This is a genomic window from Microbacterium sp. 22179, assembly GCF_052045715.1.
GTDB classification, from domain to species: Bacteria; Actinomycetota; Actinomycetes; order Actinomycetales; family Microbacteriaceae; genus Microbacterium; species Microbacterium galbinum.
The window spans coordinates 350,893-394,917 of the sequence record NZ_JBQEPJ010000004.1 but is presented as its reverse complement, the minus strand read 5'-3'; the positions used below and the strand labels follow the sequence as shown (position 1 = coordinate 394,917).

The following is a 44,025-nucleotide window of genomic DNA, read 5'->3' as shown; positions in this document are numbered from 1 at the left end:
CCGTCAGCACCTGCGCGACCGCCTTGTCGGCCGTGCACGTCGTGACGATGTCGGCACCGGCGGCGGCCTCCGACGCCGACGCGCACACCGTGATGTCGAACCCGCGCGGGGCGAGGTTGCGCACGAACTTCGCCGACGCCGCAGGGTCGACGTCGTAGATCCGCAACCGTGACACCCCCAGCACCCCCCGGAACGCGAGAGCCTGGAACTCGGCCTGGCTGCCCGCACCGATCATCGCCATCGTCGACGAATCCGGGCGCGCGAGGCGCCGGGCGACCATCGCCGACGTCGCCGCCGTGCGCAACGCCGTGAGCATGGTCATCTCGGCGAGGAACACCGGGTAACCGTTGTGCACATCGGCGAGCACACCGAACGCCGTCACCGTCTGGTAGCCGCGGCCCGGGTTGAACGGGTGACCGTTGACGTACTTAAACGCGTACACGTCGGGGTCGCTGATCGGCATCAGCTCGATCACCCCGAACGGCGTGTGATTGGCGACGCGCTCGCTCTTGTCGAACGACTCCCACCGGCGGAAGTCCGCCTCGATCGTGTCGGCCATCTCCGTCATGATCGTCTCGGCCCCACGGCGCGCGATCCACTCCACCATGTCCTGCACACCCACGAACGCGGTCATGCCGTCACCTCGGAACCGTCAGCCAGGGCGCGGGCGACCTCCACGAGGGTCCGCACCGGCACACCGGTCCCGCCCAGCGGCATGTACCCGTAGGCCGAATCGGAGTTGTAGGCGGGGCCGGCGATGTCGAGATGTGCCCACGCGACTCCGTCCTCGACGAATTCTCGGAGGAACGCCGCCGCGCCGAGCATGCCGGCAGCGGGCTTGCCGACGTTCTTGAGGTCGGCCGTGGTCGACTCGTAGGCAGCCAATACCTCCTCGGGGATGGGCATGGCCCACATCGGTTCGCCTGTCGCATCGGCTGCGCGAACGACGGCGTCGCGGGCACTCCGCACCCCCATGACGCCCGAGGTCCGATACCCGAGCGCGGTCACCTGGGCGCCGGTGAGGGTCGCGAGATCGAGAAGCAGATCCGGCTTCTCCTCCTGCGCAGCCACCAGAGCATCGGCGAGGACGAGTCGCCCCTCGGCGTCGGTGTTGATCACCTCGACGGTCTTGCCGCCGTAGATGCTGACGACGTCGCTCGGGCGCACCGCCGACCCCGACGGCATGTTCTCGGCCAGCGCCAGCCATGCCGTCACCCGCACGGGCAGCTCGAGCTCCGCGATCGCGAAGAGCGCCTGAGCCGCCGCCGCAGCGCCGGCCATGTCGGACTTCATCTTCTCCATGTTCGCCGCGGGCTTGATCGAGATGCCCCCGGAGTCGAACGTGATCCCCTTGCCGACGAGCGCGATGTGGCGGGTCGCGCCAGCCGGGTCATAGGAGACCTTGACCAGCCGCGGCCCCCGCACCGACCCGGCTCCGACGCCGATCAACCCCCCGAATCCTCGTTCGCGCAGCTCGTCGTCGTCGATGACGTCGACGACGACGGAATCGCCCTGGCGCTGCGCGCGCTCCACGATGGCATCGGCGAAGGACACGGGGAACAGGTGGGACGGGGGCTCGTTCACGAGATCGCGTGTGGCGGCGACGGCGCGAGCGAGGATCGTGGCGCGATCGAGTGCCGATCGCGCGTCTCCTCCGACCGCGATCGCGATGGTCCGCCCGGCGATCGTCGCGCTGCGCTCGGCGCGATGCGCGGTATGGCGATACGCGCCCAGCAGCGCCCCCAGCGCCACGGCTTCCGCACTAGCGGGATCGTTGACGGGAAGCGCGATCCCGATACGCTGCGCGGATTCGAGGGATCGCAGCGCCGAGCCCGCCGCCCGCCGCAGCACCTCGTCACGGGCCGCGACGTCGTCCGAACCGGCGCCGGCGAAGTCGCCGAGGCCGACGAGCACGACGGATGTCGAAGCGATCGAGGCCGGCGACGGCACACGCGCGACCGCGCCCACCGCTCCCTTGTGCCCGACCGCCGCTGCGGCGGTCGTGAGCGTGGATGAGATCTCGTCCGGCAGCGCGGGCGCCGCGACTTCGAGAGCACCGTCGCGCGTGCCGACACCGACGACGAGCACATCGACGTCAGCCGAGGCGGCTTCTCCCGACAGGATCTGCAGCGTGGGGAGCGTGGTACCGATGAGTGTCATGATGCTTCTTCCAGACGGGCATGAGTGCGAACGCGATGCGCATGATGCGCGACGAGGCCGAGCACTGCTCCGTACTGCACCCCGACGACGTCGGTGACGGGAATGCCCTCGGGACGCTCGTCGGAATCACGCCGAGCCAGCCACCCGTTCCACGATCGCTCCAGATCGGCGGCTGCCCGCCGGACCGTCGCGGGCGCCGACCCGGCGGCGACCTCGGCCCGCAGCGCGCGGAGCAGTGCTCCGCCGAAACGCAGACGGTACATCCACACGACCGACATCGGCCGCTCGGCCACGATCGCGACCCGATCGTTCGCGGGGTCCTCGGCACGGTCGATCATGTGCTGTCCTGCGCGCGTCATGCCGGGCACGAACGCCTCCGCACTGCGCAGGAACGGCGAGTCGATGGTGAGCGACGACCGGATGCTGTCGAGCACCGCGCAGAGGTGCGTCCCCGTCCCCACGAGCGCCTCCCCCGCCTCACGCAGAAGGTCCGCGTAGTTCGTGCCGGACGGCTGCGTGTCATCGGCGCCGAACGTCCGCCAGATGGGGAGTTCGGCGATCAGCGAGAGCGTGCCGTAGCGGCTCGCATAGCTGGTCGAGGACTGACCGGCCCCTCCGGGCGGCGCAGGGTCGAGGCCGTTCTGGACGCGCCATTCGTAGACGTCCTCCGACGTCCCGGCGGCGAAGACGGCCGGCGCCAGCTCGGTGAAATGCGACGCTTCGGGCTCGCCGAGGTGCAGGGGGATCCCGAGTTCGGCGGGAAGGCGATGCAGCAGCGGCGCCAGGTCGCGTGCGTCCGGAGAGAGGTAGTAGTAGGCGCCGCCCGTCTCGGAATTATGCAGGGGGATGTAGAGGTCGGGCCGCACCTCATCGATGGCGCGCTGCAGAGCCCGGGTCTCGGGGAGCGTGGCATCGAAGTACTTCTTCTTGTAGTCGATCGGGAACGTCCACTCCACCTGCTCGTGCCCCGGCGGACGATAGAAGTGGCGGAAGTAGGTCTCGCCGTCGAAGGGCTCGTCGAACCACCCCTCGTTCAACCGCATGCCGTCGGGATCGATGCAGGGAATGACGTGCCACACCGCGTGCAGGCGCTCCCGGAGCGATCCGTCGCGCAGAAGGTCGTCGATCAGACGGATGACGGTGTGCGAGCCGATCGGCTCGTTCGGATGGATGCCGCCGACCACCAGACACCGTGCGCGCCGATCGTCGGCATCCGTCCCGCCGTCGACGGTGTACTGCATGATGGGCTCGCCCAGACGGGAGGTGCCCACGCGTCTCTTCGTGACCAGGTCGGGGAACTCCTCGCGCAGCGCTTCAACGCGCTCCAGCAGTTCGTCGACCGTGGGGTATCCGTCCAGCTCCGGCAGGGAGGATGCCCGCATCACGATCTCGTCGTCGGAGATCGTGGCCGCCATCGCTTCCGTCGTCATACCCGTCCTCTTTCTCTTCGTCGTCTCTGCTGGTGTTCCGGGTCCGGCACGGGCGCTGCGTCGAGAAGCCGGCGGGTGTAGTCCTCCCGCGGATTCGACAGGACCTCGCGCCGTTCGCCCTGCTCGACGATGCGGGCATTGCTCACCACCACGATCCGATCGGCGAGGCTGTCGACGACCGCGAGATCGTGGCTGACGAACAGGCAGGCGAAGCGGAGCTCGTACTGCAACCGGCGAAAGAGATCGAGCACGGTGGACTGCACCGAGACGTCGAGGGCGGAGGTCGGCTCATCGGCGATCAGCAGGAGCGGATCGAGGGCGAGGGCACGGGCGATCGCGACGCGCTGTCGCTGTCCGCCCGAGAGTTCGTGCGGATACCTCGTGGCCCACGACCGGGAGAGGCCCACCGCGTCGAGGAGTTCGTCGGTGCGGGCCTGCAGCACCTTCCCCCGCATGCGGCCGTGCACACGGAGCGGTTCACCGATCGACTCCGCCATGGTCCACCGGGGGTCCAGGGCGCCCTGCGGATTCTGGAAGACGATGCCGATCTTCTTCTTCAGCTCGATGGCCTCGCGGCGCGGGGCGCGCACGGCATCGACGCCGTCGATCACGATCCGCCCCTCGGTCACCGGGGCGAGCCCCGTGATGGCCTTGCCGATCGTCGACTTGCCCGATCCCGATTCTCCGACCAGCGCCACGATCTCACCGCGCGCGATGCTCAGCGACGCGTGCTCCACGGCGGTCACCGATCGGATCCCCCGCCGATACTCGACGCTCAGATCATCGACCTCGAGGATGGGCACGCCGTCAGCGATGGACTCGCGTTCCGCCACGTCCAGTCGAGGCACCGCCTGAAGGAGCTGCCGCGTGTACGCCGCCTCCGGGCGCGCGAAGATTCGGGCGACCGTCTGCGTCTCCTCGACCTGACCGTGTCGCATCACCACGACGCGGTCGGCCACGTCGGCGACGACACCCATGTCGTGGGTGATGAGCAGCACGGCCGTTCCCTCACGTTCGCGGATGCGCAGGAGGAGGTCGAGGATCTCGCGCTGCACCGTGACGTCGAGTGCCGTCGTCGGCTCGTCGGCGATGAGCAGCTCGGGATCGCACGCCAACGCCATGGCGATGACCACGCGCTGCGCCTGCCCGCCGGAGAGCTGGTGCGGGTACGACCGTGCCCGCCGCTCCGGATCACGCACCTCGACCGACGCGAGCAGTTCGATCGCGCGAGTCCTGCGCTCGCGGGCGGAAAGATCGGGGAAATGCCGGCGCAGCGTCTCGCGGATCTGGAATCCGACGGTGAAGACCGGATCGAGGGCGCTGAACGGGTCCTGGAAGATCATGGCGATCCGTCGTCCGCGGATCCTCTGGAGTGCGCGCTCGTCGAGCTGGAGGAGGTCGTCGCCGTCGAAGGAGATCCGCCCGGTCACCTCGGCCGTGCGGGGCAGCAGACCCAGCACGCTCATCGCCGTCACGGACTTCCCCGACCCGGACTCGCCGACCACCGCGACGATCTCGCCTTGGCCGATATCGAAGGAGACGCCGTTGACGGCTCGCACCGAGCCCCCGCCGTGCGAACCGAAATCGACCGTGAGGTCGGTGATGCTCAGAAGGGGATCACTCACGGTCTCTCCGCTCGCTGTCGCGTTTGATCGCGGCGATCATCTCGGCGGGCAACGAGGACGGCGGAGGCGTGTCCTCGTCCTGGTCGCGGTACGCGCGCCACTGGTCGAGCAGGTTGTGGTGGAACTGGTCGACCCACGCCATGTAGCGGCTGCCGTTGCGCAGCCTGCGCGCAGGGGCCGGTTCCGAGCCGATGGAGGTCGACATCGCCGTGCGCAGCACCTCGCCCATCCTCTGCAGACCGACCTTCTCGCGGCTGAGGAACGCCCCCCAGACATCCTCCTCCGCCCGGAAGTGCGCGACGCGGCTGTGCGACACCGACAGCCGGGTGATGTACCCGGAGTCCATGAGCGCCCGTGTCGACGTCGAGATGCTGCCCGGGCTGGCGTCCAGGAGCCTCACCAGATCGGCCGACGTCAGCGAGGGCTCGTCCGTGATGATCAGCAGGCCGAGCACGCGCCCGCTCATCCTCTTGCCGCGCATCAGCTCCCACGCATCGGTGAACCGATCGATGAAGTCGATCATCTCGTCGCTCAGTGCATCCAGCGCCATGTCACGACGCCCCTTTCGTCTTCATTGGTCCATGTCTGCGGCGACGTCCGGCGTCGTCCGCGTGATTCCCACAGGCTAACGATGCGGCACGTCGGTGCCCGTCCATCGCCGCTCATGATCGTCCCCGCGGGTCGAGGGCATCCCTGAGCGCGTCGCCGAGCATGATGAGGCTGATCACCGTGACGGTCAGGAAGATGCTGGGGAACACCACCGTGTGCGGAGCGAGCTGGAAGTACGACTGCGCGGTCGACAGCTGCACCCCCCAGGAGATCGACGGCGGCACCAACCCGACGCCGAGGAACGTCAGCGTGGCTTCGGCCCCGATGACCCCACCGACCATCGTCGCGGCGATCGCCAGGGTGGGGGCGAGGGAGTTCGGCAGGACGTGCGACAGCACCACACGCAGCTGCGAGAACCCCAGCGCGTGCGCCGCCTGCACGAACTCCCGCTCGCGCACCTCCTTGACGGAGCTGCGGATCAGCCGAGCGAACGTCGGCCATGAGAAGAAGGCCAGCACGGCCGAGAGCAGCAGAGGCGTGCGGTCGGGCGCCGTGTTGAGCACGATGATCGCGCCGAGGAGGAACGGGAAGCCCAGGACGACGTCGGCGCCGCGGGCGATGAGCGAGTCGACCCAGCCGCCGCGGTACCCGGCGAGCGTGCCCAGGACGACGGCCACGATGAGGCAGATCGCGGTGGTCGTCAGGCCGATGAAGAGCGACGTGCGTGTGCCGAAGAGCACGTTGGCCATGACGTCGCATCCCTGCACGTCTGTGCCGAACGGATGCCCCGGCCCGGGAGGGCGGTTGGACGCGAGCAGATCGCACGCCCGGGGATCGCTCTGACCGAAGAGTCCCGAGAGGAACCCCGGCGCGACGGCGATGATCGCGAGGCAGCCGAGGAGAGCCACACTCACCCAGAACTGCACGCGTCCGCGCAGCGTCGCCCAGAGTCCGCGTGTGGTCGCGCGGTCGAAGTTGCCGTCGATGGCGACGGTCGCAGGCTCAGTCATTGCGGATCCTGGGGTCGAGGAGCGAGGAGATGACGTCGACGACGACATTGGTGATCAGGAAGATGAGGACGAGCGTGGTGGCGACACCGACGACGACGGTGCCCTGCTGATCCTGAATCGCCTTGTAGAGCAACTGACCCACGCCGTTGATGTTGAAGATCGCCTCGATGACGACCGTGCCGCCCAGCAACGAGCCCAGTTGGATCGCCAGCACGTTGACCACGGGTGCTGCGGCATTGCGGGTGACGTGCAGCCCGACGATGCCCCGACGCGAGAGGCCCTTGGCACGGAGCGTGCGGACGAAGTCCGATTGCATCGTGTCGATCACGCTGCCTCGCATGAGGCGCGACACCCCCGCCAATCCGTAGATGGCGATGATCAGCGCGGGCAGGATGAATGCTCGTGGCCACCCATCGCCGACTCCGGCGATGGGTGTCCACTTGAGCATGATGCCGAACACGTACTGGGCGGTGATGCCCATGACGAACACCGGGACCGATTCGGCGATGATGGTGCCCAGCAGCACCGACCTGTCGATCGCCGACCCCTGACGCAGCCCGGCGACCAGCCCCAGGACGACGCTGATCAGGACCGTCAGCCCCCACGCGGTGAGGGCGAGGGTGATGGTCGTCGGCCAGCGGCTCGCCATCTGCTCGCTCACCGACTGGCCGGTGAAGGTCGTGCCGAGATCTCCCTGGAACAGCCCTCCGAGGTAGTTCAGATACTGCTGCCAGATCGGCTGATCCAGACCGTACTGCTCGCGCAGCTGCTGCTGCACGCTCTCGGGGAGGGGGCGCTCGCCGCCCAGCGCCTCGATCGGATCACCGGGCAGCAGGAACACCGCGCAGTAGATGACGAACGTGACACCGAAGAAGACGATGACGAGCTCCAGCAGTCGCCGGCTGAGAAATCTCCACATATGCGGGGCCCGGTGATTCAGTCGTCGGCGAGGACGATCGCGGTGAGAATGGGCTCGCCCACGCCCGACGCGGTCACCTTCTGAACGCGATCGGACGTGACGTAGTTGTACGACTCGTCGAACAGCGGCACGATCGGGAAGTCCTCGGCGAGGAGCTCCTGCACCTGCGCATACGCCGTGCCGTCCTCGCCGCCGGTCAGATCCGCCTGCTTCAGCGCGGCATCCACCTCGGGATCGAGAGCGCCACCGCAGTTCTTGCACACCGGAGCGCTCGAGAACATCGCCCGCAGGGTCGACTGCTGGCTCGGGTAGAGGGCGCCCCAACGGGAGAAGAAGGGCCCGTCGAGCGCCTGGGTGTTCCTGGCCTCGCCGAACTCCGCCCATCCGACCGAGGGCCGCGCGACGGCTTCGATACCGAGGTTCTGCCGCAGGGAATTCGCGATCGCGTTGAAGAGGTCCTCGTGACCTGCCCCACCGGGGAAATGGATCGTGAGTTCGCCCTCGAATCCGCCGGCCTCCTCGAGCAGCGCAGCGGCGGCATCCGGGTCGTACTCACAGTACTCGCCGCACACGCCGTCGGGGTTGCCCGGCATGACCGCCGGTGTCCAGGCCGTGGCCGGCGTGTTGAGCCCGCCGTAGATCGCCTCGTTGATGGCCTCTCGATCGATCGCCATCGAGATCGCCTGGCGCACGCGGACGTCGGAGTAGCGCTCGTCCCAGTAAGGGATGCCGAGGTAGTTCATCCCGGGGGCCGAGAAGCTGTAGATGTTCTCCTCGTCGAAGTCGCCGGACACCTGAAGAGACCGGGTGGCCGGGAGCGCCGTGAGGTCGAGATTGCCCGCGAGCGCATCGGTGTACGCCGTCAGACGATCGCTGTAGGGCACCCAGGTGATCTTGTCGACCGTCGGCTCCGTGCCCTCGTAGTCGTCGAAGCGTTCAGCGACGAGCGGTTCACCCTCGACCCATTCGGTCGTGAGCGCGAGCGGACCGTTGCCGATCGGCTTCTTCCCGTACGCCGCCAGATCGTCGAAGGCGCTCTGAGGCATCGGGTAGAAGGCCGTCTGAGCCTGAGACAGCTGCACGGGGAACTGGCTGTCGGGCTGGCTCAGCGACACCGTGAAGACGTGATCGTCGACCACTTCGAGACCCGACATGCTGTCGGCGATCGGCTCGCCCTCGGCGGGATTGAGGTCTGCGTAGCCCTCGATGGACGCGAGCTGACCCGAGTTCGCGAACGCGTTCGTCCCGAGAGCGACCGCGTTCCAGCTGTCGACGTAGTCCTGAGCGGTGACCGGCGTGCCGTCGTGGAACGTCCAGCCATCGCGAAGTGTGATCGTCCAGGTCGTCTTGTCGTCGCTCTCGACCGACTCGGCGGCGACATAGCTGAGCTCGCCGCCGGCATCGATGAACGTGAGCGGGCTGAAGATCGACATCATGAGGCCGTAGACGTTGCTCTGGCGGCCGGGGGTGAGATCGGGCACCGGATCGGCGGATCCGATGACGAGTTCGCGCGAGGAATCGGCGGTGTCATCCGATCCACCGCTCGAGCATCCCGTGAGTGCGACGGCGAACACCGCTGTCGTCGCGATTGCGGCTTTCCACAGACCTTTCATAAAACTCCTCCTCGAGTAGTGGGGGTCCGTTCACCTTACGTTTACGATTTTCTAAACGTACAGTATGTTCGAAAGCCGGAACAGAAGCGATACTTCCACGAAACATGAGGAGCGCTCGTGAGCTCGCACGTCGCCTACGAATCGGAACTGACCTGGCTGAGCACGCGTGAGCTGGCTGCGCGCATCGCCTCGGGCGAGATCTCGGCGCGCGAGGCGCTCGCCGACCATCTCGCCCGAAGGGATGCCGTGAATCCGGCGCTCAACGCGATCGTCACCCGGGATGACGATCGCGCCGCCGATCGCGCAGAGCGCGCGGATGCCCGCAGGGCGGCAGGAGAGCCCCTCGGCGCCCTGCACGGTGTGCCGATGACGCACAAGGAGTCCACCGACGTGGCCGGACTGCCGACCACCCGAGGCTCGGCACTGCTCCTCGACAACGTGCCGATCCAGGACGCCCTGATCATCCGGCGAATGCGGGCTGCCGGAGTGATCACCAGCGGGAAGTCCAACGTGCCGGAGTTCACGGCCGGCTCGCACACGTTCAACGAGGTCTTCGGCACAACGGTCAACCCGTGGGACACGACCCGCTCGGCGGGTGGATCGTCGGGAGGAGCCGCAGCCGCGATCGCCGCCGGCATCCAGGCATCCGGAGACGGATCCGACATGGGAGGGTCGCTGCGGACACCCGGCTCGTTCACCAACATCGTCGGGATGCGCCCGACCAACGGGCGCATCCCGCATGCGCTGCCCGCGAACCCCTGGGAGTGGCTCGCCCAGCCCGGATTCATGGCGCGGACCGTCGGCGATATCGCACTCCTGATGTCGGTTGCCAGCGGCCCGGCGGCGGGGGCGCCGCTGTCGATACCCGAGTCCGGATCGGTCTTCGAGCGTCCGGAGTTCACCCACCCCGAGCGCCATGTCGCGGGTGCCGGCCTGGCGGGGCTCCGCATCGGTTTCTCGAGCGACCTCGACGGACTCCTCCCCGTCGACCCCGAGGTAGACGCGGTCGTCCGCTCCACCGTGGGCGTCTTCGCGAGCGCCGGCGCGCAGGTCGACGACGTCATCCCCGACCTGCGCGATGCCGACGAGGTCTTCCGCGTGACCCGGGCGTACGACTTCGCCGCCGACTACCGCACGCTGGTGCGCGAGCATCGCGACGAGATCAAGGACGCCGTCGTCTGGAACACCGAACTCGGCCTCGCCCTCACGGTCGACGATCTGCTCTCCGCCGACGAGGCGCGATGCCGTCTGGCCTCCGCGGTCGAGTCGTATTTCACGACGCACGATCTGCTCGTGCTGACCTCGGCACAGGTCGCCCCGTTCGACGCCCGGCTCGAGTTCCCCCGTGAGGCCGGCGGCATGCGGCTCGAGAACTACCTCGAGTGGATGCGCGCCTCGACGATCATCTCGGCGACCGGCTGCCCGGCGGTGTCGGTGCCGGCGGGCTTCACCCCCGACGGACTGCCGGTCGGGGTGCAGCTGGTGGCGGCACCCGGTCGCGACGTCGACCTGCTGCTCGCCGCGCAGGCGTTCGAGGAGCTCACCGGTCATCATCGCCGGCGTCCCGTGCTCTGAGCACCCCGAGCGGATGCCGTCAGCAAACCGCATGCATCCGCGCGAGGCACGTAGGGGAACCGTGAGGAACCGGTGAAGACCTGCGCGAGCGGAGTTGTATCGGTGACGTGCTCGACATCCTCTACCTCGCGCTGACTCTCGCGCTGTTCGCCCTCGTCTCGTTCGCCGCGAAGGGGGTGGAGAAGCTGTGATCGTCTTCGAGATCATCGCCGCGGCCCTCGCCGCCGCGGCCGTCGTCTACCTCGTGATCGCCCTCGTCGCGGCGGAGCGCATCTGATGGGCGCCGAGATCTGGTTCGGCGTGCTGCAGGCCGCCGTCCTCATCGTCGCCCTCGTGCTGCTCTACCGCCCGCTCGGCGACTACATCGCGCACGTCTTCACGAGCCCGCGCGACGCCCGCGTCGAGCGCGGCGTGTACCGCGTGATCGGCGTCGACCCGGCATCCGAGCAGACCTGGCGGGCCTACGCCCGCAGTGTGCTGGCGTTCTCGGTCGTGGGTCTGCTGCTCGTCTACGGACTGCAGCGGCTGCAGGCGTTCCTGCCCGAGTCGCTCGGCCTGCCCGCCGTGCCCGAGGGCCTCGCGTTCAACACCGCGGCGTCGTTCGTGGCCAACACCAACTGGCAGTCGTACTCGCCCGAGCAGACCATGGGCTACACCGTGCAGCTCGCGGGCCTCACGGTGCAGAACTTCGTGTCGGCGGCGGTGGGCCTCGCGGTCGCGGTCGCGCTGATCCGCGGCATCGCCCGCCGCGGCTCGACCACGATCGGCAACTTCTGGGTCGACCTCATCCGCGGACTCGGACGCCTGCTGCTGCCGATCTCGATCCTCGCGGCGCTCGCCCTGCTCGCGGGCGGTGTCGTGCAGAACTTCGCCGGCTTCACCGACATCACCACGGTCGCGGGGAACCCGCAGACGATTCCGGGCGGACCCGTCGCCTCGCAGGAGGCCATCAAGCTGCTCGGCACGAACGGCGGAGGCTTCTTCAACGCCAACTCCGCGCACCCCTTCGAGAACCCCACCGGGTTCACCAACCTGCTGCAGATCCTGCTGATCCTCGCGATCCCGTTCGCGCTCCCCCGCACGTTCGGCCGCATGGTGGGCGACCACCGCCAGGGCTACGCGATCGCCGCCGTGATGGGCACGATCTTCCTCGTCTCGACGTTCGCGCTCTCGGCTCTCGAACTCGCCGGCCGCGGCACCGCCCCCGAACTCGCCGGAGCCGCGATGGAGGGCAAGGAGGTGCGCTTCGGCATCCTGGGCTCGACCCTGTTCGGCAGCGCGAGCACCCTCACCTCCACCGGTGCGGTCAACTCGATGCACGACTCGTACACGGCGCTCGGCGGCATGATGCCGATGCTCAACATGATGCTCGGCGAGGTCGCCCCCGGTGGCGTCGGATCGGGTCTCTACGGAATGCTCGTCCTCGCGATCCTCGCCGTCTTCGTCGGCGGGCTGCTCGTGGGCCGCACGCCCGAATACCTCGGCAAGCGCATCGGCCCGAAGGAGATCAAGCTCGCGAGCCTGTACATTCTCGTCACGCCGACCCTCGTGCTCCTCGGCACGGCGCTGAGCTTCGCGATCCCCGGCATCCGGGCGGACGTCGAGGCCACCAGCATCCTGAACCCCGGCGTGCACGGCATGAGCGAGGTGCTCTACGCCTTCACCTCGGCGTCGAACAACAACGGCTCGGCGTTCGCCGGCCTCACCGCCAACACCCCGTGGTTCAACACCGCACTCGGCGTGGCGATGCTGCTCGGGCGCTTCCTGCCGATCGTGCTCGTGCTCGCGCTGGCAGGCTCCTTCGCCGCGCAGGAGAAGGTGCCCGAGACCGTCGGCACCCTGCCCACCCACCGGCCGCAGTTCGTCGGCCTGCTCCTCGCCGTGACGGTCATCGTCACCGCGCTCACCTACTTCCCGGTGCTCACCCTGGGCCCGCTCGCCGAAGGACTCGTCTGACCATGACACTCATCACCACTCGAGAAGCGGATGCCGCGGCATCCGCCCCGTCCGCCGAAAAGAAGCCGCGCACGTTCGGCTGGCCGCAGCTCGCCGCCGCCCTGCCCGGTGCGCTGCGCAAGCTCAATCCCGCCGCCCTCGTACGCAACCCCGTGATGCTGATCGTCTGGGTCGGCGCCGCGTTCACAACCGTGCTCGCGATCGTCGAGCCGTTCCTCGGCGGCCCCGGAGAGTCGGGCGGCACCCCCGTGCCCGCGCCGTTCACCGCCGGGATCGCCGTGTGGCTGTGGCTCACCGTGCTCTTCGCGAACGTCGCCGAGTCGGTCGCCGAGGGCCGCGGCAAGGCGCAGGCCGCGAGCCTGCGCAAGACTCGCACGAGCACCATGGCGCGACGGGTGGTCGCGGGGTGGGACCCTTCGACAGGCTCAGGGACCCAGCTTCTCGACGCGGAGACGGCGACCGAGAGCGTCTCGTCGGCCGAACTGCAGCGCGACGACCTCGTGATCGTCGAGGCGGGCGAGCTCATCCCGGGCGACGGCGACATCGTCGCGGGCATCGCGACCGTCGACGAGTCGGCGATCACGGGCGAGAGCGCCCCGGTGATCCGCGAGTCGGGCGGCGATCGCAGCGCCGTCACCGGCGGTACGCGCGTGCTGTCCGACCGGATCGTCGTGCGCATCACCTCCCAGCCGGGCGAGACGTTCGTCGACCGCATGATCGCACTCGTCGAGGGCGCGAGCCGTCAGCGCACTCCCAACGAGATCGCGCTGAACATCCTGCTCGCGAGCCTGTCGATCGTGTTCGTGATCGTCGTGCTCGCCCTCAACCCGATCGCGTCGTACGCGGCGTCGCCGGTCAGCATCCCGGTACTCATCGCTCTGCTCGTGTGCCTCATCCCGACAACGATCGGCGCGCTGCTCTCGGCCATCGGCATCGCCGGAATGGACCGCCTCGTGCAGCGCAACGTGCTCGCGATGTCGGGCCGCGCGGTCGAAGCCGCCGGAGACGTCACCACGCTCCTCCTCGACAAGACCGGAACGATCACCTACGGCAACCGCCGCGCCCACGAGGTGCTGCCGCTGCCCGGCGTCGACGCCGACGAGCTGCTGCGCGTCGCCGCTCTCGCCTCGCTCGCCGACCCCACGCCCGAGGGCGCGTCGATCGTCGATCTGGCGGCGAGCCGCGGCATCCGCATCGACGAGCAGACGGATGCCGTCGTCGTGCCGTTCACGGCGCAGACGCGCATGAGCGGCCTCGACCTCGCCGACGGCACGCAGATCCGCAAGGGCGCCGGCTCCGCGGTGCGGGCGTGGCTGAGTGGGGACCCTTCGACAGGCTCAGGGACCCAGCTCCTGGACGAGCTGACGGATGCCGTCGCCTCCAGCGGCGGCACGCCCCTCGTCGTCGCGGTGAAGGACCCGTCGACAGGACCAGGGGCCGGCAAGGCGGAGATCCTCGGCGTCGTGCACCTGAAGGACATCGTCAAGGACGGCCTGCGCGAGCGGTTCGACGAGCTGCGCAGCATGGGCATCCGCACCGTCATGATCACGGGCGACAACCCGCTCACCGCGAAGGCGATCGCCGCCGAGGCCGGCGTCGACGACTTCCTCGCCGAGGCGACCCCCGAAGACAAGCTCGCCCTCATCCGGCGCGAGCAGGAGGGCGGGCGTCTCGTCGCGATGACCGGCGACGGCACGAACGACGCACCGGCACTCGCGCAGGCCGACGTCGGCGTGGCGATGAACACCGGCACGTCGGCGGCGAAGGAGGCCGGCAACATGGTCGACCTCGACTCCGACCCGACCAAGCTGATCGACATCGTGCGCATCGGCAAGCAGCTGCTCATCACGCGCGGCGCGCTCACCACGTTCTCGCTCGCGAACGACATCGCCAAGTACTTCGCCATCATCCCGGCGATGTTCATGGGCATCTTCCCCGGCCTCGCGGTGCTCAACGTCATGCAGCTGCACTCCCCGGCATCCGCCGTGACCAGCGCCATCATCTTCAACGCGATCGTGATCGTGTTCCTGATCCCGCTGGCGCTGCGCGGGGTGAAGTACCGCCCGGCGAGCGCCTCGCAGATCCTGCAGCGCAACCTGCTCGTCTACGGGCTCGGCGGCGTGATCGCCCCGTTCATCGGCATCAAGCTGATCGACCTCGTCGTCAGCCTCCTCCCCGGCTTCTAGCCGTCCGCCCTTCGTCTCGTCGCTCCGCTCCTCGCTCAGGAACCGGTTCCTGAGCGAGCGGAGCGAGACGAAGGGCCACCACAAGACTCTCTGAAAGGCCCCTCATGTCGTCCACCCGCACCACCGTCCGCACCGCGGGCGTCGCCGTCCGCGCGATGCTCGTCCTCACCCTCGTGCTCGGCGTCGGTTACACGCTCGTCGTCACCGGCATCGGCCAGCTGATCCTGCCCGCGCAGACGAACGGCTCACCCCTCGCCGACGACAAGGGGAGCGCGCTGATCGGCCAGTCCTTTACGGATGCCGACGGCGACGCCCTCCCCGAGTACTTCCAGTCCCGCCCCTCCGCTGCCGGTGACGGCTACGACGGCGCGGCCTCCAGCGGCAGCAACCTCGGCCCCGAGAACGCCGACCTGATCGCCGCGATCGAGGAGCGCACAGCCACCATCGCCGAGCGCGAGGGCGTCAGCCCCGCCGAGGTGCCGGCCGATGCGGTGACGGCATCCGGCTCGGGACTCGACCCGCACATCAGCGTCGCGTACGCCCTGTTGCAGGTGCCGCGCGTGGCGGCAGCGCGCGACCTCGACGAAGGCACGGTCCGCCAGCTCGTGGAGTCTAGGATTCAAGGGCGGGATCTGGGATTCCTCGGCGAAGAGCGCATCAACGTCGCCGAACTCAATCTCGCGCTCGATGAGCGGGAGGGCGAATGACACGAGAGCGGCGGGGCCGTCTCCGCGTTCTCCTCGGCGCGGCCCCCGGCGTCGGCAAGACCTTCGAGATGCTCGCCGAGGGGCGACGCCTGCTCGACGACGGCCGCGATGTCGTGATCGCGGTCGTCGAGACCCACGGCCGTGCCGCGACCCTCGCCCAGACGATCGGTCTGCCCGAGGTGCCGCGGCGCACCACCGAGCACCGGGGCATCGCGCTCACCGAGCTCGACGTCGACGCCGTGATCGCCCGCCGGCCCGAGATCGCCCTGGTCGACGAGCTCGCGCACACGAACGTTCCGGGTTCGCGGCATCCGAAACGCTGGCAGGACGTCGAGGCGATCCGGGATGCCGGGATCGACGTCGTCACGACCGTGAACGTGCAGCACATCGAGTCGCTCAACGCGGTGGTCGAGAAGATCACCGGCATCGCGCAGCAGGAGACGATCCCGGATGCCGTGGTGCGGGCCGCGGACGAGATCGAGGTCGTCGACCTGGCCCCGCAGACCCTCCGCGACCGCCTCTCGGCGGGTCTGGTGTACCCGGCCGAGCGCATCGACGCCGCTCTCTCGAACTACTTCCGGCTGGGCAACCTCACGGCGCTGCGCGAACTGGCCCTGCTGTGGCTCGCCGACGAGGTCGACAGCGCCCTGCGCAGCTACCGCGCCGAGCAGGGCATCGAGGGCACCTGGCAGGCGCGCGAGCGCGTGGTCGTGGCGTTGACCGGGGGCCCGGAGGGCGAGACCCTGCTGCGTCGCGGTGCCCGCATCGCCGCGCGTTCGGCGGGCGGCGAACTGCTCGCGGTGCACATCTCCACGCAGGACGGCCTGCGCGACGAGACCCCCGGCGCCCTCGCGGCGCAGCGCACGCTGGTCGAATCGCTCGGCGGCAGCTTCCACCAGATCATCGGCGACGACATCCCCGGCGCCCTCGTCGAATTCGCGCAGGGAGCGGATGCGACGCAGCTCGTCATCGGCGTGAGCCGGCGCGGACGGCTGATGGCGGCACTGACCGGACCGGGCATCGGCTCCGAGGTCATCCGCCGCTCGGGCGACATCGACGTGCACATCGTCACGCACGCCGCCGCCGGTGGACGCATCGCCCTCCCCCGGATCACCGGCGGGGCACTCGGCTGGCGACGGCAACTGCTCGGCTTCGCGGTCGCGCTCGCCTTCGGGCCGCTGCTGTCGTGGATCATGTTCGCATTCCGCAGCCCCGAGTCGATCACCTCCGAGGTGCTCGCGTATCAACTGCTCGTGGTCGTGGTGGCCCTGATCGGCGGCATCCGTCCCGCCGTGTTCGCGGCCGTGCTGTCGGGCATCACCCTCGACTTCCTCTTCGTCGCGCCGCTGTTCACTATCACCGTCGCGCACCCCCTGCACGTGCTCGCCCTCGCGCTCTACGTCGTGATCGCGATCCTCGTGAGCATCATCGTCGACCAGGCCGCCCGCCGTGCCCGCACCGCCAAGCGAGCGACCGCCGAGGCCGAACTGCTCGCAGCCGTCGCCGGCAACGTGCTGCGCGGGGACAACGCCGTGCTGGCGCTCGTCAGCCGCACGCGCGAGGCGTTCGGGCTGAGCGGCGTGCGACTGCTCACGGCCGAGGGCGAGGTGCTGGCCAGCGACGGCGAGCCGCTCGCCGACGGTCGCACCACGACGCTCGAGGTCGGCGCGTCGCACGCCGTGCTCGAACTCAGCGGCGATGCGCTGGACGCCCCGGCCCGGCGCCTGCTCGACGCGATCGTGGCGCAGCTCTCGGCCGCGATCGAGCACACCGGGCTGCGCGAGACGGCGAAGGAGGCCGCCGCACTGGCCGAGACCGACCAGGTGCGCAGCGCCCTGCTCTCGGCGCTCAGCCACGATCTGCGCCGCCCGCTCGCCTCGGCGGTCGCGGCGATCGGCGGACTGCGCGGAGCCCACGACCTCTCGCCCGACGACCGTGCCGAGCTGCTCGCCACGGCCGACGAGAGTCTCGCGACCCTCTCGACCCTCGTCACCGACCTGCTCGACGTCAGCCGGGTCGAAGCGGGCGTGCTCGCGGTCTCGTCGACGCGCCTCGATGCCACCGGCCCCATCCTCGCCGCGGTCGACGAACTCGGTCTCGGGCCGGCCGACGTCGAGCTCGCCCTGGATCCGGCTCTCCCCGCCCTGCAGGCCGACCCGGTGCTGCTGCAGCGCGTGATCGTGAACGTGCTCGCGAACGCGCACCGCCACTCCCCCGCCGGAACCCGCGTGCTCGTGTCGACGAGCGCCCTGGGCGAGCGGGCCGAGATCCGCATCATCGACCGCGGCGAGGGCGTGCCGGTGGAGCGGCGCGACAGCATCTTCCAGCCGTTCCAGCGCTTCGGCGACACCGACAACACGACCGGCCTGGGTCTCGGACTCGCCCTGTCGCGCGGTTTCGCCGAGGGCATGGGCGGTAGCCTGACTCCCGAGGACACCCCCGGGGGCGGCCTCACGATGGTCATCTCACTGCCGCTGGCCGGCGCCGACACGGAGGACACGGAGTGAAGCTCCTCATCGCCGACGACGATCCGCAGATGGTGCGCGCGCTGCGCATCACGCTCGCCGCGCACGGATACGAGGTGGTCGTCGCGGCCGACGGTGCCGCCGCGGTCGCCGCCGCCGCCCAGACCCACCCCGACCTCATCATGCTCGACCTCGGCATGCCGCGGCTCGACGGCATCGAGGTGATCCAGGCCCTGCGCGGCTGGACGAACGTTCCCATCATCGTCGTCTCGGGACGCACGGGCTCGGCCGACAAGGTCGAGGCGCTGGATGCCGGGGCCGACGACTTCGTCACCAAGCCGTTCCAGGTCGACGAGCTCCTCGCCCGCCTGCGGGCGCTATCACGGCGCGCGGTTCCGGCCGGCGGCGAGTCGACCGTGGCGTTCGGCGACGTGGTCGTCGACCTCGCGACCAAGACCGTCACGCGCGGCGGATCGCGCGTGCACCTCACCCCGACGGAGTGGCGGATGCTCGAGCATCTGTCGCGGCATCCGGGAGCCCTCGTCACCCGCCAGGACCTGCTGAAGGAGATCTGGGGCAGCGAGCAGGTCTCCGACTCCGGCTACCTGCGGCTGTACATGTCGCAGCTGCGCAAGAAGCTCGAGCAGGAGCCCAGCGCGCCCGTGCACCTGCTGACCGAGTCGGGGATGGGCTACCGCCTCGTCGTCTGAGCCGCGTTATCGCGGGGTGACGGTCACCTGAACCTCGTCGCCGATGTCCTTGCCGAGTGCCTTGCGAACCTTCGCGCTCAGCGAGACCATGTGACCGCCGGTTCCCGTGACCATCGCACCGACGTTCTCCAGGATGAGGTCGTCGACCACGGCATCGACCCTGACGGTCTTCCCCGTGCCGAAGAACTCGGCCGAATCCGGGATCTCGACGCAACTCCACGTCTCGCCCTTGACGTCGACGCCGATCGCCGTGGTGAATGTCTTCTTCTCGGTGGCCATGCGCACACGATACCGAAGTGATGTCTCAGCGAGCCGCCCGCCCCCGCACGACCCCGATCACGCCGGCGAGCACGAGCACGACGGCGACCACGAGGGCCGCGATGCCGGTCGGCACGCTCTCCGGGGCGTCGGTGAAGCGTCCGACGGCGAGCCAGACGAGGCCCCACGCCGTCGCGAGCGCCGGGGCGATGCGGCCGGTCACGAGTGCCGCCGCGACACCGATGACCGCCACCACCACGAGCACCGCGACGGCCCAGACGTCCGCCTGATCCGCCCAGTCCGCCGGGGCGATCTGGGTGAACCACGCCGCGGTGTTCGCCACCGTCGCGATCGTGACCCAGCCGAAGTGCAGGCCGTTGGCGCCGTCGGTGAGGATGCGGTCGGCGAGGTTCTTCGCGGGGAACCGCCCGAGGAGCACGATCACCCGGGCGAGCACCGCCACCAGCAGCGCGATCACGATCACCGTGAGCCACAGCGTCAGGAACCGCGCGGTCACCAACCAGAGACCGTTCAGCACCATCGAGGCGGCGATCCATCCGCCGACGGCCTGTTGCCGAGCATCCGCCCGTTGCGCGGGCAGCGCCTGCCACACCGTGTACGAGAGCAGACCGATGTAGATCAGCGACCAGATCGAGAACGCGGGGCCGGCGGGCGCGAGGTACGACCCCTGCGCCGAGAGCGCGCCGTCCTGCAGATCGTCGACGGATGCTCCGCCGAACGCTCCGGCGCCGACGGCGGCCGCGATGAGCATGAAGGATGCCGCGGCGATGATCAGGCTCTGTCGGGCGATGCCCTTCGTCTGTGACTCCATGCCCCGGACGATACCGAGGGGTCGGCGCCGCCGCAGGGGCCTTGACTCTCGCCTGGCAATTGTCTAGCCTGGCTAGCGAATTGGGCCGGCCGCGCTGAGCTTCGAGAATCGGCCGAGTCAGGCCGCAACCGCCGCGTCGATCAGCACCTCGGCGGCACCCCGCGCCTGAGCCGCGACCGCCGCGTCGCCCGAGATGGCCGCCGTGCTCTGCGCACCCTCGGCGAGGATCGACAGCTGCGCGGCCAGCAGGGGCGAGGCACCCGTGCTCGCGACCAGGCCCGACATGTACTCCTGGAACGAGGCCTTGTGCGAGCGCACGATCTCGGCGACCTCGGGACTCGTGCCGCCGAGCTCGCCGAACGCGTTGATGAACGCGCAGCCGCGGAAGTCATCGGTGCAGAACCAGTCCTCGAGGTACCCGTAGACGGCGAGCAGGCGGGCGCGGGGGTCGCCCCCGGCATCCGTCACGGCGGCCGTCAGGCCAGACTCCCACTCGCCGTGCTTGCGCTCGAGCACCGCCGCGACGATGTCGTTCTTCGCGGGGAAGAGACCGTAGAGGCGGCGCAGCGACACGCCGGCGGACTGGCGCAGCTCGTCCATGCCGACGGCCGCGTATCCCTTGCGGTAGTAGAGCTCCTCGGCGGCGGAGAGGATGCGTTCGCGTGCCTCGTCTTCGGTCATGCGAGAAGTCTACTTGACATGAGAACGATCGTTCTCTAGATTGATCACATCAGCGAGAACGATCGTTCTCACCGAACCGAAAGGATCAGGATCATGGGTTACATCACCGTCGGGAACGAGAACAGCACCCCGATCGAGCTCTACTACGAAGACCAGGGTTCGGGTCAGCCCGTCGTCCTGATCCACGGCTACCCGCTCGACGGCCACAGCTGGGAGCGCCAGACCCGCGAACTCCTCGCCCAGGGCTACCGCGTCATCACGTACGACCGCCGCGGCTTCGGCGGATCGTCGAAGGTCAACGTCGGCTACGACTACGACACGTTCGCCGCCGACCTCAACACCGTGCTCGAGACCCTCGACCTGCGCGACGTCGTGCTCGTCGGCTTCTCGATGGGCACCGGAGAGCTCGCCCGCTACGTCAGCCGCTACGGCTCCGACCGCGTCGCGAAGCTCGCCTTCCTCGCCTCGCTCGAGCCCTTCCTCGTGCAGCGCGACGACAACCCCGAGGGTGTGCCGCAGGACGTCTTCGACGGCATCGAGGCCGCTGCCAAGGGTGACCGCTTCGCCTGGTTCACGCAGTTCTACAACGACTTCTACAACCTCGACGAGAACCTCGGATCGCGCATCAGCCAGGAGGCCGTCACCGGTAGCTGGAACGTCGCGATCGGCAGCGCCCCCGTCGCCGCCTACGCCGTCGTCTTGTCGTGGATCGAGGACTTCCGCGCCGACGTCGAGGCCGTGGCCGCCGCCGCGAAGCCCACGCTGATCCTGCACGGCACGAAGGACAACATCCTCCCGATCGACGCCACCGCCCGCCGCTTCCACCAGGCGGTTCCCGCGGCCGAGTACGTCGAGGTCGAGGGTGCCCCGCACGGCCTCCTCTGGACCCACGCCGACGAGGTCAACGCGGCGCTGAAGGACTTCCTCGCGAAGTAACCCCGCCGCACGGCATCCGTCCGGCGCAGCGAAAGTCCCGCCACCCATCCGGGTGGCGGGACTTCTGCATCGATCGGTGCGAAACGTCGGTTCTGGGCCGCCATTTCCGACATTTCGCACCGGTCGGCGCGCTTTCGAGGCGGGGAGGCGGGGCGGCCTCGCGAACTCAGCCGCGCATGGCGACGCCGCGGCGCCAGTAGCCCATGAACGCCACCTGGCCGCGGTCGATGCCGAGATCCTTGACGAGGTGACGGCGGAGGGTCGTGACCACACCGCTCTCGCCGGCGATCCAGAAGTACCGATCGCCGGGGGCGTCGGATGCCGCGATCTCCTCGCCGAGCCCCGAGTACGCCGGCGTCTCCCACAACAGGTCGTCGCTCTCGATGTCCTTCACCGCGATCTCGTCCGAGGCATCCGCGTCTCCGAGGTGCGCGAGCACCGCCGGGATGACCCGGAGCCCGTGGGCCTGGTCGGCATCGCGCGCCAGCCAGTGCACCTCGACCCCGGCGGGAGCGTCGATCGCGAGCTCGTCGGCCGCCGACGGTACCTCGATGAACGCCGTGCCGCGCAGGTCGCGCGGGGCGTCTTCGAGGATGCGCGCGATCGCGGGGGCCGCGGTCTCGTCGCCCACCAGCACGACCGAGGGCGCATCGCCGGGTCGGTACTCGGTGCCGCCGCCCGCGATCACGCCGCGACGCGGTCCGATGATGATGAGCTCCTGGCCAGCTTCGGCCGCGCTCGCCCAGCGCGATGCGGGACCGGTGAGGCCGGGCGCGAGGTGCAGCACGAAGTCGATGTCGACCTCGGTGTCGCCCGAGGCCGGATCGACCCGCAGGTCGCGGATCGAGTACGTGCGCATGGTTCCGCGCTCGTCTTCGGGCACGGCCAGGAACGACGCCCACCAGTCGGGGGTGTCGCGCTCCAGCGGGGGCAGGATGCCGGATGCCGGCGGGAAGATCAGCTTGATGCGGGCGTCGAACACCCCGCCCGGCGTGCCGAACTCGTCGAGGTCCGCGCCGCCGAAGGTCACCCGCACGAAGTTGGGCGAGACGCGTTCGACCCGGCGCACCTCGGCACGGGCGAGGATGTACGCCGGCTTCTCGGTGGTGGTGGTCTCAGCGGACATGGTGCCTCCCGATGGGTGTGACCATCGGCTTGCCGGAGACCGGGTCGATGGTGATCTGATTGGCGAGGCCGAAGACCTCTTCGACGAGCTCGGCGGTGACGACCTCGGCCGGGGCGCCGATCGCGTGCACGCGCCCCTCCTTCATCGCCACGAGCTCGTCGGCGTAGCGAGCGGCGAGGTTCAGGTCGTGCAGCACCATCACGATCGTGGTGCCGCGGGCGACGCTGAGGTCGGTGAGCAGGTCGAGCACCTCGACCTGGTGGGCGACATCGAGGAACGTGGTGGGCTCGTCGAGCAGCAGGATGTCGGTCTCCTGCGCGAGTGCCATCGCGATCCACACGCGCTGGCGCTGTCCGCCCGACAGTTCGTCGACGCTGCGGTCGGCGAGCTCGGTCACCCCGGTGGCGTCGAGCGCATCGGCGACGACCTCGTAGTCGTGGGCGCTCCAGCGGGCGAGCGTCTTCTGATGCGGATGCCGCCCGCGCCCGACGAGGTCGGCGACGGCGATCCCCTCGGGGGCGACCGGCGACTGCGGCAGCAGACCCAGGATGCGCGCGACCTCCTTGGTCGGTCGCGCGTGCACGGACTTGCCGTCGAGCACGATCTGGCCGGCGGCCGGCGAGAGCAGGCGCGCCAGCGAGCGCAGGAGCGTCGACTTGCCGCATCCGTTCGCCCCGACGATCGTCGTGATCTTGCCGGGCGCGACCGTGAGGTCGAGGCCGTCGATGATGGTTCGGTCACCGTAGGAGAGGGTGACCCCTTCGGCCGACAGGCTGTGCGAGACGGTCACAGCGATCCTCCCGAGCGGTTGGTGCGGATGAGCAGGTAGATCAGATACGGAGCGCCGAGCACGCCGGTGACGACGCCGACCGGGTAGCGGGTGCCGAGCAGGAACTGGGCGATCAGGTCGCTGCCGAGCACGAGCACGGCGCCGACGAAGGCGCTGGGCAGCAGCAGGTTCGCGCCGGGGCCGGTGATGCGTGCAGCGATCGGACCGGCCATGAACGCGACGAAGGCGATCGGCCCCGTCGCGGCGGTGGCGAAGGCGAGCAGGGTGACGGCTCCGAGGATGAACAGCAGGCGGGTGACGTTCACGCGGATGCCGAGGCCGGACGCCGAGTCGTCACCGAGCTGCAGGGCGCCCAGCGCCCGCCCCTGCGACAGCATCAGCGGAACGATCACGGCCGCGGCGATCGCCATCGGCAGCACCCGCTCCCACGAGGCGTTGTTGAGGCTGCCGGTGAGCCACTGCATCGCGGTCTGGATGTCCCAGTTCGCGGCGCGCGACAGCATGTACGAGATGAGGCTCTGCAGCATGGCCGCGACGCCGATGCCGATCAGGATGAGCCGGGTGCCCGCGAAGCCGCCCTTGATCGAGAGCAGGTAGATCACGAGCGCGGTGAGCACGGCTCCCGCCAGCGCGAAGACCGAGACGACCGGGCCGTTGAGCGACAGCACGATGATGCCGAACACGGCCGCCGCGCCCGCCCCCGCCGAGATGCCGATGACGTCGGGCGAGGCGAGCGGGTTGCGCAGCAGGGTCTGGAAGCTCACGCCGGCGATGCCGAATCCGAAACCGGTGAGGATCGCGAGCACCGCGCGCGGCAGACGCAGGTCGCCGACCGTGAACGAGGCCCCGGGCACGGTCTCGCCGAGGATCACGCGGATGACCTCGTCGGGCGTGTAGAACGTGTTGCCGACCATGAGCGCGACGGCGAACAGCGCGAAGACGAGGATGCCGAGCACGATCGTCGCGCTGGCGTGGCGGCGGTGGCGCGCACGGCGCCCCGCGACGATGGCGGCGACGCGGGCGGATGCCGTCTGCTCCGGGCGGTCGAGCGTGTGTTCGGTGCCACCGGCGGGACCGGTGCTTCCCGAGGAGTTCGTGCGGTCGGTCGTGGTCACAGCTCACGCACCTTCTGACGGCGGACGATCCAGATGAAGAACGGGGCGCCGATGATCGCGGTGATGATGCCGACCTGGATCTCTTCGGACGACGGCGAGATCACACGGCCGACGATGTCGCTCGCGGTCAGCAGCGCGGCACCGGCGACCGCCGAGAACGGCAGCAGCCAGCGGTGGTCGGTGCCGATCAGCATGCGGCAGACGTGGGGGATGACGAGGCCGACGAATCCGATCGGTCCGGCGATGGCCGTGGCGGCACCGGCGAGGATGACCGCGCCCAGGGCCGACAGCATCCGGGTGCGGAAGACATGCTCGCCCAGCCCCTTGGCCATGTCGTCGCCCAGCGCGAGCGAGTTCATGCCACGCGAGCTGGCGAAGCAGATGAGAGCACCGACGAGGAGCACCGGGGCGGTGAGAGCGATGCGGGGCCACTCGGCGCCGCCGACGCCACCGACCTGCCACGACTGGAACGTCTGCAGCAGATCGACGCGGGGCAGCATGATGGCGCTGATGAGCGAGGCGAACGCGGCCGAGGTGGCGGCGCCCGCCAGGGCGAGTTTGAGGGGGGTCGCACCGCCGCGGCCGAGCGACCCGACCGTGTAGACGAAGGTCGCCGCGGCAGCGGCACCGACGATCGCGAAGGCCATCTGCCCGTAGGGGTTGGCCAGTCCGAAGAAGGCGATGCCGATCACGACGGCGAGCGATGCGCCGTTCGAGACGCCCAGGATGCCGGGGTCGGCGATCGGGTTGCGGGTGACGGCCTGCATGGTGGCACCCGAGAGAGCGAGCGCGGCGCCGACGAGCAGAGCGAGCACCGTGCGCGGGATGCGCTTGACGATGGCCGCCTGCTCGATCGTGTCGCTGTGGCCGCTGAACGCCGCGACGATGTCGTCGAACGACACGGCGCGCACGCCGAACGACACCGACAGGATGCTGAGGACCAGCAGGAGTGCGACTCCGGCGAGAAGCCAGAGCGTGCGCACCAGCACCGGGCGCCGCAGGTCTGCGGCGCCCGGTGCGATGGTGGTGGTGGCGGTCACTGAGGTGTCACTCCGCGCGAGCGGACTGATCGATTACTGAGCGAGCGGCGCGGCCAGCAGGGCGAGGTAGTCGCTGAGACCCCACGGGATCGACAGCGGCGACGGGTTGGCGGATGCCGCGATCGGGGTGGCGTCGGGGAGGATCGCGATGCGTCCCTCGGCGATGGCCGGGATCTTCGACAGCAGCGGGTCGGCCTGCAGGGTCGCGATGAGCGACTCGTCACCGTAGGTCGCGATCACGTCGACGTCGTCGAACTTCGCGGCATCCTCGGCGCTCACCGAGAGGTAGAACTCCTTGCTGTCGGCGGACTCCTCGACGATCGACGGGAACGGCATGCCGAGGTCGTCGTGCAGGTAGCCGGGGCGCGTGTCGACGGCCGTGTAGTACCCGATCTGGCTCAGGTCGGTCGGGTCGAAGAAGGCGAAGAGCACCTTCTTGTCCTTGAGGACGCTGTTCTCCTCGAGCGCTGCATCGGCGTCGGCGTGGAGGTCGTCGATGAGGGCCTGACCCTCCTCCTCGAGGCCGAGGGCCTTCGAGTTCATCTCGATCATCTCGTCGACCGGGGTGCCCCAGGCGATCTCGGGGTAGGCGACGACCGGAGCGATCTTGGAGAGGGTGTCGTACTCCTCCTGAGTCAGGCCGGAGTACGAGGCGAGGATCACGTCGGGGTTCGTGTCGGCGACGGCCTCGTAGTCGATGCCGTCGGCCTCGTCGAAGAGCACCGGCTCTTCGCCGCCGAGCTCGTCGAGCTTCTCCTCGACCCAGGGCAGGATGCCGTTGTCGTCGTCGTCGCCCCAGCTGGCCTTGCTGAAACCGACCGGCACGATGCCGAGCGCCAGCGGCACCTCGTGGTTCGCCCAGGCGACCGTCGCCACGCGCTCGGGCTTGGACTCGATCGTGGTCTCGCCGTAGACGTGCTCGATCGTCACGGGGAAGGCGTCGTCGGAGGCCGGGTTGGCGCCGGCATCCGAACCGCTCTCGGAGGCGGACGTCGCGCAGGCCGTGAGGCTCAGCGCGAGTGCCGCGGCGGCACCGACGGCGAGGAGACGAGAAGTGCGCACAGCAGATCCCTTCGGGTTGAGGAGGGGTGAGGCGCAGAGTCGCGCCGGTTTGGTAAGGCTGACCTAATGTAACCCGAAGTAAGGCGAACCTCAATTCGGATGGCCGCATCGTTACCCGTATTCCAGTGGTCCCCGAGCTGGTTCCTGAGCGAGCGGAGCTTGATCCGGTTCCTGAGCGAGCGGAGCGAGACGAAGGGCCTCACCCCGGAAACGAAGAAGCCGGCCGGCTCCCGAAGGAGCCGACCGGCCTCATACGATCACGAGGGATCAGAGGGGGCGAATGTTCGCAGCCTGCATGCCCTTGGGGCCGCGCTCAGCGTCGAATTCGACCTTCTGGTTCTCGCGCAGCTCCTTGAAGCCGCTTCCGGTGATCGCCGAGTAGTGGGCGAACAGGTCGTCGGTGCCGTCATCGGGAGCGATGAAGCCGAAGCCCTTTTCCGCGTTGAACCATTTCACAGTGCCAGTGGCCATGTGTTTTCTTCTTTCTTTTTTGATGTGGCCGCTGTTGTACACGGCCGCAGCACCGCACCGGAGCATCCGATGGGTACAGGGTGACGCTCTCCGGCGAGGAGGCGTGAGTTGAAGGTTTTTCGGAATCCGTGCCGAACCGATCGGCGCAGAAGTCGGATCCGTGTAGAGGGCCGCACACGTCTCGTGGAGATTCGCGGGCCGGTGATGAACGATCCCCCGGAAGGAGGAGCAAGGTCACCGTATCACGCCCGGTCGGGAGTTCACCTGGGCGGGCAGGCGCGCACCCGCCGCGATGGCCGCCTCGGTACGGGTGCTGACGCCGAGCTTGCGCAGCACGGCCGAAACGTGAACGCTCACCGTCTTGACGCTGATGAAGAGCTGCTCGCCGATCTGGCGGTTGCTCAGCCCCTCGGCCAGGAGGTCGAGCACCTGCCGTTCGCGGGCGGTGAGCGCGTCGGGATCGGGAGCGGATGCCGTCGCCGCGCTGTCACCGCGTACCGGATCGAGCGAGAGCCCCGCCGCGTGCGCGAAGGTCGTGACCGTGGTCGTGAGGCGGGCGTGGCCGAGGGTCCGCGCGATCGTCGCGGCTTCGGCCAGCAGCGTCCCCGCCGCCGTGCGGTCGCCCGTGCGCAGCAGCAGTCGCGCTCGCTCGAGCCGGGTGATCACGCGGAACACGACGGGCACGTCGTCTCCCTCGGCCACGTCGATCGCTCGCTGCAACGCGGGGTCGGACGGCGACAGCAGCGCTTCGACGATCGGCGACCACGAGTCTGCGAGCAGCTGAGCGGGCTGCGCCGCCCAGGCATCCGCCACCCGTTCCGACACCGCAGCGGTGTCGTCGCCCTCGGCGCGCAGCTCGGCGATGATCGCCGCCGCCTGCAGCAGCAGCCGCCTCTGGTGCAGCAGTACGGGGCCGTCGTCGTCGAGCATCACGACGATCTCGGCGAGCGCACCGCGCAGGTCGCCCGCGCTCTCGGCCACGGCGACGGTCATCGTGATGAGGTCGTACCAGATCTGCCGCTCGGTCTGCCCGGTCTCGACGAAGGCCGGGCGCCACTCGCGCAGCATGTCGGCGGCCTCGGTCGACCGCCCGCGCCAGGCGAGGGCCCGAACCCGCGTCATGCTCGAGTACATGCGGAAGACCCGCAGCGCTCCCTGTCGGTGATCGCGCGACATCATCTCGTCGACCCGCTCGATCTCGCCGCGTTCGAACAGCGCGACCGACATGTTCTGCATCATGATCGACCCCGAGCTGCGACCGACACCGAGCGATCGCGCGAGGGCGAGGCCTTCTTCGGCGATGAGCACCGCCTCGCCGTAGCGACCGAGCAGGGTGAGGGCGTCGGAGTAGTTGACGCGGTAGCGCAGGTCGGCGTTGGAGCTGCGGGCGAGGTCGCGCGCGCGGTCGAACTCCGTGATGCCGCCCGTGATGTCACCGAGGTGTGCGAGTGAGACACCGTGCACGTTCGCCGCGATCGACATCTGATCGCGGTCGCCCGCACGGCTCGCGATCCGCTCGGCCTCGTCGGCGACGCGGAGCGCATCGTGCAGTCGCCCGGCGACCATGTAGCGGCTGGCGAGCTGGTTGAGAACAGTGGCGTGCAGCGCGTCGTCGCCGACCCGCGCCGCGAGGTCGAGTGCCTGCTCGGTGAGCGGGATCGCCCCGGGACGGCCGAGGTTGGCGAGGTACTGGGCCTTGTCGCGCAGCAGACGGGCATGGAGCCGCGGCGCGACGGTCTCGGGGTCGATCTCGTCGAGTGCGGAGCTGATCACGGCGAGTGCGCGTTCGCCGTCACCGGCGTTGCGGAGCACCGATCCGAGCGTCTGCAACAGGTCGACGTGGGAGAGCCCGGCGACGGTCGCGGCGTCGGGCACGCTCGGCCAGATCTCGAGCGCGAGCTCGCCGAAGCGCGCGGCGGCCGCGAACGCGAAGCGCCCCTTCGCATCGCGCATCGCGTCGATCGAGGCGATGAGCGCCCGCGGTTCGTCCTGCGCGAGATGCCAGTGATGTGCGAGCGAGGCGGTGTCGACACCGTCGGTTCCGTCGCGCTGGGCCTCGAGCGCCTCGGCGTAGGCGCGGTGCAGCCGAGACCGCTCGCCGGGCAGGAGGTCGTCGTGCACGGCCTCGCGCAGCAGCGCATGCCGGAACCGGTAGAGGTCGGAATCGATCACCAGGATGCCGCCGCGCGCCGCCTCACGGATCGCCTCGTCGAGCCGATCCTCGGGCAGCCCCGCCAGCGTCGACAGCAGTGGGTGCGAGAGAGGGCGCTCGGCTCCCGAGGCGACCTGCACCACCCGCTGCGCGTCGTCGCCGAGGCGATCGAAGCGGGTGAGGAGCACGTCGCGCAGACCGTCGGGCAGCGGACCCGTCGTGCAGTCGGCGATCTCCTCGACGAAGAACGGCACTCCCTCGGCGCGCTCCTGCATGCGGGCGAGAGCGCCGTCGGAGACCGAGCGGCCGGTGAGCTGCTCGGCCAGGGCGCGCACGGCGTCGCCGTCGAGCCGCGGCAGAGTCACCCGTTCGATCAGGCGGGACCGCGTCGCCTCGACGATGAACCGGCTCACGGCATCGCCCCGGCGCACGTCGTCGCTGCGGCAGCTGAGCAGCAGGAGCACCCGCCCCCGCGCGAGGGTGCGCAGCAGGAAGGAGAGGAGCGCGAGCGTCGACTCGTCGGCCCAGTGCAGGTCTTCGATCACGAGCACCTGCGGGGCCGCCTCGGCCGCGGTCTCGATGAGCGTGGCGATCGCGTCGCGCAGGCGGTCGGGGCTCGTGCGCGCCCGGTCGGCGGGCTCGTCGACGAGTTCGGGCAGCAGCATGCCGAGGGCCTCGGCACCGACGCCGACGGCCTCGCGCACGCGTTCGGCGCCCAGGTGCCCCACGATCGAGCGCAGGATCGCCGTGAGGGGCCCGTAGGCGGTGCGGGCCGCTCCGAGATCGAGGCACCAGCCCACGTGCACGTCGGCGCGCGTCGAGACCTCGGTCGCGAACTCGCGCAGCAGCCGCGACTTGCCGATACCGGCTTCGCCGTCGACCAGCACACCGACCGGGACGCCCTCGGCCGCACCCTCGAAGAGCCGGCGCACGAGGCCGATCTCGGCTTCGCGCCCGACCATCGCGGAACTCGGCGCGAAGGAGGACATGCCTTCATCGTGCCACTCCCCTCCGACATCCGCCGGGCTCGCCCGATCGCCGACGCCGGGCCGGTCTCGGCGCAGTGCGACGACCGGATTCACCGGGCCGCGACCGGCTCGCGCGGCACGCCGGTGGCGCGGCTGCGTGCGAGCGCGGCATCCGTCGTCGAGCCCTGCGGGGCGGGCACCCGACGCCGACCACGCACGACAGGAAGTGCGCTCGCCCGACGCCCCAGCATCCGCCCGATCACGCCCACCGGGCGCGGCACGATCTGCTCGGCGTGCTCGCGGATCGACCGGCGCCGTTCGATCGCCCGCTCCCGCTGCTGCTGCTCGAATGCGGTGACCACCTGGTGCGAATAGGTCTGCTCGTACATGACGCCTCCTCGTTATCGATATCCCTACACAACGCTCTGAGGCCCCCTCCCGACATCGGACGGATTCCCTATCTTCGGCCGACCCACCCCCTTATGCGCGAGCCACCCCCTCCTGCACGGGGCAGAAGGGGGTGGCTGGACTGCAGAGGGTGGCTCGGCGATCGAGCCCGCGCACGTCAGGCGTCGACGTCGCCCCGCCACTCGCCGGTCTCGGCGCCGCGCGTCTCGATGAACTCCTTGAAGTTCTCGAGGTCCTTCTTCACGGCGTGCGATCCGGCTCCCACGAGAGAGCCGACCTTCTCGACGAAGCCCTCGGGCTCCCAGTCGATCTGAACGGTGACCCGTGTCTTGATGTCGGAGAGCTTATGGAAGGTCACGACACCCGCGTGCTCGGTGTCGCCGCCGATGCTGTTCCACGCGACGCGCTCGTCGGGGTGCTGCTCGGTGATCTCGGCGTCGAACTCGCGCTCGACACCGCCGACCTTGACCTTCCAGCGGTTGTGGGTGTCGTCGATCTGGGTGATCGACTCGACCTCCGACAGGAACTGCGGGAAGCTCTCGAACTGCGTCCACTGGTTGTAGGCGGTGGTGACGGGGACGTCCACGTCGATGGTCTCGATGATCTGCGCCATGGTGATTCCTCCTTGTAAGTCGGAGTCCTATTCAGCACGGCATCGCCGATCGAGACGACGGGGTTGACAGCACCCGTTCGAAGGCGGATGCTCGGCGCCCGGGTCAGGCGTGCAGCAGGTGCGCGCGCGCCGACGGACGCGGCACGTCGGGCGAGAGGATCGCGAGCACGCGCACGAGGGTCGTCATCCAGAGCAGCCCGAGACCGACCGCCATCGCCTCGAGCGCGGTCATCGTGATGAGACCGAAGACCGCGAACAGCACGAACGCGACCGTGACCAGCGCCCCCACCCCGATCGTGGTGATGCTCAGTGCGCGCGGTGCCCCGGGCACGACGATCGCCGTCACGGTCATCGACGCAGCGAAGAACAGGAGCGTGATGGGCGCCACGATGTTGTGCGCCTCGGGGAAGCGGTGCAGCGGCAGCAGGCCCACCCCGGCGAGCGCGAACCCGGTGACGATCCACAGTCCCGAGGTGACCGCGATGCGTCCGAGCGCCGGGTCTCCGAGGATGCGGTGCAGGTCGCGGCCGATGTACGCACCGACCGTGCCGACCAGCGCACCGGCGACGACCAGGGTGCCGTTGAACGCCCAGGCGTCGTCACCCATGCCGAGCTGCGAGAAGTTGATCTCCCACCATCGGGGGTCGGCGGCGGTCACCATCGCGAAGAGGGTGCCGATCACCAGATAGCCGAACAGGATGCTCGACAAGTCGGCCGTGCGCAGCCCGATGCCCGCGGCGAAGGCGAAGCGTCCGCCCACCGCCGCGGCGAACCCGGTGACCAGTGCGCCGCCGACGAGCGTCAGCTCGAGGCCCTGCAGCCCGATCGCCAGCACCTGGGTGCCGAGGAGCACGCCCATCCCCGCGACACCGGCGAAGGCGACGGTGAGGGCGATCGCCGAGATATCGGTGATGATGCGCTGCCAGCGCGGCATCGGCGCGGTCTCGTTCCGGCGATGCCGGAGGGTGCTCACGACGAAGGCGCCGCCGGCGATGACACCGGCGGCGGACGCGGCGGGAAGCGCCAGGGAGCCGGAGCCGATGAGCATCCGAGGCTCGGGGCCCAGCAGCAGGAAGCCGGCGGAGGTGCCGAGCACGAAGCAGACGACCGTGGCCCAGACCGCGACGGTCTCGCCGCGCAGCCGTTGTCCCTGGTCCATGGGTACATCGAACCACTAACTGGTTACGCCGGTATATCAGCAATTGGTCGAAGCATCCACCCGTTCCTGCGCACACCCCGAGAAGCGGCGCTCCGGGACTACCGTGGGGACATGCGCATTCCCGCCGCGATCCGCGCCAGCCAGCGATCCCCGCTGCTGCAGGTCGTGAAATCCGCGGCGGCGACCATCGCCGCCTGGCTCATCGCCGGATGGGTCTTCCCCTCGCAGCTGCCCGTGTTCGCCGCGATCGCCGCCCTCCTCGTCGTGCAGCCGAGCGTCAACCAGTCCCTCTCGAAGGCCCTCGAACGCAGCATCGGCGTGATCGCGGGCGTCGTGATCGCGATGGGCCTGGGTCTGCTCCTCGGCTCGCCGAGCTGGATCGTGCTGCTCGCGATCGTCGTCGCGATGCTCGTGGCGTGGATCTTCCGCGCCTCCCCCGGCACCGGCAATCAGGTCGCGATCTCGGCCATGCTCGTGCTCGCCCTCGGCTCGTCGAGCCCCGAGTACGCGTTCGCCCGCATCATCGAGACGCTCATCGGCGTTGCGATCGGCATCGTCGTGAACGCCCTGATCGTGCCGCCCGTGCTCGTGGCCCCCGCGCGTCACCACCTCGGCCTGCTCGGTGCCGAGCTCGCGGCGAGCCTCGACCGGCTGGCCGACGCTCTCCCGAACCCGCAACCTCCGGCACGGATGCAGGAGCTGATGCTCGAGGCCCGCCTGCTGCGCCCCATGAAGGATGCCGCGGATGCCGCGATCGCCGCGGGCGAGGAATCGCTCACCCTCAATCCCCGCAGATCCACGCACCGAGCGGATCTGCGGGAGATGCGCGCGCTGCTCGAACGGCTGTCGCCGATCGTCACACAGGTGATCGGGATGACCCGCGCCTACGCCGACCACTACGACGACTCGATCGGCGAGGAACCCGCGGTGATCGCCATCGCCGAGCAACTCCGACGAGCCGGGCACGACGTGCGCCTCGCCGTGCAGATCGCCGATGTCGCCCCCGAACCCGAGACGCTGACCTCCGCCATCCCGGCCCTCACCGCTCCGCTCGTGATCCGGCCGCCGTCGAGCCAGCACTGGATCCTCATCGGATCGCTCATGGAGGATCTCCGCCGTATCCGCGGCGAGCTCGTCGACGACGAGTGATCCGGTGGCGGCATCCGGACGTCGGAATGTCGACCGTGCGGCCTACTCTGGTCCCATGAGCGACGTCACCCTCGACCGGGCACTCGCCGAACTCGCCGCCCTCGAAGATCCGAAGATGCGCGCGGCCAACGAGAAGCGCGGTGACGACCACGGCATGAACCTGAGCCGCCTGCGCGCGCTGGCGAAGACCATCAAGATCGACCACCCGCTCGCGCAGGAGCTGTGGGCGACGGGCGAGACGCCCGCCCGCCTGCTCGCCCTCCTCGTCTGCCGCCCGAAGGACTTCACCGCCGACGAACTCGACGCGATGCTGCGCGAGACCGATCCGCCGAAGGTCAACGACTGGTTCGTCAACTACGTCGCCAAGAAGACCCCGCTCGCCGAGGAGATGCGGCTGCGTTGGTTCGATGACGCCGATCCGACGGTCGCTGCGGCGGCCTGGTCGCTCACCTCGGTGCGGGTCGTCAAGGACCCCGACGGCCTCGACCTCGGCCGTCTGCTCGACCTGATCGAGGCGCAGATGAAGGATGCCCCGGCACGGCCGCAATGGTCGATGAACGAGACGCTCGCGCAGATCGGCATCCATCATCCGGATCTGCGCGAGCGCGCCCTCGCGATCGGCGACCGCCTGCAGGTGCTCGCCGACTACCCGACGGCACCCGGCTGCACCTCTCCGTTCGCCCCGATCTGGATCGGCGAGATGGTGCGGCGAGCCGAGGGCTGAGCTACTTCGCGGCCACCATGGCGCCGGCTTCGGCGAACTCCTCGTCGATCTCGGCGTTCGCGCGATACGTGAGCAGGCTCACCACCACGGCGGCGATCAGCGCGAAGACGAAGGCCGGGAGCAGCTCGTAGAGCCCCGTGTTCAACGGCTTCCACAGGAACACGGTCGCCGCGCCGACGACCATGCCGGCGAGCGCCCCCCAGTTGGTGAGCCGTCGCCAGAAGAGGCTGAGCAGGATGATCGGGCCGAACGCCGCACCGAAGCCCGCCCAGGCGAACGAGACGAGGCCGAGGATCGTGTCGTTCGGCGTGACCGCGAGCACGGCCGCGACGACGGTCACACCCAGCACGCCGATGCGCCCCAGCAGCACGAGCGTCTTGCTCGACGGCGGCGTCTTGCGGAACACCTTGTAGATGTCTTCGACGAGGGCCGAGGAGCTCACGATCAGCTGGCTCGAGACCGTGCTCATGATGGCGGCGAGCACGGCCGCGAGCACGAGACCGGCGACGAAGGGATGCAGCAGCGTCTGCGACATGAGCAGCACGACGGTCTCAGGGTTGGCGAGGTCGATGCCGCGCTGGGCGATGAACGCGATACCGACCAGACCCGAGAACACGGCGCCGCCGAGGGAGAGCACCATCCACGAGATGCCGATGCGGCGGGCGCTCTTGGCTTCCTGCGGCGAGCGCAGCGCCATGAACCGCACGATGATGTGCGGCTGACCGAAGTAGCCGAGACCCCAGGCGAGGGCCGAGACGATCGCCAGCATGGTGCCGCCCGTGAGAGCCGTGCCCGACAGCAGCGAGAGGTGATCGGGGGCGACCTCGGCGATAAGGTCGCCCGTCTCCGCGAATCCGCCGATCGCCACGATGGCCGCGACGGGCACCACGATCAGCGCGATCACCATCATCAGCCCCTGCACGACGTCGGTGAGGGATGCCCCGAGGAAGCCGCCGAAGAGCGTGTATGCCAGCGTCACCCCGGTGACGAGGAGCATCCCGACGAGGTAGTCGCCCTGGAAGGAGCTCTCGAAGAACACGCCTCCGGCGACCATTCCCGACGAGATGTAGAGCGTGAAGAACACGAGGATGACGACGCCGGAGATGATGCGCAGCAGGCGCGTGCCGTCGCGCAGCCGGTTCTCGAAGAAGCTCGGCACCGTGATCGAGTTGCGCGAGACCTCGGTGTACGCGCGGAGGCGCGGAGCGACGAGCAGCCAGTTCAGGTAGGCGCCGATCGTCAGTCCGACGGCGATCCACGCTTCGATGAGTCCCGAGACGTAGATCGCACCGGGCAGACCCATCACGAGCCACCCCGACATGTCGGACGCTCCGGCGCTGAGAGCCGCGACCCACGGCGGCAGGTTGCGCCCGCCGAGCATGTAGTCCTCGTGGTCGGAGGTGCGGCGGAACGCGAACCATCCGATGAGGAGCATCCCGGCGAAGTACAGCGCGAGGGCGGCGAACGTGAAGATCTGGTCTGACATGGTCTCCCTTTCGGCGGCGTCGTGAGCCGCATCGCGACCCGGCATCGTCGCCGCGTCGCGCTCGATGATGTCAAACGAGGACGCGAATCGCCAGGTCTGCGCACAAGGAGTCTCAGTACATTGGAATGATGAGCACCCACATCGCGGCGGAGCCCGGCCAGATCGCCCCCATCGTCCTCTTCCCCGGCGACCCGCTGCGGGCCAAGTGGATCGCCGAGACCTTCCTCGATGACGCCGAGCTCTACTCCGAGACCCGCGGGATGCTCGGTTTCACCGGTACCTGGCAGGGTCACCGCGTGTCGGTGCAGGGTTCGGGCATGGGTCAGCCCTCGATGGCGATCTACGCGAACGAGCTGTTCGACTCCTACGGCGTGCAGACGATCGTGCGCGTGGGTTCCTGCGGTGCGCTGACCGAGAAGCTCAAGGTGCGCGACATCATCATCGCGAACGCCGCGAGCACCGACTCGGGCATCAACCGAGTGCGCTTCCACGGGCTCGACTACGCCCCCGTCGCCGACTTCGCCCTGCTGCGCGCTGCGGTCGAGGCGAGCGAAGCGGAAGACCTCGATTCCGCCGTGCACGTGGGCCAGCTGTTCTCGAGCGACCAGTTCTACAGCACGCGTCCCGAACTCACGGAGCCCTTCGTGAAGCACGGCATCCTCGGCGTCGAGATGGAGGCCGCGGGCCTCTACACGCTCGCCGCCTTCCACGGCCGCCGCGCGCTCGCGATCTGCACGGTCTCCGACCACATCGTCACGGGCGAGGAGACCACGGCGCAGGAGCGCGAGCAGACCTTCGGCGACATGATCCGCATCGCGCTGCGCGCCGCGACCTCGGTCTGAGGCATCGACCGCCCGCGCCGGATGGGATGATCGAAGCACCATGGCATCCCTCCTCGACCCGGCCACCCTTCCCGACGGATCCGATGCGGATGCCGTCTACACGGCGTTCGTCGAATGGGCCGAGTCGACCGGCCTGACCCTCTACCCCGCGCAGGACGAGGCGATCATCGAGATCGTGTCGGGCAACAACCTGATCCTGTCGACCCCGACCGGCACCGGGAAGTCGCTCGTCGCGATCGGCGCGCACTTCGCCGCCCTGCTCGACGGACGCCGCAGTTACTACACCGCACCGATCAAAGCCCTGGTGAGCGAGAAGTTCTTCGCACTGGTCGAGGTGTTCGGCGCCGAGAACGTCGGCATGGTCACGGGTGATTCCTCGGTCAACGCGGATGCTCCGATCATCTGCTGCACCGCCGAGATCCTCGCGAACCTGTCGCTGCGGCAGGGGACGGACGCCGAGGTCGGCCAGGTCGTGATGGACGAGTTCCACTTCTACGGCGACCCCGACCGCGGATGGGCCTGGCAGGTGCCGCTGCTCGAGCTGCCGCAGGCGCAGTTCATCCTGATGTCGGCCACGCTCGGTGACGTGACCGCGCTCGCGTCCGACCTGACCCGCCGCACGGGCCGCGACACGGCGACGGTGACGGGTGTCGAGCGCCCGGTGCCCCTGCACTTCTTCTACGAGCAGACCCCGATCCACGAGACGATCGAGGAACTGCTGAACACGAACCAGGCACCGGTGTACATCGTGCACTTCTCGCAGGCCGCGGCGATGGAGCGGGCACAGGCGCTGTCGAGCACGAAGGTCGCCACCCGCGAGCAGCGCGACGCGATCGCTGATCTGATCGGTGCGTTCCGCTTCACGACGGCGTTCGGCAAGACGCTCTCGCGCTTCCTGCGGGCGGGGATCGGCGTGCACCACGCGGGGATGCTGCCCAAGTACCGTCGTCTCGTCGAGCAGCTCGCGCAGCGCGGTCTGCTGCGCGTGATCTGCGGCACCGACACGCTCGGCGTCGGGATCAACGTGCCGATCCGCACGGTGCTGCTCACCGCACTGACCAAGTTCGACGGCACGAGGATGCGGCAGCTCAACGCCCGCGAGTTCCATCAGATCGCCGGCCGTGCGGGTCGTGCGGGCTACGACACCGCGGGCACCGTGGTCGCGCAGGCGCCGGAGCACGAGAGCGAGAACCTCGCCGCCATCCGCAAGGCGGGTGACGACCCGAAGAAGAAGCGCAAGATCATCCGCAAGAAGGCGCCCGACGGATTCGTGTCGTGGGGCGAGCCCTCGTTCCGCAAGCTCATCGATGCGACACCCGAGACGCTCACCTCGCACATGCAGATCACCAGCGCGATGATGCTCAACGTCATCGGCCGCGGGGGCGACGTGTTCGGCAATATGCGCGCGCTGGTATACGACAATCACGAGCCGCGCGCACGCCAGCGCGAACTCGCCCTGCGCGCGATCGGCATCTACCGCACCCTGCTCGAATCCGGAGTGGTGGAGCAGACGGTTGCCGGGGAGATCCGGCTCACGGTCGATCTGCAGCCGAACTTCGCCCTCAACCAGCCGCTGTCTCCGTTCGCCCTCGCGGCGTTCGAGCTCCTCGGAGAGGAGTCCCCCAGCTACGCCCTCGACATGATCTCGATCGTCGAGGCCACTCTCGATGATCCGCGTGCGGTGCTGAGCCAGCAGGAGTTCCAGGCTCGCGGCGAGGCGGTCGCGGCGATGAAGTCCGAGGGCATCGAGTACGACGAGCGCATGGAGCTGCTCGAGCAGGTCACCTACCCGAAGCCGCTCGACGAGCTGCTGACCGCCGCGTTCGAGACCTTCAGCGCCGCGCAGCCGTGGATCCGCGACTTCGAGCTGCACCCCAAGTCGGTCGTGCGCGACATGTACGAGCGCGCCATGTCGTTCGGGGAATATGTCGCCTTCTACAAGATCGCCCGCTCGGAGGGCGTGGTGCTGCGCTACCTGTCGGATGCCTATCGCGCGGCATCCCAGACCATCCCCGAAGAGCTCAAGACCGAAGACCTCCGCGACCTGATCGAGTGGCTCGGCGAACTCGTGCGCCAGGTCGACTCGAGCCTGCTCGACGAGTGGGAGGAACTGCGAGCCGGCATCGACAACGGACGCGTCGATTCCCCCGACGAGATCGTGCCGCCCGCTCCGAAGCGCCTCACGAGCAACGTGCGCGCGTTCCGCACCCTCGTGCGCAACGAGCTGTTCCGCCGGGTGCAGCTCGCCGCGCGCGAAGACGCCGATGCCCTCGCCGAACTCGATCCCGCCTTCGGAGCGGATGCCTGGAACGACGCCCTCGACGGCTACTTCGCCGAGCACGACCAGATCCTCACCGGGGCGGATGCCCGCAGTTCCGCGCTGCTGATCCTGACCCCCGGCGAGACGACGTGGACGGCGCGCCAGATCTTCGACGACCCGGCCGGCGACCACGACTGGGGCATCTCGGCGACCGTCGACCTCGCGGCATCCGATGAGGCCGGGGAAGCGGTCGTGACGGTCACGGCGGTCGACCGGCTCTAGTCGGCCACGGGGAGCGAGTCAGCGCGGCACCCGAGCCCCCTTCACGAGCCGCGCCACCAGGTCGGGATACGCCACCCCGGCGGCGGCGAACATGCGCGGCGCCTGCGAGGCGGCGGTGAGCCCGGGCATGGTGTTGACCTCATTGAGCACCGGCCCCTCGTCGGTGAGGAAGAAGTCCATGCGGGCCAGGCCCCCGCATCCGAGCGCGTCGAACATCGCCAGCGCGGCTCGCTTGAGGCCCGCCGACTCGTCGGACGCGAGCTGCGCCGGCACCGTGAAGCGCGCGGTTCCGTCGTACTTCGTCGCCGTGTCGAACAGCCCCTCGGCATGGATCTCGAGCGGCGGTGCCGCCCAGCGGATGCCGCCCGTCTCGCACAGCACGGCGACGTCGATCTCGCGTCCGCGCACGACCTCCTCCACGAGGATGCGCCGGTCGAGTCGCGCCGCCGCGCGCAGCGCGGGAAGCAGTTCGGCCTCCTCGCGCACGAGCGCCACCCCGTGGCTCGATCCGGCCGAGACCGGCTTGACGACGACGGCACCCTCGAACTCCACGTCGCCGATGTCCTCGGCCGAGATCACGCGTCCACGCGCCGTCCGGATGCCGACGGCATCCGCCACCAGCTTCGTCGCCCACTTGTCCATCCCGAGCGCCCCGGCGCCTACCCCCGAGCCGACCACGCGTACTCCGGCGAGCGCGCAGAGCGCTGCGAGCGCGCCGTCCTCGCCCGGCGCTCCATGCACCGCCGGGAACACGACGTCGGCCTGCGCGATCAGCGGCATCGCGAGAGCCAGCGACTCCGCCGCCGACGCTCCCGCCCGGATGCCGTCGGCCCGCCAGATCCCCTCCCGGTCGATCGTGACGCAGGTCACCGTGTGGTCCCCCATCCGCAGGGCCGCCGCGACCGCGGCCGCCGAGGCGAGCGACACGTCGTGCTCGGCGTTCTGCCCTCCCCCGATCACCAGCACGTGCACGGTCATGCGATGCTCCTCTGCACGCGGGGGCCGATGCCCGTGAGGATGGTGTGCGGGATCGTTCCGGCCCAGCGCGCCCAGTCCTGCAGCGACGGCTCGGCACCGCCCTCCGGCCCGAGCAGCACCGCCTCCGCACCGCGCGGAACCGCGGTATCTCCCGTGTCGACGACGATCTGATCCATCGACACCCGTCCGACGATCGGATGCCGCGCACCGTCGATCGCGACACCCGCCGCCGGCGACAGCTCGCGGGGCACCCCGTCGGCGTATCCGACGCCGATCACGCTCAGGTGCGTCGCGCGCTCGACGATGTGGTCACCGCCGTAGCCGACCGCGGTTCCGGCCGGCACACGCGCGCTGTGCACGACGGATGCCGTCCACCGTGCAGCCCCGGCGAGCGCCGTGGTCTCGGAGGGATCGATCCCCACGAGGCCGGCTCCGATCCGCACGAGATCGAAGTGGGTGGCGGGGTCGGTGAGCGCCCCGGCCGTGGCGGCGAGGTGCACGGCCAGGGGCCCGAAGCCGGCGCGGAGCACGGCATCCCTCCCCTGACGCAACCGCCGCACCGCCGCCGCGTTCGCGCACGGGTCGCCGGCGTCGGCCCGCGGCAGATGCCCCATGACACCGGTGACCTCGATCCGTCCGCGCGCCGACCGTGCGACCCGCAGCAGTTCGGCCCAGTCCTCGACCGGGCATCCGCCGCGAGCCATCCCGGTGTCGAGATGCAGGTGCACGCGCACGGGAGCGGTGGCATCCGCCGCCAGCTGTCGCAGCTCCTCGACCGATCCCACCGCGATGTCGACGCGATGTTCGTGCGCGAGCCGCGCATCGACGCCCGAGGGATTCAGCCACGCCAGGATCGGCTCCGTGAGCCCGGCCTCACGCAGCTCGACGGCGTCGGCGGCATCCGTCACTCCCAGCCAGGTCGCTCCGGCGGTGACCGCGGCACGCGCGACCGGCACGGCCCCGAGGCCGTAGCCGTCGGCCTTGACGACCGCCATGATGGCGGCGCGCGTCGAGGCGCGCACCCGCGCGACGTTCGCGGCGATGACTGTCGGCAGGGTGGTGAGCGTCGGTGCGTGCAGCCGCGAGAGCGCGACCCCCTCGATGACGGCGCTCATCGCTGCATCCGCGGGTCTTCGGTCGGGTCGTCGTACATCTCGGGGCAGCCCTGAGTGACGGCATCCGGCCGGAGTTCGTAGTGCCACGACTCGTTCGCGTAGATCTGGCAGCGTCCGTAGCCGGCGCCGTGCTGGGCGAGCCAGTCGAGGGTCGGAAGACCGCCGAGGTCGACAGCCTCGCCCGACACGTGCAGCGAGGTCTCGGGCGTCGCGACCCAGCGCGCCGCCTCCTCGGCCGATCCGTAGCTGATCACGGCCTGGTCGAGCATGTGCTGCTGCAGGGCCGCCGAGCGCCAGCCGCTGTTGACGAGGAAGGGGACGTCGGCGTCGGATGCCGCGCGCTGCAGCGCGTCGAGCAGCGCCGGGTCGAGGTTGCCGACGGCCACACGATCGGTGTCGAAGACCGTCGGCTGGTCGCCGTCACGGATCACACCGTCGGCGTCGCTCGGAGCGAGCACCGATCCTCCCGGCGGGATCGTGGCGGCACCCGCCGAGGTCTCAGCGGCGCTGTCGTCGGTGGAGGCGTCGGGCCCGGGGCCGGCGGTGAAGCTGTGCGAGAGCACGGCATCCGCTGCGGCGAGCGACTGCTGCACGGCGAAGGCGGCGATGGCGGCGACGATCAGTGCGATCGCCGACCAGACGATCCGCCGCGCACGGCGGGTGGTGGAGGTGGTGCTGTTCATCCCCCCAGTGCAGTCGCCGGGCTGTTGCCGGGGCGTATGCGGTTCTGCATATGCTCCCGATATGCGCGGGTGCGTAGGATCGCAGCCATGCGTGTGCTGATCGTCGAGGACGAGCCCTACCTCGCCGAGGCCGTCCGCGACGGGCTGCGGCTCGAGGCGATCGCCGCCGACATCGCGGGCGACGGGCACGTCGCTTCGGAACTGCTCGACATCAACTCCTACGACATCGCGGTGCTCGATCGCGACATCCCCGGCCCCTCGGGCGACGACATCGCCCGCGCGATCGTCGCGTCGGGCAGCGGCATCCCGATCATCATGCTCACCGCCGCCGACCGCCTCGACGACAAGGCCTCGGGGTTCGAGCTCGGCGCCGACGACTACCTCACGAAGCCCTTCGAACTGCGCGAACTCGTGCTGCGCCTGCGTGCGCTGGGGCGGCGCCGCGAGCGCGCCCGGCCGCCGGTGCTCGAGGTCGCGGGGCTGCGGCTCGACCCGTTCCGCCGCGAGGTCTTCCGCGATGAGCGGTACGTCGCCCTCACCCGCAAGCAGTTCGCGGTGCTCGAGGTGCTCGTCGACGCGGCGGGCGGGGTCGTGAGCGCCGAGGAGTTGCTGGAGCGCGCCTGGGACGAGAACGCCGACCCGTTCACCAACGCCGTGCGCATCACCGTGTCATCGCTGCGCAAGCGACTCGGGGAACCCTGGGTGATCGTGACGGTGCCGGGCGTCGGGTATCGGATCGCGACGGATGCGGCGGCGGATGCCGGGGATGCGGTGTCGGATGCCGGGGGCGCGGCGGCGGATGCCGGGGCGGATGCCGATGCTTAGACATCGCGGGATGACCGCACGTCTGCGACTCGCCATCAGCTACGCCGGGGTCGTCGCGCTGGCGGGTTTCGTGCTGCTGGCGGTCGTGTGGTTGTGGTTGCTGAGGTACGTGCCGGATCAGAACATCGATGCGGGATTCTTCGTGCCGAATCGCTCCGACCTGATCCGCGCATTCACCCCGTTCGCGACCTGGGCGATGATCGGATTGATCGCCGCGGGGCTCGCCGGCGGGTGGCTGCTGGCCGGACGGATGCTCGCTCCGCTGTCGCGCATCGGCGCCGCCGCTCAGCTCGCCGCCCAGGGGTCGCTGTCGCATCGGGTGCGGTTGGAGGGTCCGGCCGACGAGTTCCGCGACCTGGCCGACGTGTTCGACGCGATGCTCGAACGGATCGAGGCCCACGTCGAGGAGGAGCGCCGATTCGCCGCGAACGCCTCACACGAACTGCGCACCCCTCTGGCGATCTCGCAGACGCTGCTCGAAGTCGCCCGCACCGATCCCGACCGCGACGTCGACGCCCTGATCTCGCGGCTCGGCGAGGTCAACGTCCGGGCGATCGAACTGACCGAGGCGCTGCTGCTGCTGAGCCGTGCCGACCGGCGATCGTTCACGCATGAGCCCGTCGATCTGTCGCTCGTGTCGGAAGAGGCGGTCGAGGCCCTGCTGCCGTTGGCCGACCGCCGCGGGGTCACGGTCGAGGTCGGTGGGGTTCCTGCGGTCGCCTCGGGGTCGGGGGCGCTGCTGCAGCAGCTGGTGACGAACCTCGTGCACAACGCGATCGTTCACAACCTCGACTTCGACGGACGCGTCGCCGTGCGCACACATGACCTCCCCGCGGGGCTCGCGGTCGTGGTCGAGAACACCGGAGCGGTCGTTTCCGCCGATCGCGTCGAGGTGCTCGTCGAACCGTTCCAGCGCGGTGCCGAGCGCGCCCGCGGCGACGACCACGTCGGCGCCGCGCTCGGCCTCGCGATCGCCGAGCGGATCGCCCAGGCCCACGACGGGAGTCTCGTGCTCACCCCGCGCCCCGACGGCGGCCTCATCGTGACGGTGTGGCTGCCCCGGCCCGCCGGCTCCTGAGCGAGCGTAGCGAGACGAAGGGCCCACCCCACCGGAACTGGGTCCGTGAGCCTGTCGCAGGGCCCCGCCCGCCGCTCGGTCCCTGAG

General features: G+C 69.7%; 39 protein-coding genes. 14 read left to right on the top strand and 25 right to left on the bottom strand.

The genetic code is table 11. The annotated features are described in order from the left end of the window. The 8 genes from ACTJKK_RS11835 to ACTJKK_RS11800 form a co-directional block, all read right to left on the bottom strand. On the bottom strand, positions 1-634 hold a 634-nt coding region (locus tag ACTJKK_RS11835; RefSeq protein WP_440748133.1), incomplete at its 3' end, for an ornithine cyclodeaminase. Beyond that, on the bottom strand, positions 631-2,160 hold the full coding sequence (locus ACTJKK_RS11830) for a leucyl aminopeptidase (RefSeq protein WP_440748132.1): 1,530 nt from the start codon (positions 2,158-2,160) through the stop codon (positions 631-633). The genes ACTJKK_RS11835 and ACTJKK_RS11830, both read right to left, overlap by 4 nt. Beyond that, entirely contained in the window at positions 2,157-3,590 is a 1,434-nt protein-coding gene (locus ACTJKK_RS11825; RefSeq protein ID WP_440748131.1) for a M14 family zinc carboxypeptidase, read from the bottom strand. Before ACTJKK_RS11825 ends, ACTJKK_RS11830 begins: the two co-directional genes overlap by 4 nt. Then, entirely contained in the window at positions 3,587-5,215 is a 1,629-nt protein-coding gene (locus ACTJKK_RS11820; RefSeq protein WP_440748130.1) for a dipeptide ABC transporter ATP-binding protein, read from the bottom strand. The genes ACTJKK_RS11825 and ACTJKK_RS11820 overlap by 4 nt, the downstream gene beginning before the upstream one ends. Beyond that, on the bottom strand, positions 5,208-5,765 hold the full coding sequence (locus tag ACTJKK_RS11815) for a GbsR/MarR family transcriptional regulator (protein WP_440748129.1): 558 nt from the start codon (positions 5,763-5,765) through the stop codon (positions 5,208-5,210). Before ACTJKK_RS11815 ends, ACTJKK_RS11820 begins: the two co-directional genes overlap by 8 nt. A gap of 112 nt (positions 5,766-5,877) precedes the next feature. Next, a complete protein-coding gene (locus ACTJKK_RS11810; protein ID WP_336641168.1) occupies positions 5,878-6,774 on the bottom strand; it encodes an ABC transporter permease in 897 nt (298 codons plus the stop codon). Further along, positions 6,767-7,693 carry an ABC transporter permease gene (locus tag ACTJKK_RS11805; protein ID WP_440748128.1) on the bottom strand — a complete coding sequence of 309 codons (927 nt, stop codon included), beginning with the start codon at positions 7,691-7,693 and terminating at the stop codon, positions 6,767-6,769. The genes ACTJKK_RS11810 and ACTJKK_RS11805 overlap by 8 nt, the downstream gene beginning before the upstream one ends. Before the next feature lie 17 nt (positions 7,694-7,710). Beyond that, complete coding sequence (locus ACTJKK_RS11800; protein WP_440748127.1) at positions 7,711-9,306, bottom strand: peptide ABC transporter substrate-binding protein; 1,596 nt, start codon at positions 9,304-9,306, stop codon at positions 7,711-7,713. Positions 9,307-9,423: 117 nt separating this feature from the next. Here ACTJKK_RS11800 and ACTJKK_RS11795 point away from each other — a divergent pair, with 117 nt between their 5' ends. The 7 genes from ACTJKK_RS11795 to ACTJKK_RS11765 all read left to right on the top strand — a co-directional run bounded on the left by ACTJKK_RS11795 (position 9,424) and on the right by ACTJKK_RS11765 (position 18,905). Beyond that, complete coding sequence (locus ACTJKK_RS11795) at positions 9,424-10,881, top strand: amidase (RefSeq protein WP_440748126.1); 1,458 nt, start codon at positions 9,424-9,426, stop codon at positions 10,879-10,881. 187 nt (positions 10,882-11,068) lie between these two features. Continuing rightward, positions 11,069-11,158: a potassium-transporting ATPase subunit F gene (locus ACTJKK_RS11790; RefSeq protein WP_247623718.1), complete on the top strand. Its 90-nt coding sequence runs from the start codon at positions 11,069-11,071 to the stop codon at positions 11,156-11,158. After that, on the top strand, positions 11,158-12,837 hold the full coding sequence (gene kdpA, locus ACTJKK_RS11785) for a potassium-transporting ATPase subunit KdpA (RefSeq protein ID WP_440748125.1): 1,680 nt from the start codon (positions 11,158-11,160) through the stop codon (positions 12,835-12,837). The genes ACTJKK_RS11790 and kdpA overlap by 1 nt, the downstream gene beginning before the upstream one ends. 2 nt (positions 12,838-12,839) lie before the next feature. Beyond that, complete coding sequence (gene kdpB / locus ACTJKK_RS11780) at positions 12,840-15,023, top strand: potassium-transporting ATPase subunit KdpB (RefSeq protein ID WP_440748124.1); 2,184 nt, start codon at positions 12,840-12,842, stop codon at positions 15,021-15,023. A gap of 104 nt (positions 15,024-15,127) precedes the next feature. Next, entirely contained in the window at positions 15,128-15,730 is a 603-nt protein-coding gene (gene kdpC / locus ACTJKK_RS11775; protein ID WP_440748123.1) for a potassium-transporting ATPase subunit KdpC, read from the top strand. After that, positions 15,727-18,237 (top strand): ATP-binding protein, encoded by a 2,511-nt coding sequence (locus ACTJKK_RS11770; protein WP_440748122.1) that lies wholly within the window; start codon positions 15,727-15,729, stop codon positions 18,235-18,237. The genes kdpC and ACTJKK_RS11770 overlap by 4 nt, the downstream gene beginning before the upstream one ends. Further along, positions 18,234-18,905, top strand: a complete 672-nt coding sequence (locus ACTJKK_RS11765; protein WP_282185384.1) for a response regulator — start codon at positions 18,234-18,236, stop codon at positions 18,903-18,905. The genes ACTJKK_RS11770 and ACTJKK_RS11765 overlap by 4 nt, the downstream gene beginning before the upstream one ends. A 6-nt stretch (positions 18,906-18,911) precedes the next feature. On the opposite strand, the gene ACTJKK_RS11760 is transcribed toward ACTJKK_RS11765, so the two are convergent. The 3 genes from ACTJKK_RS11760 to ACTJKK_RS11750 form a co-directional block, all read right to left on the bottom strand. Next, a complete protein-coding gene (locus ACTJKK_RS11760) occupies positions 18,912-19,184 on the bottom strand; it encodes a DUF1905 domain-containing protein (protein ID WP_247623723.1) in 273 nt (90 codons plus the stop codon). A gap of 25 nt (positions 19,185-19,209) precedes the next feature. Continuing rightward, a complete protein-coding gene (locus tag ACTJKK_RS11755) occupies positions 19,210-19,995 on the bottom strand; it encodes a tryptophan-rich sensory protein (protein WP_440748121.1) in 786 nt (261 codons plus the stop codon). Positions 19,996-20,112: 117 nt separating this feature from the next. Continuing rightward, positions 20,113-20,676 carry a TetR/AcrR family transcriptional regulator gene (locus ACTJKK_RS11750; protein WP_440748120.1) on the bottom strand — a complete coding sequence of 188 codons (564 nt, stop codon included), beginning with the start codon at positions 20,674-20,676 and terminating at the stop codon, positions 20,113-20,115. A 93-nt stretch (positions 20,677-20,769) separates the two neighbouring features. Between ACTJKK_RS11750 and ACTJKK_RS11745 the strand changes: the two genes are divergently transcribed. Next, positions 20,770-21,612: an alpha/beta fold hydrolase gene (locus tag ACTJKK_RS11745; protein WP_440748119.1), complete on the top strand. Its 843-nt coding sequence runs from the start codon at positions 20,770-20,772 to the stop codon at positions 21,610-21,612. 166 nt (positions 21,613-21,778) lie between these two features. On the opposite strand, the gene ACTJKK_RS11740 is transcribed toward ACTJKK_RS11745, so the two are convergent. From ACTJKK_RS11740 to ACTJKK_RS11695, 10 genes are all read right to left on the bottom strand, one after another. Next, positions 21,779-22,738 carry a siderophore-interacting protein gene (locus ACTJKK_RS11740; protein ID WP_440748118.1) on the bottom strand — a complete coding sequence of 320 codons (960 nt, stop codon included), beginning with the start codon at positions 22,736-22,738 and terminating at the stop codon, positions 21,779-21,781. After that, positions 22,728-23,528, bottom strand: a complete 801-nt coding sequence (locus ACTJKK_RS11735; RefSeq protein WP_247623728.1) for an ABC transporter ATP-binding protein — start codon at positions 23,526-23,528, stop codon at positions 22,728-22,730. Before ACTJKK_RS11735 ends, ACTJKK_RS11740 begins: the two co-directional genes overlap by 11 nt. Beyond that, positions 23,525-24,535 carry a FecCD family ABC transporter permease gene (locus ACTJKK_RS11730; RefSeq protein WP_440748139.1) on the bottom strand — a complete coding sequence of 337 codons (1,011 nt, stop codon included), beginning with the start codon at positions 24,533-24,535 and terminating at the stop codon, positions 23,525-23,527. Before ACTJKK_RS11730 ends, ACTJKK_RS11735 begins: the two co-directional genes overlap by 4 nt. Positions 24,536-24,639: 104 nt before the next feature. After that, on the bottom strand, positions 24,640-25,683 hold the full coding sequence (locus ACTJKK_RS11725; protein WP_247623730.1) for a FecCD family ABC transporter permease: 1,044 nt from the start codon (positions 25,681-25,683) through the stop codon (positions 24,640-24,642). Between the two features lie 33 nt (positions 25,684-25,716). Beyond that, positions 25,717-26,745: an iron-siderophore ABC transporter substrate-binding protein gene (locus tag ACTJKK_RS11720; protein WP_440748117.1), complete on the bottom strand. Its 1,029-nt coding sequence runs from the start codon at positions 26,743-26,745 to the stop codon at positions 25,717-25,719. 267 nt (positions 26,746-27,012) lie between these two features. Further along, the gene (locus ACTJKK_RS11715) at positions 27,013-27,216 is read right to left on the bottom strand and encodes a cold-shock protein (RefSeq protein ID WP_247623732.1); all 204 of its coding nucleotides are present in this window, start codon (positions 27,214-27,216) and stop codon (positions 27,013-27,015) included. A 234-nt stretch (positions 27,217-27,450) separates the two neighbouring features. Then, positions 27,451-30,357, bottom strand: coding sequence for a helix-turn-helix transcriptional regulator (locus tag ACTJKK_RS11710; RefSeq protein ID WP_440748116.1), 2,907 nt, complete (start codon positions 30,355-30,357; stop codon positions 27,451-27,453). Between the two features lie 89 nt (positions 30,358-30,446). Then, positions 30,447-30,725, bottom strand: a complete 279-nt coding sequence (locus tag ACTJKK_RS11705) for a hypothetical protein (protein WP_440748115.1) — start codon at positions 30,723-30,725, stop codon at positions 30,447-30,449. A gap of 176 nt (positions 30,726-30,901) precedes the next feature. Then, a complete protein-coding gene (locus ACTJKK_RS11700; protein ID WP_247957477.1) occupies positions 30,902-31,357 on the bottom strand; it encodes an SRPBCC family protein in 456 nt (151 codons plus the stop codon). 103 nt (positions 31,358-31,460) lie between these two features. Next, positions 31,461-32,516: a DUF998 domain-containing protein gene (locus tag ACTJKK_RS11695; protein WP_247957476.1), complete on the bottom strand. Its 1,056-nt coding sequence runs from the start codon at positions 32,514-32,516 to the stop codon at positions 31,461-31,463. A 111-nt stretch (positions 32,517-32,627) separates the two neighbouring features. On the opposite strand from ACTJKK_RS11695, the gene ACTJKK_RS11690 reads away from it, so the two are divergent. Then, positions 32,628-33,665 (top strand): FUSC family protein, encoded by a 1,038-nt coding sequence (locus tag ACTJKK_RS11690; RefSeq protein ID WP_440748114.1) that lies wholly within the window; start codon positions 32,628-32,630, stop codon positions 33,663-33,665. A 55-nt stretch (positions 33,666-33,720) separates the two neighbouring features. After that, positions 33,721-34,389 carry a DNA alkylation repair protein gene (locus ACTJKK_RS11685; protein WP_440748113.1) on the top strand — a complete coding sequence of 223 codons (669 nt, stop codon included), beginning with the start codon at positions 33,721-33,723 and terminating at the stop codon, positions 34,387-34,389. Position 34,390: 1 nt separating this feature from the next. On the opposite strand, the gene putP is transcribed toward ACTJKK_RS11685, so the two are convergent. Further along, complete coding sequence (gene putP / locus ACTJKK_RS11680) at positions 34,391-35,875, bottom strand: sodium/proline symporter PutP (protein ID WP_440748112.1); 1,485 nt, start codon at positions 35,873-35,875, stop codon at positions 34,391-34,393. A 128-nt stretch (positions 35,876-36,003) separates the two neighbouring features. On the opposite strand from putP, the gene deoD reads away from it, so the two are divergent. Both deoD and ACTJKK_RS11670 read left to right on the top strand, forming a co-directional pair. Further along, positions 36,004-36,717, top strand: a complete 714-nt coding sequence (deoD, locus tag ACTJKK_RS11675) for a purine-nucleoside phosphorylase (RefSeq protein WP_247633162.1) — start codon at positions 36,004-36,006, stop codon at positions 36,715-36,717. 40 nt (positions 36,718-36,757) lie between these two features. Then, the gene (locus ACTJKK_RS11670) at positions 36,758-39,259 is read left to right on the top strand and encodes a DEAD/DEAH box helicase (RefSeq protein ID WP_440748111.1); all 2,502 of its coding nucleotides are present in this window, start codon (positions 36,758-36,760) and stop codon (positions 39,257-39,259) included. An 18-nt stretch (positions 39,260-39,277) separates the two neighbouring features. Here the strand turns inward: ACTJKK_RS11670 and ACTJKK_RS11665 are convergent, their stop codons facing one another. The 3 genes from ACTJKK_RS11665 to ACTJKK_RS11655 are packed head-to-tail and all read right to left on the bottom strand — an operon-like array spanning position 39,278 to position 42,035. Next, complete coding sequence (locus ACTJKK_RS11665) at positions 39,278-40,237, bottom strand: D-alanine--D-alanine ligase family protein (RefSeq protein ID WP_440748110.1); 960 nt, start codon at positions 40,235-40,237, stop codon at positions 39,278-39,280. Continuing rightward, positions 40,234-41,352, bottom strand: a complete 1,119-nt coding sequence (gene alr, locus ACTJKK_RS11660; RefSeq protein ID WP_440748109.1) for an alanine racemase — start codon at positions 41,350-41,352, stop codon at positions 40,234-40,236. The genes ACTJKK_RS11665 and alr overlap by 4 nt, the downstream gene beginning before the upstream one ends. Next, positions 41,349-42,035 carry a M15 family metallopeptidase gene (locus ACTJKK_RS11655; RefSeq protein ID WP_440748108.1) on the bottom strand — a complete coding sequence of 229 codons (687 nt, stop codon included), beginning with the start codon at positions 42,033-42,035 and terminating at the stop codon, positions 41,349-41,351. Before ACTJKK_RS11655 ends, alr begins: the two co-directional genes overlap by 4 nt. An 87-nt stretch (positions 42,036-42,122) precedes the next feature. Here ACTJKK_RS11655 and ACTJKK_RS11650 point away from each other — a divergent pair, with 87 nt between their 5' ends. Both ACTJKK_RS11650 and ACTJKK_RS11645 read left to right on the top strand, forming a co-directional pair. Beyond that, the gene (locus ACTJKK_RS11650) at positions 42,123-42,860 is read left to right on the top strand and encodes a response regulator transcription factor (protein WP_440748107.1); all 738 of its coding nucleotides are present in this window, start codon (positions 42,123-42,125) and stop codon (positions 42,858-42,860) included. A 10-nt stretch (positions 42,861-42,870) separates the two neighbouring features. Further along, positions 42,871-43,938, top strand: a complete 1,068-nt coding sequence (locus ACTJKK_RS11645; protein ID WP_440748106.1) for a sensor histidine kinase — start codon at positions 42,871-42,873, stop codon at positions 43,936-43,938. Positions 43,939-44,025 lie beyond the last annotated feature (87 nt).

What these genes read in the sequence shown, in the direction of transcription:
- ACTJKK_RS11830 (WP_440748132.1), bottom strand. Translation starts at nt 2,160, where the DNA reads ATGACACTCATCGGTACCACGCTCCCCACGCTGCAGATCCTGTCGGGA.
- ACTJKK_RS11825 (WP_440748131.1), bottom strand. Translation starts at nt 3,590, where the DNA reads ATGACGACGGAAGCGATGGCGGCCACGATCTCCGACGACGAGATCGTG.
- ACTJKK_RS11815 (WP_440748129.1), bottom strand. Translation starts at nt 5,765, where the DNA reads ATGGCGCTGGATGCACTGAGCGACGAGATGATCGACTTCATCGATCGG.
- ACTJKK_RS11810 (WP_336641168.1), bottom strand. Translation starts at nt 6,774, where the DNA reads ATGACTGAGCCTGCGACCGTCGCCATCGACGGCAACTTCGACCGCGCG.
- ACTJKK_RS11805 (WP_440748128.1), bottom strand. Translation starts at nt 7,693, where the DNA reads ATGTGGAGATTTCTCAGCCGGCGACTGCTGGAGCTCGTCATCGTCTTC.
- ACTJKK_RS11800 (WP_440748127.1), bottom strand. Translation starts at nt 9,306, where the DNA reads ATGAAAGGTCTGTGGAAAGCCGCAATCGCGACGACAGCGGTGTTCGCC.
- kdpA (WP_440748125.1), top strand. Translation starts at nt 11,158, where the DNA reads ATGGGCGCCGAGATCTGGTTCGGCGTGCTGCAGGCCGCCGTCCTCATC.
- kdpB (WP_440748124.1), top strand. Translation starts at nt 12,840, where the DNA reads ATGACACTCATCACCACTCGAGAAGCGGATGCCGCGGCATCCGCCCCG.
- kdpC (WP_440748123.1), top strand. Translation starts at nt 15,128, where the DNA reads ATGTCGTCCACCCGCACCACCGTCCGCACCGCGGGCGTCGCCGTCCGC.
- ACTJKK_RS11770 (WP_440748122.1), top strand. Translation starts at nt 15,727, where the DNA reads ATGACACGAGAGCGGCGGGGCCGTCTCCGCGTTCTCCTCGGCGCGGCC.
- ACTJKK_RS11760 (WP_247623723.1), bottom strand. Translation starts at nt 19,184, where the DNA reads ATGGCCACCGAGAAGAAGACATTCACCACGGCGATCGGCGTCGACGTC.
- ACTJKK_RS11755 (WP_440748121.1), bottom strand. Translation starts at nt 19,995, where the DNA reads ATGGAGTCACAGACGAAGGGCATCGCCCGACAGAGCCTGATCATCGCC.
- ACTJKK_RS11750 (WP_440748120.1), bottom strand. Translation starts at nt 20,676, where the DNA reads ATGACCGAAGACGAGGCACGCGAACGCATCCTCTCCGCCGCCGAGGAG.
- ACTJKK_RS11745 (WP_440748119.1), top strand. Translation starts at nt 20,770, where the DNA reads ATGGGTTACATCACCGTCGGGAACGAGAACAGCACCCCGATCGAGCTC.
- ACTJKK_RS11740 (WP_440748118.1), bottom strand. Translation starts at nt 22,738, where the DNA reads ATGTCCGCTGAGACCACCACCACCGAGAAGCCGGCGTACATCCTCGCC.
- ACTJKK_RS11715 (WP_247623732.1), bottom strand. Translation starts at nt 27,216, where the DNA reads ATGGCCACTGGCACTGTGAAATGGTTCAACGCGGAAAAGGGCTTCGGC.
- ACTJKK_RS11710 (WP_440748116.1), bottom strand. Translation starts at nt 30,357, where the DNA reads ATGTCCTCCTTCGCGCCGAGTTCCGCGATGGTCGGGCGCGAAGCCGAG.
- ACTJKK_RS11705 (WP_440748115.1), bottom strand. Translation starts at nt 30,725, where the DNA reads ATGTACGAGCAGACCTATTCGCACCAGGTGGTCACCGCATTCGAGCAG.
- ACTJKK_RS11700 (WP_247957477.1), bottom strand. Translation starts at nt 31,357, where the DNA reads ATGGCGCAGATCATCGAGACCATCGACGTGGACGTCCCCGTCACCACC.
- ACTJKK_RS11695 (WP_247957476.1), bottom strand. Translation starts at nt 32,516, where the DNA reads ATGGACCAGGGACAACGGCTGCGCGGCGAGACCGTCGCGGTCTGGGCC.
- ACTJKK_RS11690 (WP_440748114.1), top strand. Translation starts at nt 32,628, where the DNA reads ATGCGCATTCCCGCCGCGATCCGCGCCAGCCAGCGATCCCCGCTGCTG.
- ACTJKK_RS11685 (WP_440748113.1), top strand. Translation starts at nt 33,721, where the DNA reads ATGAGCGACGTCACCCTCGACCGGGCACTCGCCGAACTCGCCGCCCTC.
- putP (WP_440748112.1), bottom strand. Translation starts at nt 35,875, where the DNA reads ATGTCAGACCAGATCTTCACGTTCGCCGCCCTCGCGCTGTACTTCGCC.
- deoD (WP_247633162.1), top strand. Translation starts at nt 36,004, where the DNA reads ATGAGCACCCACATCGCGGCGGAGCCCGGCCAGATCGCCCCCATCGTC.
- ACTJKK_RS11670 (WP_440748111.1), top strand. Translation starts at nt 36,758, where the DNA reads ATGGCATCCCTCCTCGACCCGGCCACCCTTCCCGACGGATCCGATGCG.
- ACTJKK_RS11665 (WP_440748110.1), bottom strand. Translation starts at nt 40,237, where the DNA reads ATGACCGTGCACGTGCTGGTGATCGGGGGAGGGCAGAACGCCGAGCAC.
- alr (WP_440748109.1), bottom strand. Translation starts at nt 41,352, where the DNA reads ATGAGCGCCGTCATCGAGGGGGTCGCGCTCTCGCGGCTGCACGCACCG.
- ACTJKK_RS11655 (WP_440748108.1), bottom strand. Translation starts at nt 42,035, where the DNA reads ATGAACAGCACCACCTCCACCACCCGCCGTGCGCGGCGGATCGTCTGG.
- ACTJKK_RS11650 (WP_440748107.1), top strand. Translation starts at nt 42,123, where the DNA reads ATGCGTGTGCTGATCGTCGAGGACGAGCCCTACCTCGCCGAGGCCGTC.
- ACTJKK_RS11645 (WP_440748106.1), top strand. Translation starts at nt 42,871, where the DNA reads ATGACCGCACGTCTGCGACTCGCCATCAGCTACGCCGGGGTCGTCGCG.